Genomic DNA, 44,468 nt, shown 5'->3' with positions numbered 1-44,468 from the left:
GGCCTGGCGGGCGTGCTCGGCGTTCTGGCGCACGGTGGAGGTCAGTTCCTCCATCGAGGCGGCGGTCTCTTCCAGGTTGGCGGCCTGCTGCTCGGTACGGCGCGACAGGTCGCTGTTGCCGGACGCGATCTCGCCAGCGGCCAAGGTGATGCTGGAGGCACTGGCCTGGATCTGGCCGACGATCTGGGTCAGCTGTGCGACGGTGGTGTTGGCGTCGTCACGCATGCGCGCGAACACGCCGTTGAACTGGCCGTCCATGCGTGCGGTCAGGTCGCCGGCGGCGATCGACTGCAGCAGCTGCGAGAGCTGGCCGAGGTTGCCGTCGGCCACCTGCATCATGCTGTTGAGCTGCTCGATCATCACGCGGAAATCGTGATCGAAACGCTGCGCATCACCGCGCTGGCTGAAGTCGCCGGCGGCGGCGGCCGAGGCCAGCTGCTGGATCTGCGTGTTGATGGCCAGCAGGCTGGCCTTGGCCGCGTCCATCGACTCGTGCAGGATCGCGCGGCTGCCGGGCAGGCGGCGGGCGTCCGGGGCGAGGTTGCCGATGGCGTACTGGTTGAGCACTTCAATGGCATCGACGATCGCATCGAGGTGTTCGAAGATCACCGTGTTGATGCCGCTGGCCAGCTGGCCGTAGACGCCCGGGAAGTCTTCCGGAATACGGTGGCTGATGTCCGGGCCGGCATGCATCTGTGCCATCAGCTGGGTCTGTTCGCTGAAGCGGCGCAGCATCGCGGTCATGTCGGCGGTGGCCGCCAGCATGCGGCCAGCCTCGTCCTTGCCGGTGCTCTGGGTGGTGACGCTGAGGTCGCCGCGTGCGACGGCCTGGATGGCGTTCACGGCCTTGCCCAGGGGGCCGGTCACTGCACGTGAGATGACGATGGCCAGCGCAGCGGCCACAAGGGACAGCAGGACGATGCAGCCGATGATGGCGATCATGCTGTTGCGATGGGTGGCGTTGGCGTCGGCGATCTTGCCGTCCATCTGGCCGGCGATGTGGGTGCCCAGCGCCTTCATCGCAGCGAACAGGTCGCGACGCGCCGGGCGCGACTGCTCGTCGGAGATCTGCTGGGCCCGAGCGCCATCACCGGCGGTCACGGCGTCGCGCATCGCCTTGTTGGCGGCGAAGTAGCGGTCCAGCTGTGCGCTGGCCGCGCGATAGAGTTCACGCTCCTTGGCCAGCGCCGGCAGCGCCGAGTACGCGGCCAGCTCGTCATGCACGGCCTTGGCGGTGTCGTCCATGCGCTTGTTGTAGTCGGCGACCTTCTCCGGCTGGTCGAGCATGCTCAGCTGTGCAAGTTCATAGGTGCGGAATTCCCCCAGCTGCGAGCGCGCCTCGCCCAGGTGCTGGACCGAGGGGATGTCGTTGCCAGCCATCTCGCGCAACTGCGCGTTGGCTTCGCTCAGGCGCAGCAGTGCGAAGGCGCCGAGGATCAGGGTCATCAAGGTGGTGAGGGTGAACCCCACGGCCAGCTTGCGGGCGATGGGCAGATCTTGGAACCACTTCATGCAGGGTGCTCCAGGTGGGCAGAGTGCCGGCGTCTGTGCGCCGGTTCGGGGGTGGTTGCAGAGCGAACGGGGGTGCCCGGTGGGGTTCGGTGACGACCGTCATTGCGAAATAACGGCGCCGTCCGCGTGGACTTTATGGACTCAGATCACATTCGGTTGCGTAGGGATGACAGCGCGAAAGCGTTGCAGCGGCGTGCTTTCGCTTGGATGAAGTAATTGCGCCCGCAACCATCATGGCGACGGAGTTCACAGAAGGGATGGGGTCAGAGCTCTTTCCTGCGGAAAGGGATCCGACCCCCTTGGCAGAGCGCGCACAAACAAAAACCGCCGCCCCGAAGGGCGGCGGTCCAGTACACGCATGCGGCGTGGATCAGGCGGCCTGCGGCATCCGCAACGAGCGCACCAGTCCGCCGATGTCGACGATCAACGCGACGCGGCCGTCGCCAAGGATGGTGGCACCGGACACCCCGCCGATACGGCGGTAGTTGTTCTCGATGTTCTTCACCACCACCTGCTGCTGGCCGACCAGTTCATCCACTTCCAGTGCGATCTTCTGGCCATCGCCTTCGACCACGACCACCAGCGATTCACTGCCCGGCGCACGGTTGCCGTAGCCGTAGTACTCGCTCAGCGAGAGGATCGGCAGGTACTCGCCACGTACGCGCAGCACGCGGCCTTCGCCGGCCATGCTGCGAATGTCCTCGGCCTGCGGCTGCAACGCCTCAAGCACATAGGCCAGCGGCAGGATCAGGGTTTCGCCGGCAACGGCCACGGTCATGCCGTCGAGGATGGCCAGGGTCAGCGGCAGGCGGATCAGCGTGCGGGTGCCAGTACCCAGGCTGCTTTCGATCTGGACCTCACCGCCCAGTGCCTGGATGTTGCGGCGAACCACGTCCATGCCGACGCCACGCCCGGACAGGTCGGTGACCGCATCGGCAGTGGAGAAGCCTGGCTGGAAGATCAGGTCCCAGACCTGCGAATCGGTCGGGTTGTCCGGTACGGCCAGGCCGCGTTCGGTGGCCTTGGCCAGGATCTTGGCGCGATCCAGGCCGCGGCCGTCGTCGCTCACTTCAATGACGATATGGCCGCCCTGGTGCGAAGCGGCCAGGGTGATCGTGCCGGTTTCGTCCTTGCCCGCGCCGCGACGCACGTCGGGCATTTCCAGGCCGTGGTCGATCGAGTTGCGCACCAGGTGCACCAGTGGATCGGCGATTTTCTCGATCAGCCCCTTGTCCAGCTCGGTGCCCTCGCCGACGGTGCGCAGGCGCACCTGCTTGCCGAGGCGGCTGGACAGGTCGCGGACCAGGCGCGGGAAGCGGCGGAACACCGCGTCGACCGGCAGCATGCGCACGCCGATCACCGCTTCCTGCAGATCGCGGGTGTTGCGTTCCAGCTGGTCCAGGCCGGCGAACAGGCTCTCGGCGTGGACCGGGTCCAGCGCGTGCGAGACCTGCTTGAGCATGGCCTGGGTGATGACCAGTTCGCCGACCAGGTTGATCAGCGCATCGACCTTGTCGACGCTGACGCGGATCGACGTTTCGGCTTCCTGGGTGGCAGCACCGCCGGCGGCAGGCGCAGCAGGCGCTGCCGGCACGACGGCAGCAGGTGTGGAAGGGGATGCAGCAACGGGCGCCTGGGTTGCCAGGCTCGGCGGCGCGGCCGGACGGATGTCCAGTTCGCAGTCGTCCAGCACCCAGGCGAAGGTGTCTTCGATCTTGCTGCGCGGCACCTTGCCGACCAGGCCCAGGTCCCACGCCAGGTGGGCCTCCAGCGGGTCGAGCTGGGCGAAGCCCGGCAGGCGTTCCATGCGCGCGGCCACCTGCAGCGAGCCGAGGTGTTCCAGTTCGCGGATGATGCGCAACGGGTCGTTGCCGCTCATGAACAGCGAGGGTGCCGGGGTGAACCCGATCTGCCAGGCTTCCGGCGTATCGTCCACCTTGGCTGCGGCAGCGGCCGGCGCGCTCGGTGCGGCCTGGCCGGAGAGAACGGCTTCGAGGCGCGCCTTCACTGCGGCGACCGCAGCGGGGTCTGCGGCCTGGCCATGTTCGGCTTCGCGCAGCAGGGCGCGCAGTACATCCACCGAGGACAGCATGGCATCGACGGCATGGCCTTCCAGGGCCCGCTTGCCGGCACGCAGCTCATCGAGCAGCGTTTCCAGCACGTGGGTCAGGCCGGCGATGGCATCGAAGCCGAAGGTGCCGGCGCCGCCCTTGATCGAGTGGGCGGCGCGGAACACCGAATTGATGATCTCCGCGTCCTGCTGCCCCGATTCCAGGGCCAGCAGGCCAGCCTCCATCGCGTCGAGGCCTTCGCGGCTCTCCTCGAAGAAGGTGGCGTGGAAGCGTTGCAGGTCCATGCTCATGGCAGTGGTGGTCCGGAAGCGAAGAAGGGGAGCGGTGCGGGGCGATCAGCCCAGCACTTTCTGCACGGTGGCGACCAGCTGTTCCGGATTGAACGGCTTGACCAGCCAACCGGTGGCACCGGCGGCCTTGCCTTCGGACTTCTTGTCGGCGGCCGATTCGGTGGTCAGCATCAGCAGCGGGGTGAACTTGTAGTCCGGCAGCTGGCGCAGTTCGCGGATCAGCGCGATGCCGTCCATGTTCGGCATGTTGACGTCGGTGACCACCGCGTTGAAGCGCTGGCCCTTGGCGCGACCCAGCGCGACCGCGCCGTCTTCGGCTTCTTCGACGGCAAAACCGGCCGAGGTGAGGGCGAAGGAAACCATCTGGCGCATCGACGCCGAATCGTCCACCACCAAGATACGTGCGCTCATGCAGCGTTCTCCACAGATTTCAGGTTGTCATGGGTTACGTCCAGGCCCAGGGCCTGGGTGACGCCCAGCAGGCGTGCGGCGTCACGGAAGGTTGCGGTGCAACCGTGGAAGCCGGTGCCCAGGCCTGCATCGCGGCGGGCCTGCACGAATGCACACAGCACCTGCACGGCGGCCGTGTGGATGCGGGCGACCTGGCTTGCATCCAGGGTCAGCTCGCCTGCCTGCGCCACCAGCGGGGCGAGGCGGTTCTTGAGCTCGGTGCTGCTCTCGATGCCGAGATCCTCACCCAGTTCGACAGTGCTCATCGTTGCTCCGGACAAACGGTTCCGTGATCCATAACGGCACCCCGGCGGGGTTCTTTAGAGGAATCGACGCGGTGCGTCGATGCGGTCGCAGCTGAAAAGGGGACGGCGGGGATCAAGTCGCAAGCGACCTGGCTCTACTGCAGCCCCCTCGGCAACGGCGACCGCGCAGTGGGGACGCAAGGTGTTGATCCAACGGATCAACTCCTTGCGTCCCCGACAGGCACCGCTTCGGCGCAAAGCGCCGAGCCACTTGCGACTTAATCCCCTCCGTCCCCTTTTTTCCAGATCAACTCAGCAGCCGTGTGGCGTCCAGCAGGATCATCGGGCGCTGGCTGACCCGGGCGACGCCGCGGAACAGATCATTGGAGATCTGGCAGATGCGGGCGGTATCCGGGGGTTCGATCTGTGAATCGGTGAGGTTGGCGACATCTTCCACTGCCGACACGCGCAGGCCGATGGTCTCGCCGTCCTCTTCCAGCACCACGATGCGGGTCTGGGCATCGTCTTCTGCCGCTGCGGCGCCGAGGTGCAGGCCGAGGTCCATCACCGGCACCACCTGGCCACGCAGGTTCATGATCCCGAGCATCGCCGGTGCCGTGCCACGCAACGGCAGCAGTGGCACCGGCAACACCACTTCCTGCACTTTCAGCAGTTCCAGCGCATAGGCCTGGGTCCCGCAGCGCAGGCGCAGCCAGCGCGAGGTGCGCTCGCCGGCGCGGCGGTTCTGCGGGTGCGGGCTGCTGGCGGGCTGGTGCGCCTGCGCCTGCAGCTCCTGCCAGGTACCGGGACGGTTGGTGGCCGGGGCATCCAGGGCAACGCGGGGCGGCGGCGCGGCGGCAGCACGCGCGACCGGGGCGGGCGCGGGTGCAGCGCGCGGTGCCGGGGGCGCAACCACGGCCGGTGGCGGCGTGGGGACATCCTCGCCACCCGCAGCGGCTTCGAACGCAGCCTGCAGACCGGGGCTGTCAGTGTGGGCGAGCTGATGGCTGTCGGCCGCGTCGGTCTCGTAGATCACTTCGTCGGGCAGGTCGTCCCAGGTGGGCTCCGGGCCGGCCTGGGCCGGGGTCGTCTCGTGGATCACCTCGTCAGGCAGGTCATCCCAGGTCGGTTCGCGCTCGGGAGCGGCGACCGGCATTGCGGCGGCCTCGAAGGCGGCTTCCAGTGCTGCCTCGTCCTGTGCCGGGGCAGCGGCAACAGTGCCCGTCTCATAGATCACTTCGGCGGGCAGATCGTCCCAGGTGGGTTCGCGCTCGGCCGTTGTGGCTGCCTCGAAGGCGGCTTCGAGCGCGGCGTTGTCCACGGCAGGCCCCGCGGCAACGGTGTCGGTTTCGTAGATCACCTCGGCCGGCAGGTCATCCCAGGTCGGCTCGCGTTCCGGTTCCGATGTGCTGTCCGGAGCCGGGGCGGCGCTGTCCGGCGTTGGCAGCACGACGGCCGCCGGGGCGATCGCTTCGCCCAGCAGTTCGTCCAGGTAGTCGTCCAGTACGCCGGTGCTGTTCATGCGGCCTGCTCCAGGGCACGGGCATCCTCAACGAGGATCCAGTTCAGTGCGCGGCGATAGGCGGCCAGGCCGCGGCCCGGGTAGTCCTCACCAACGCTGGGCAGGGTCAGGCCTGCGGCATTGCTGATGCGGGTGTCGATCGGGATGGCGTCTTCCCACACGCGGGTGCCATGGCGATCCTGCATCGTGCGCAGCGACTCGTTGCCGGCGCGGGTGCGGCGGTCGAACAGGGTCGGCAGGATCGAGATCGGCAGCGGGCGGCGGCGCGAGCGCTCGACCATCTCGCCGGTGCGGACCATGCCGTCCAGGCCATGCAGGGCCAGCGGCTCGGCCTGGGTGGGAATGATCAGGCGGTCGGCAGCGGCCAGTGCGTTGATCATCAACAGGCCAAGGGTGGGGGCACAGTCCAGCAGGATGTAGTCGTGCTGGCCCTGGTGACGCGCCAGTGCGTTCTGCAGGGCCAGGCCGAGGCCGGGCTGGTTGGCGCTGCGGCGCTCCAGCGTGGCCAGCGCCGACTGCGCGCAGACGTAGTCCAGGCCGTGGATGCTGCTGGCATGGCACAGGCTGGAAAGATCGGCCGGCGGGGCGCCGAACAGTTCCAGTACGCCGGCCGGCGGCGGATCCACCGGCACGCCGAAGGCGCGGCTGAGCGAGGCATGCGGATCGAGGTCGATCAGCAGCACGCGATGGCCAAGGGCGGCCAGGCCACGGCCGAGGGCGAGGGTGGTGGTGGTCTTGCCGACTCCGCCCTTCTGGTTGGCGACTGCCCAGATGCGCATCGGATTACTCCTTCATTGCCGGGGGAACGGCGGCGCCGACGCGGCTGCCAGCCGGCACCGGCGGCAACTTCACCGGTGCGATGGGGGAGGTGGGGGCGGTAGCCGGAGTTGCGGCGGCCTGTTCGGTGGTGCTGTCGTCGACGGCGCCGGTGGCCGCGTTGAGGCGCTGGCCAAGCGGATCCACCGAATGCGAGGTGTCGGCCAGGATGATGACCATCACCCGGCGGTTGCGGTTGCGCCCCTGCGCGCTGTCGTTCTCTTCGCGCGGACGGAACTGGCCATAGCCAACCATCGCCAGCCGCGATGGCTGCACGCCCTGGTCGGCGAACAGGTGCACCACGCTGGCGGCGCGTCCGGCCGACAGTTCCCAGTTCGAAGGGAAGGTGGCGGTGGCGATCGGCACGTTGTCGGTATGGCCTTCCACGCGCACGCTGTTGGGCACGTCGCGCAGCACCTCGGCCAGGCTGGCCAGCGTCTGCCGTGCATGCACGTCCAGCGCGGCCGAGCCGGTGGGGAACAGGATGTCGCTGTTGATCTCCACTTCGATCCACAACTCGGTGCGGCGCACGCTGATCATGCCGCGGTCGATCAGCGGCGCCAGTGCGGCGGTGAGGCGGTCGGCGATGCTGTTGAGCTGGCGCTCGGCACGGGCGATCTGCTCCTGGTTGTGCACGGAGACCGGCATGCGCATCTGCGAGGCCATCGACGGCAGCAGGGTCGGGTCGTGCGACGGCGCGGGCGCGGAGGGGCCGATCTTGGTGCCGGACTTGATCACCGAGGGGCTGTCCCAGCCGCCACCCTGCACCTGCTTGTTACCCACCTGCACCGGATTGATGGTGCGCGGTGCGCCGCCGAAGGCATCGGTGAGCGCGTCGGCCATGATCCGGTACTTGCCCTCGTTGACCGAGGAGATCGCGTACATGACCACGAAGAAGGCGAGCAGCAACGTCATCAGGTCGGCATAGGGGATCGCCCATGCTTCATGGTTGGCGTGCTCTTCGTGGTGCTTGCGGCGGGCCATGTCAGTGCAGGAAGCCGGAGAGGTTGGTTTCGATGTTGCGCGGGTTCTCGCCCTGGGCGATCGAAATCAGGCCTTCAATGACCATTTCGCGGTCGCGGGTGTTGTGCGAGATCACGCTCTTGAGCTTGGCGGAGATCGGCAGGAACAGCAGATTGGCCGAGGCGATGCCGTAGATGGTGGCGGTGAACGCGGCGGCGATGCCGTGGCCGAGTTTGCTCGGGTCGGCCAGGTTCTTCATCACCGCGATCAGGCCGAGCACGGCACCGATGATGCCGAGCGTGGGCGCGTAGATGCCCATCGCTTCGAAGACCTTGGCACCGGCCTGGTCCTGGTGCTCCTGGCTGCCCAGTTCGATCTCCAGCATGTGACGCATCGATTCGGGTTCAACGCCGTCCACCAGCAGCTGCAGGCCCTTGCGCAGGAACGGGTCCTGCTGCGCTTCCACCTGCGATTCCAGGCCCAGCAGGCCCTGGCGGCGGGCGATGTTGCTCCACTCGACGATCTGCTGGATCAGTTCGCGGCGATCGCTGTGCGGCGGGCGCACGACCCAGCGCACGATCTTGAACGCATGCTTGAACACCGCCGGCGAGGTGTGAAGCAGGATCGCGGCAACGGTACCGACGATGACGATCACGAACGCCGCAGGCGACCACAGCGACGCCAGGCCGGCGCCCTTGAGGATGCTGCCACCGACCAGCGAGGCCAGGGCGAGAAAGAGTCCAATGAGGCTGAGTCTATCCATGGTTCCGGTATCGGCTTGTATGAATGGGACTTGAGACACCGGGAGAATGCGTACAGACGGTAGTCACAGTATTCGGGTCGCCGGGCCTTGCCCGGCGGCGTTCAGCGTATGCCGTCCACGTCCAGGATCAGTGCCATGCGACCATCGCCGATCAACGTTGCACCGGCATAACCGCGCAGGCCGCGCAGGGCTTTTGGCAGTGGCTTGATGACCACTTCCTCGCGCCCGCGCACCTGGTCCACGACCAGGCCGAAGCGCGCTTCGCCGGCCTGCAGCACCACGATGGTCAGCAGGGTTGACGCGGCCGGCGTCACATCCAGCCACTGGCGCAGGTCGACCAGCGGCAGGGTGTGCGAGCGGCGATCAAGCACGGCGCGGCCATCGAACCAGCCCAGCGAGGTGCGCGGCGCGTGCAGCACTTCCATCACGCGTGCCAGCGGTAGCGCGTAGACGTCCTCGCCGGCCTGCACCAGCAGGGTCGGCAGGATCGCGAGGGTGAGCGGCACGCGGATCAGGAAGCGGCTGCCACGACCCAGTTCCGACTGGATCTGGATCTGGCCGCTCAGTTCGCGGATGCGCGACTGCACCACGTCCATGCCGACGCCACGGCCGGAGATGTCGGTGACCTGCTGCTTGGTCGAGAAGCCGGGCAGGAACACCAGGTGCAGGCATTCCTCGCTGCTCAGGCGGGCGGCGGCTTCCGGATCGATCAGGCCTTTCTCACGCGCCTTCGCGCGCAGCTTCTCCGGGTCGATGCCGGCGCCATCGTCCTGCACCTCGATGCTGACGTAGTCGCCTTCCTGCTGCGCCGACAGGCGTACATGGCCCATCCGCGGCTTGCCTTGTGCTTCGCGCAGGTCGGGCATTTCCACGCCATGGTCGATGGCGTTGCGGACCAGGTGCACCAGCGGATCGGCCAGTGCTTCGACCAGGTTGCGGTCGAGTTCGGTTTCGGCGCCGACCAGCTCCAGGTCCACTTCCTTCTTCAGCGAGCGGGCGACGTCGCGGGCGACCTTGGGGAAGCGCGAGAACACCTTGCCCACCGGCTGCATGCGGGTACGCATCACCGCCGACTGCAGGCGGGCAGTGGCGATGTCCAGCGTCGATACGGCGCGGTCCAGCTCCTCGTCGCGCAGGCGTGCACGCAGGGTCTTCAGGCGGTTGCGGGAAAGCACCAGTTCGCCGATCAGGTTGACGATCGCATCCAGGCGCTTGGTGTCCACGCGCACGGTGTGCTCGGCCTCGGCCATCGGCTTGGCCGCCGGCTTGGCGGCGGGCGCCGGTACGGGCGCTGGGCGCGGTGCAGCGGCAGATGCCGCCGCGACGGTGGCAGCAGGCTTCGCGCCTGGCGCAGCGCCGCCGTGCAGCTGGTCCAGCAGCGCTTCGAACTCGTCTTCGCTGATCAGGCCGTCGTCGGCCTTCCTGGCCGGCGCGACCGCGGTCGGTGCGTTGCCGCCATGCAGCTGGTCCAGCAGGGCCTCGAATTCGTCGTCGGTGATCAGGTCGCTGCCAGCTGCCGCAGGGGCGGCCGCAGCGACCGGCGCGGCAGTGCCACCGTTCATGTCGAACTGCGCGATCAGGTCCGGCGGCGCATAACCCGGCTCGGTGCCGGAGGACACGGCGTCCAGCATCGACTGCAGGTAGTCCAGCGATTGCTGGGCGGCGTCGAAGTGGTGGGCCTGCAGCACCGCCTGCCCGGCACGCGCGATGCCCAGGGCCTCTTCAGCGGCGTGGCACAGCTCGACCATCGCAGTGACGCCAAGGAAGCCGGCACCGCCCTTGAGCGTGTGGTATCCACGGAACACCGCGTTGAGCTGCTCGGTGTCCTGCGGTGCCTGCTCCAGCGACACCAGCTGTTCGCCCAGGCGATCCAGGATTTCCTGTGCCTCGATGATGAAATCGGCAGTGATGTCGTCGGATACCGCGCTCATGCTTACAGCCCCAGATCCGACAACAGGTCGTCGGCGTCGTTCTGCGAGACCGCGTGGCGGTCCAGTCCCTTCAGTGCCGGCCCGGCCAGTTCCGGGTCGGTGCGATGCTGTTCCGGCGGCAGGCCGAGTGCGCCGAAGCCCTCGTGCACGCGGCGGACGATGCCGACCACGCGACGGATGATCTGCCCGGTCAGGTCCTGGTAGCTCTGGGTCAGGGCGATCTCGGTCAGGTTGTGGCGGATGCGCTCGAGCTGCGCGTCCTGGCCCGGCTGCAGGCCTTCAGCACGCAGCTGTTCGGTCAGGCTGCGGCATTCCTCGGCCAGGTCCAGGGTACGGTGCGTGGCCTGTTCGGTCATGGCCACCACGTGGTCCAGGCGTGCGCAGGCGTCGTCCAGCTCACCGGCCTCGCTGGGCACGGTCGGCAGCTCACCCAGTGCCTGCCCCAGCTCGCGGGCCAGCCGCGAGAGGCCGCTCATCATCGGCTGCGTTCGCAGCGCGACCAGTCCGTCGATGCGCTGCCGCCAGGCGGCCTCGTCACCGGACTCGAGTGCGTCCAGGGCTTCCTGCAGGCGCAGGGCGAGGGCGCTCTTGTCGACCGTGGTATCCATCAGGCGCTGGCCGCCAAGCGTTCGAAGATCTTGCCGAGCTTCTCTTCCAGCGTCTGCGCAGTGAACGGCTTGATGATGTAGCCGTTCACGCCGTTCTGGGCGGCTTCGATGATCTGTTCGCGCTTGGCTTCGGCGGTGACCATCAGCACTGGCAGGGTCTTCAGCTTGGCATCGGCACGGATCGCCTTCAGCAGCTCGATGCCGGTCATCACCGGCATGTTCCAGTCGGTGACCACGAAATCGAACGGCTGGCTCTGCAGCAGCGACAGCGCGGCATGCCCGTCCTCGGCTTCGGCGGTATTGGTGAAGCCCAGATCGCCCAGCAGGTTCTTGACGATCCGACGCATGGTCGAGAAGTCATCGACGATCAGGATGCGCATGTTCTTGTTCAAAGCAGAGTTCCTTTGTTGTTCATTCCGGGCGGCCGGGGGCAGCCGCCTCGGGCATGTTCATTCTTCCAGGCCGGCGTCCGCCGCCTCGAAAATCTTGAGCCGGCCACGCAGGCGCAGCACCGCCTGGCCGTGGATCTGGCAGACCCGCGACTCGCTCACGCCGAGCACCGCGCCGATCTCCTTCAGGTTCAGTTCCTGCTCGTAGTAGAGCGAGAGCACCAGCTGTTCGCGCTCGGGCAGGTGGCCGATGGCCTTGCCCAGCTCGCGGCCGAACTCACCACGCTCCAGTACCTGCTGCGGGGTCGGGCCGCCCTGGGCGACGGTGTCCAGCTCGCCCTGGTCCTCGATGCGCGACTCCAGGCTCAGCACCTGGCCACGGGCGGCGTCTTCCATCAACCGCAGGTATTCGGGCAGCGGCATCTCCATCGCTGCGGCCACTTCGGTGGCGCTGGCGGCGCGGCCGCTGCTCTGTTCCAGGCGGCGGATGGTGGCGGCGGCATCGCGTGCACGGCGGTGCACCGAGCGCGGCACCCAGTCGCCACGGCGGATCTCGTCGATCATCGAACCGCGGATGCGGATCGAGGCATAGGTCTCGAACGAGGCGCCCTGGTCGGCGTCGTAGCTGCGCGACGCTTCGATCAGGCCCATCATGCCGGCCTGGATCAGGTCGTCCACTTCAACGCTGGCCGGCAACCGCGCGGCCAGGTGGTGGGCGATGCGCCGCACCAGGTCCGAATGCTGGGCGATGACCTCGTTGGCCGCCGAGCGCTGGACTTCCCTGTACTGGGCTGCGCCTTTCATGCGGCCACCCCGCGCTGCTTGAGGATGCGCTCGAGGAAGAACTCGACGCCGCCACGCGGTTCGGTCGGCGCCTGCCAGCGTGCGGTGCGACGCGCGATCTCGGTGATCGCCAGCGCGGCCGGGCTGGACGGGTAGGCCTTCACCACCGGCTGCTGGCGCTGCACCGACAGGCGCAGCCAGTCGTCCTGCGGCACGCAGCCCAGGTAGTTCAGCGAGACATCGGCGAGGAACTTCTCGCACACGCGGGTCAGCTTTTCGTACAGCACGCGGCCCTCGTTGGGGTCGCGCACCATGTTGGCCACTACCTGGATGCGGTCCACGCCGCGTTCGCGCGACAGCACCTTGATCAGCGCGTAGGCGTCGGTGATCGAGGCCGGCTCGTCACAGACCACCACCACGGTGTCCTGCGCGGCCTGGCAGAAGGTCAGCACGCCGTCGGTGATGCCTGCGGCGGTGTCCACCACCATGATGTCCAGTTCGCGTTCCAGCTCGGAGAACACGTTGACCAGGCCGACGTGCTCGGCCGGGGCCAGCTCGGCCATGTGCCGGCGGCCGGACGCGGCCGGCACCACCAGCACGCCGTTCGGGCCTTCGACGATGACGTCGTCCAGCGAGCAGCGGCCGGCGACCAGGTCGGCCAGCGTGAAGGTCGGGTTCAGCCCCAGGATCACGTCGATGTTGGCCAGGCCCAGGTCGGCGTCCAGCAGCAGCGTGCGCTTGCCCATGCCGGCCAGTGCCACCGCCAGGTTGGCGGACACATTCGTCTTGCCCACGCCGCCCTTGCCGCCAGTGACGGCAATGGTGCGCACAGGGCCGAGCGGCTCGCTGCGGGTGGCCGACAGCGGGAAGGTCTTGGTCAGCTTGGCGTACTCACGCGACGGCATGGTTCAACTCCGGGTTGCAGGGCATATCGGCCGCGCGGCGCAAATCTTCAAGGCGAAGTACGAGATTGGCCGCACTGGCCCGGTGCAGGTCCTCCGGAACGTCCTGGCCATCGGTCACCCAGGTGATCGGGAGGGCGTGGTCCACGGCCACTGACAGGGCGTTGCCGAAGCGGCCGGTCTCGTCCAGCTTGCTCAGCACCAGGCCCTGCAGGTTGGCGGCGCCGAAGCGGCGGACCACCTCGTCCATGTCGCCGAAGCTGGTGTTGGCCGGCAGCACCAGCAGGGTGCGTACCTGGCGGGCGGCGCGCAGCCACTGCAGCTGCGCGGCCAGCGCGCGGTCGCGCGGGCCCAGGCCGGCGGTGTCGATCAGCACCAGCTTGTAGTCCTTCAGGCGTTCCAGCAGCTGGTCCAGGTCGGTGCCGCTGTTGGCCTCGTGCACCGCGATGCCGAGCTGGCGGCCGTAGCCGTACAGCTGCTCGCGGGCGCCGATGCGGGTGGTGTCGGTGGTCACCAGGGCCACATCGCGCGGCGCATGCTTCTCGGCGAAGCGCGAGGCCAGCTTGGCGATGGTGGTGGTCTTGCCGGCGCCGGTCGGGCCGACCAGGGCGATCACGCCGCCTTCTTCCAGCGGGTCGACCGGGGCGATCGGCAGCTTGCGCGAGATCAGCCCCAGCATCAGGCCGCGGCCACGATGGGCTTCGGTCTCCAGCGGGATCTGCATGGCCACGTCGCGGGCCAGCCCGGCGTCGAAACCGTACTCGTCCATCAGGTCCAGCGCGGTGGCGCGCACCGGGCTGCCACGCAGGCGCTCGTCGGTGAAGCGGTTCATCTCGCGCTCGATCACCTGGCGCATGCCGGCCACTTCCTGGCGCAGCTGGCGGATCTCGGCGTCGTCCTGGGCAACCACGGTCAGCGTCGGTGCCGGGGCCAGCATGGGGGCCGGGCTGGCTTCGCCGGCGGCTTCGAGCGCTGCCGTTTCGCTGGCGGCGATGTCAGGCTGGACATCGGCCATGGCAGCGCCCGGCAGCGGCGGCGGCTGCACGGCGGGGGGCACGCTTTCGTGATGCGTGTCGTGCGGCGGGTCGATCTGGAAGCGGGCGCGGTTGGCCGGCGCGGTGACGGCCGGGCCCGGTGCGACGATGGCCTCGGCGAACGGGGCGAAGATCTGTTCGGGCAGCGCCGGTTCGTTGACGGCGGCGCGCGCCAGGGTGGCTGCGAAGCCGGTGCTGCCGCGGGTCGGCACGATCTCGTCGGCGCTGTCCAAGGTGCGGCCGGTGGCACCCACGGCCGCACGGGCGAGGGCGGCCACGGCCGAGGTGGTGGCGGCCACCGGCTCCGGCGCCGGGGCAGCGCTGCGGCGGCGGGTGACCGCGGCGATCACCGCGTCAGCAGCGGTGCGCGGCTTGGGAGCCGGCGGCGGTGCGACATCACGGCGCGAGGCTTCCAGTGCACGCTGCACGGCGCTCTCGTCGTAGTTGGCCGCGGCGACGATCTCGACGCCTTCCTCGATCCGGCGGTTGGACAGGATCACGGCGTCAGGACCATGTTCCTTGCGCACCAGGTTCATGGCCGAGCGCATGTCGGCGGCGACGAATCGTTTGATTTTCATGCTGTGGTCACGGGACGAAGACGGCGGGGTGGCGGTCGGAGAACTCGGGTGGTCGGTGGTCTGCACGGTGCGGGTTCCCCTTGGTATCTGTCTGTTGCGTTGGTTCGAAGGTGGTGTCTGTTTTCTGGCGCATCGGTGGGCGGCGTCAGCTGATCGTTCCGACCAGCTTCAGGCGCTTGTCCTCCGGCACCTCGCTGTAGGCCAGGACCGACAACGACGGAACGCTGTGGCGGACCAGGCGCGCCAGCGCGGCGCGCACCGGGCCCGGTACCAGCACGACCGCCGGCTCGTTTCGCGCTTCCTGCTTGCTGACACATTCGGCCAGGCTCTGGTGCAGTCGCTCTGCGAGTCCGGGTTCCAGCGCGGCGCCGTTGCCCTGCGTGGACTCCTGCAAGACACGTTCCAATTGCGGGTTGAGGGTGAACACCGGCAGCTCCGCCGACATTCCGGCGATCTCCTGCACGATGAAGCGGCCCAGCGCGGTGCGCACGGCAGCGGTCAGCACCGCCGGGTCCTGGCTGCTGGGCGCGTGTTCGACCAGCGCTTCGGCGATCTTGCGCAGCTGTCGGATCGGGATGCGCTCGACCAGCAGGTTCTGCAGCACGCGCACCACTGCCGACAGCGGCAGCGCCTTCGGCGTCAGATCTTCGACGAGCTTGGGCGCGCTCTTGGCCAGGTTGGCCAGCAGGTGCTGCACTTCCTCGTGGCCGAGCAGTTCCGGCGCATGTTCGCGGATCAGGTGCGAGAGGTGGGTGGCCACCACGGTGGCCGGGTCGACCACGGTGTAGCCCAGCGTTTCAGCCTGGGCACGCTGGTGCGGCTGGATCCAGGTGGCATCCAGGCCGAACGCGGGATCCTTGCCGGCAATGCCCTCCAGGGTGCCCAGCGCGCTGCCCGGGTCCAGCGCCAGTTCGCGGTCCGGGTGGATCTCGGCGGTGGCCACTGGCACGCCATGCACCAGCACGCGGTAGCCGTTGGCCGGCAGTTCCAGGTTGTCGCGGATGTGCACCGAGGGAATCAGGAAGCCGACGTCCTGGGTCAGCTTGCGGCGCACGCCCTTGATGCGCGCCATCAGTTCGCCGCCCTGGTTGCTGTCCACCAGCGGGATCAGCCGGTAGCCGACCTCAAGGCCCAGCGGATCGACCGGGCGCAGCTCGTCCCAGCTCAGTTCGGCGGTCGGCGCAGGTGCCGCCGGGCGGCCGAGTGCGTTGAGTGCGGCCGCGTCATTGCCGGCGGCTGCCGGGTCGGTGGCTGCGGCCTTGCCCTTGCGGTAGACCTTCCAGGCGATGAAGCCGAGGATAGCGGCCAGCGTCAGGAAAGCGACGTTGGGCATGCCCGGCACCAGGCCGACCACGCCGATGATGCCGGCGGTGATCGCCAGCGCGCGGTACTGGCCGAACACCTGGCCGGTCATCGCCTGGGCCATGTCCTGCGAGCGCGAGGCGCGGGTCACCAGCATCGCCACCGCGCTGGAGACCAGCAGGGCCGGCAGCTGCGCCACCAGGCCGTCACCGATGGACAGCAGGGTGTAGGTGGCAGCGGCTTCGCCGAACGGCATGCCATGCTGCAACACGCCCACGGCCAGGCCGCCGAGCATGTTGATGAACAGGATCAGGATGCCGGCGATGGCGTCACCGCGGATGAACTTGCTGGCGCCGTCCATCGCGCCGTAGAAGTCGGCTTCCTCGCGCACTTCCTCGCGGCGCAGCTTGGCTTCTTCACGCGTCAGCAAACCGGCGTTGAGGTCGGCGTCGATCGCCATCTGCTTGCCGGGCATCGCGTCGAGGATGAAGCGCGCGGTCACTTCCGAAACGCGGCCGGCGCCCTTGGTGATGACCACGAAGTTGATGATGGTCAGGATCGCGAACACCACGATGCCGACCGCATAGTTGCCGCCGATCACGAATTCGCCGAAGGCGGCGATGACCTTGCCGGCGGCGTCGTGGCCGTTCTGGCCGTTGAGCAGGATCACGCGGGTGGAGGCCACGTTCAGCGCCAGCCGCAGCATGGTGGTGATCAGCAGCACGATCGGGAAGATGGTGAAGTCCAGCGGGCGCTTCACGTAGACCACCGCCAGCAGCACCATCAGCGAGATGGCGATGTTGAAGGTGAACAGCGCATCGAGCACCGGCGCGGCCAGCGGCACCACGACCATGGCCAGCAGGGCCAGCACGATCAGCGGCGCGCCAAGGCCCTGGCGGATCATTTCCAGGGCACGGCGGGTGTTGAAGCCGGCGGAGGGCTGGGCGCTCACGGGCGGCCCCCCTTGCCGAATTCATCCACCTGGATGTGCGGGGCGTCCGGCATCGGGCCAGTGCGCCAGGCGCGCAGCTGGTAGACGTAGGACAGGACCTGGGCGACGGCCGAATACAGTCTCACGGGGATTTCCTTTCCGAGTTGGCCTTCCCGATACAAGGCGCGTGCCAAAGGCGGGGCGGAGACGATCGCGACCTTGTTGCCGTCGGCGACCTCACGGATGCGCAGGGCGGTTTCGTCCACGCCCAGGGCGACCACGGTGGGAGCATTCATGGTCCCACCCTCGTACTTCAGGGCCACCGCGTAGTGCGTCGGGTTGACCACCACCACGTCGGCGGTGGGTACCGCTTCCATCATCCGACGGTTGGCCATCTGCTGCTGCAGCTGGCGGATGCGGCCCTTCACCTCGGGGCTGCCCTCGCTCTCCTTCATTTCCCGGCGCAGCTCTTCACGGGTCATCTTCAGCTTGCGCATCCAGTTCCAGCGCTGGTAGGGCGCATCGATGGCGGCCAGCACCAGCATCGCGCCGGCGGTGGCCAGCAGCAGGCGCAGGGTGAAGCCCAGGCCATCGGTGATGGCGGTTTCCAGCGGGTGGTGGATCAGCCCGCGCAGGGTGTCGAAGCCGGTCCAGACCACCAGCCCTGCGGCGACGCCGACGAAGGCCACGCGCAGCAGCGATTTGGTGAATTCGGCAATCGCCTCCGGGCCATACAGGCGCTTGAGCCCGCTCATCGGGTTCATGCGGTTGATGTCGGGCAGCAACGCCTTCTGCGACCAGCGCAGGCCGCCCATCACCAACGGGGCGACGAAGCTGGCCAGCAGGCAGACCAGCACCAGCGGTGCGATCACCAGCATGAACTGCAGCAGCAGGTCGCCGAAGTGGCCGAACAGTTCCTTCGGGTTCTGCCGCAGGCCCTGTTCCGGGCTGAGCGCGTGCTTCATCCAGGCACTGGCGCCACGGCCGATCGAGCCGCTCATGGCCATCACCGCCAGCACGCCGGCACCGAACACGGCGGCGGTGCCAAGTTCGCGCGAGCGCGGCAGGTTGCCTTGTTCACGGGCGTCGCGCAGGCGTTTTTCGGTAGGTTGTTCGGTCTTTTCGCCGGCGGATTCGTTCTCGGACATCACGGGCACTGCGGCAGGGGATGCCGGGGTGCGTGCAAGAAGTGTTCCGTGATGGGCCGTTGCCTATCCACGCATGGTATGGATCTACTGTAGGGAGTCGCTGGCGGGGCGCAGGGGAATCGTCAGAACACTGTCGCTGTGCCAATCCACCTGCAGCGGGGTGCCCCCATCAGCGGCCGATTCGTCGCTGACATCGCGGCCGCTGCCGTGGTTGACCTGGTGCATGGCGTCCTTCAGCACATCCACCTTCACCAGCAGGCGGCTGCCGGCAGCCAGGCGGCGGGCGACCATGCGCGTGCGATCGAAGGGCAGGTGGGTCCATTGGCCGGGCTGCAGCAACTGGCGCGTACCCGGGTCACGCACGTGGCTGGCCCGGCCCATGTAATAGGACAGCTGCATCCGGTGTCCATCGGCCATCAGCTCGTACAGGGTGACGGTGAAATCGAAGTCGCGCTTGTTGATCCGTACCTTCAGGTCTCCGGAGAAGCTGCCTACCAGGTCCATGGGGCCGGTGAAGGGTTCCGAGACATAGGCCAGCGCGGTGTCGGCTTCATCCTGTGCTGCGACGATGGGGAACGGGTAGTAGCCGTGCCGCATTTCGTTGCGGTCGGCCATGTTCACGGTCTGCCCCAGCTGGCCCGGCGCTGGCGGCTGTTCCTGCAGGCGGTGGTAGCCATCGGGCGAAGCGGGTGCAGCCGACAGGTGGTAGCGGCGGTGGGCACCCGCGGCGGCGTCCAGTGTTGCCGCATGCCCCCAGCGATTGGCGCCCATCAGCTGGTAGTTCACGCGGTCAGGCACCAGCGCCGGGCGCGGCGCGCCGCGCAGCACATGGTCCAGCCACTGGAAGGTCAGTGCGGGCGTGTCGAACTGCGCGACGGCGTCCAGGTCGTATCCACGCAGCTGCATCGGCTTGAGCGCCGACTGCGCACCGCGATGGTCGTAGGGGCCGATCAGCAGCGCATGGTCGGCATCGGGGCGGTGCCGGAGGTGCTCCTTGAAGTACTGCAGCGCCGAGATCTGGCCATCGTCGTAGTACCCGGTGATGGTCAGTACCGGGATGCGGATGTCGTCGAACTGGTCGCCATAGGGAACCATCGACTGCCAGTAGGCGTCGTACGTCGGGTGATCGAGCCAGCGCTGCAGCCAGGGGTTGGGCGTGCCGTCGATCTGGTCGATCTGCCGGTAAGGGCGGCCGGAGGCATACCAGCGGCGGGGCAGCTGTGACCAGCGTTCGTTCTGGTTGTAGGTGTCGTTGTCCAGCATCGGGTCATTGGCCACATAGAACGCCCAACCGTAGTTGGCACTCAGGAACACGTTGTTCTCCATCGGCAGGCCCTGGCCGGGGATGGCGGCAACGTAGGGCACGATGGTCTTCAATGCGGGATGGTGATGGCGCGCCGCCGCCCAGGCAGTAAAGCCCTCGTAGCTGCCGCCATACATGGCCACCCGGCCATCGCTCCATGGCTGGCGGCTGATCCAGTCGATGGCCGCGTTGGCGTCCGCGCCGTCATGCTCGTAGGGGGCGATGGTGCCGCTGCCCTGGCCCTTGCCGCGCGCATCGACCACGATGCCGGCGTAGCCATGCGCGGCGGCCAGCAGCATCTTCTGCCGGTTCTTGGGTGGATCGGTGTAGATGGTGAACAGCATGGCCGCAGGCAGGGGCACCGATGCGGCGCGAGGGCGGGCCAGCTGCGCCGACAGCACGACGCCATCGCCAACGGGGATGCGCAATGCGTCGTCGATGGCGAAGCGGCGCTGCTCTTCCGCCACGACCAGCGGAGGGGCCAGGGCAGCGGCCAGGGTCTGCGCACGCAGTACCGCCCGCAGGCGCAGCAGTTCCAGGGCGACAGCCTCGGCAATGGTCGTCGCCCCCGCCTGTGCCGCGACGGCCTGCTCCAGCTGGGCGCGCACCGGGGCTGGCTCAACCGAGAGTGCGGCACCGGCCTGCACCGCGGCAACGTCGTCGAGGGCGGCGAAGGTGGCGTGGAAGGCGCGCGCATACTCCGCTGCGTCCTGCTCGCCGGCGGTGACGAGCAGCAGCATCGGTACCCAGCGTTGCACTGCTGCGGTATCACCTTCGCTTGCCAGCGATGCGCGTGCCTGCTGGATCGATCGCCGCGCTTCGGCCGTCTGGCCCGCCGCCACCAACGCGTGGCCGCGCTGTACATCGGTCAGGTCGGGCGACTTCAGCACGCCCTTGCCAAGGGCCTGCAGGGCAGCGTCGACCTGGGCCGGGGAAGCATCGGCTGGCAATGACCACGGCAGATCAGCGGCAGCAGCGTGGCCAACAGCAAGGGCCAGCAACAGGCCAGCAAGGGGGGTACGTAGGGCCACGGACGCTTCCTGGGATGACGGTGGAACGGCGCATCCGCGCGTGGCGTGGATCTACCGAAGGCCAACCAATGGTAGCGCCGGGCCGTGCCCGGCGGGAGCCGAGCGCAGGCTCGGCGCTACCGGGGCGCGTTGTCGCTGGGCGGTGGGCTCTGCGCCAGTTCCACCCGCGGCCGGGGCAGGTCGTGCAGCTGCATGAAGCGCGCCGCATCGACCGGCCGTCCCAGCAGGTAGCCCTGCAGGTAGTCGCAGCCCAGGCGCTCCAGGTAGGCGCGCTGGGCGGCGGTCTCCACGCCCTCGGCGACGATGTCCATGTCCAGCGCATGGCCCAGCGCCACGATCGCCGAGACGATCACCACGTCCTCTGCACTGTGTTCCAGGTCGCGCACGAACGCATGGTCGATCTTGATCTCGGTGGCTGGCAGCCGCTTCAGGTACAGCAGGCTGGAATAGCCGGTGCCGAAGTCATCGATGGAGATGCCTACGCCCAGCGCCGACAGCGCCTGCAGCAGGCGCAGGCTGGTGTCGGTATCGCGCATCACCGTGCTTTCGGTGATTTCCAGCACCAGGTGGCGCGGGGCGATGTTGTGGCGTTCGATCACCGCGCGCACATCCTGCAGCAGGTGCGGCGAACTGAACTGCACCGGCGACAGGTTCACCGACATCGACCAGCCTTCGTGACCGGCATCGTGCCAGCGCCGCAGCTGCAGGCAGGCCTGGTCCAGCGCCCAGCGCCCGATCTCGTTGATCGCACCACTGCGCTCGGCCAGGCGGATGAACCGATCGGGCGGAATCAGGCCATGCTCCGGATGGTGCCAGCGGATCAACGCTTCGGCACCGGCCACCTTCTGCGTGGCCACGCGGATCTTGGGCTGGTAGTGCAGGAACAGCTGCTCGCTGCCGATGGCCCGGCGCAGGTCGGCCAGCAGCCGGAACTGTTGTTCGGCGCTGTCATTCATCCAGTCGGCGAACAGCACGAAGGCGTTGCGCCCGGATTCCTTGGCCTGGTACATCGCCGCGTCGGCAAAGGCCATCAGCTGCCGCTCGCTGGCGGCGTGATCCGGGCAGATCGCCACGCCGATGCTGGCGGTTACCTGCAGTTCGTTGTCCGGCAGCAACGGCCCACTGCCGACCGCCTGCAGGATGCGCCGGGCGAGGGTTGGCAGATCCTCATCGTGCTCGATGCGCACCACCAGCACGAACTCATCGCCGCCCAGGCGCGCCAGCATGTCATGCGGGCGCAGCAGCTGGCGGGTGCGCTCGGCCACCGCCACCAGCAATGCGTCACCCGCCTGGTGGCCATAGGCATCGTTGACCTGCTTGAAGCCGTCCAGGTCCATGAACATCACCGCGAAGCGGCTGCCGCCCTGTTCGGCCTCGGCCAGTGCCTGCACGATGCGGCGCTGCAACAGCAGGCGGTTGGGCAGGCGGGTGAGCGGATCATGCAGCGCGGCCTGGGTCAGCTCCTGCTGCGCATCGGTCAACGAAGTGCTCAGCATGGAGTTGCGCAGCCGCAGCAGCTGCGCCTCCACCCGCTGGTCCAGCCAGGACACCACCAGCACCACCGCGAGGATCGCGACCGTCAGCACCACTACCAGCATCGCCAGCCACTCGTTCTGCAGGCCATCGCCGACCGCCGCGCCGCAGATGCTGCCTTCCGGAAAGCGTGCGGCGGCCATGCCGGTGTAGTGCATGCCAACGATGGCCAGCCCGAGCAGGCCAGCGGCTGCCAGCCGGTCGCCGACACGGGTGCGCTGCGCGCGCAGGCGGAAGGCCACATACAACGCAGTCCATGAGGCGGCGACCGCCACGATCAGCGAGAACAGCAGCCAGCCCGGGTCATAGTCGATGCCGGGTTGCATGCGCATCGCCGCCATGCCGACGTAGTGCATGCCGGCAATGCCGGTACCCATCAGCAATGCCCCGCCGGCCAGGCGTGGGTGCGGCAGGGTGCGCAGCGAAACCAGCCACAGCGCGAACACCGATGAGGCGATGGCCAGGGCCAGGGAGAGCAGGGTGATCGGCAGGTCGTAGCCGAGCGGAATGGGCAGGTCGAAGGCGAGCATGCCGATGAAGTGCATCGACCAGATACCCAGGCCCATGGCGAAGCCACCACCGAGGCGCCACCACCAGGCCGCGCCCTTGCCGGGTGCGGTGACGGTGCGCCCGGCCATCGCCAGCGCGGTGTACGAAGCCATCACGGCAACCAGCAACGAGATCGCCACCAGCCACGGGTTGTACGTGCCTACCAGCATTCGTCAGTCTCCCGGACCTGCGTGTCGACGGAAACCACGGTGGGGCATGCATGAGGCAGGCCGACGCAGGGCGGCGGCCACGTGCGGCATCCCCCCGGTTGCCGCGCATTCACTCTAGCGCGCAGACCCGGGGGAAGGGCAAGCAGTAAAACGTGATGATCGGGTCAGTGCGTGACCGCGTCCGCAGCCTGGAAGGCGGCATCGAACAGGCGCTGTACCGGCGGGCCCATTTCCCCGGCCAGCAGGGCCAGCAGGAACAGGCCCAGCAGCAGTGAAACCGGCAGGCCCAGCTGGATCGGATTCAGTGCCGGGGCAGCACGCGCCAGCACGCCGAAGGCCAGGTTCACCGCCAGCATCGCCACGGTCAGTGGAATGGCCAGGGTCAGTGCGCCGCGCAGCACGGTCAGCAGGAAGGTCGGAGCGATGCTGAAGAAGGCGTGCGGGTCCGGCAGCGGGGCGCCGATCGGCAGCGCCCGGTAGCTGTCCACCACCAGCGAGATCAGCGCCAGATGGCCGTTGGCAGTGAAGAACAGCAGGCCGAACAGCAGGTAGAACCACTGCCCGATCACGCCGGAGGTGCCGCCACGAAGCGGGTCGCTCATCTGCGCGAAGGCCAGCCCGGTGCCCTGGGCGATCAGTTCGCCGGCCATCGCGCCGGCCTCGAACACCAGCCGCAGCAGGAAGCCGATGGACACGCCGATGGCCAGCTCGCGGGCGATGGTCAGTACGGTGGCAGCATCGAAGCCGGTCCAGTCCGGAACCGGCGGCAGCAGCGGTGCCAACGCGATGGCAAGGGTACCGGCCAGGATCACGCGGATCCGTGCCGGCACCGCGCGGGTGCCGACCATGGGCATGGCCATGGCCACCGCGCCGATGCGCAGCATGGTCCACAGCACGGTGCCGATCATGCCGAAGGCCTGCAGGCCGTCGGCAGCCATCTGGGTGGCGGCGTCCATCGAGGCGCGTGTCCTAGCCGATCAGGTGTGGAATGCGCTGGAACAGCAGCGTGGTGAATTCAACCAGGTGGCCGATCAGCAGGCTGCCCAGCGCGAACAGCACCGCGGTCAGTGCCGCCGCCTTGGCAACGAAGGCGATGGTCGGTTCGTTGAGCTGGGTCGCGGCCTGCACGACGCCGACCACCACGCCCACCACCAGTACGGTGAGCAGCAGCGGGCCGGCCACCCACAACACGGTGATCAGGCCGCCACGCAGTTCGGTCAGGGCAAGTTCGGGAGACATGGTCTTTCCATCGGTAGTGCCGGGCCGTGCCCGGCGACGCTCATGTAGCGTCGAGCCATGCTCGACGGCCGTTGCGGGGTTGGGTCAAGCCGGATTGAAGCTCGCCGCCAGTGTGCCGACGGTCAGCACCCAGCCATCGACCAGCACGAACAGCAGGATCTTGAACGGGGCCGACACCAGCATCGGCGACAGCATCATCATGCCCATCGACATCAGCACGCTGGCCACGACCAGGTCGATGATCACGAACGGGATGAAGATCAGGAAGCCGATTTCGAAGGCGGTCTTCAGCTCGCTGGTGACGAACGAGGCGACCAGCACCGGGAACGGGATCGCATCGGGGCTGGCGTAGGTGCCGTGCCCGGCGATGCCGGCGAAGGTCATCAGGTCGGTCTCGCGGATCTGCGCCAGCATGAAGGCGCGCAGCGGCGTGGTGGTCAGCGTCCAGGCGGTCTGGAAGTCGATGTCGCCGTTGAGGTACGGCGCCATGCCGGTGCTCCAGGCCTTGTCCCAGGTCGGCAGCATGATCATCGCGGTGAGGAACAGGGCCAGGCCGAGCAGCACCTGGTTGGACGGTGTCTGGCCGGTGCCCAGCGCCTGGCGCAGCAGGCCCAGCACGATGATGATGCGGGTGAACGAGGTCAGCACCAGCAGCATCGACGGGATCAGGGTGATCGCCGTCATCAACAGCAGGGTCTGCAGCGGCAGGCTGACCGGTGCACCGCCGATCTTGCCGACATTGATGTCCGGCAGCGGCGTGGTCGGTGCGCCGGGCGCGGCGAACGCCAGTGCCGGCAACAGGCACAGGGTAAGCAACAGCAGCCACGGCATCAGGGTGGCAAGACGGGTACGGGTGACACGCATGTCAGGGATCCTTGCGCAGCCGCTGCTGCAGCAGCTGGGCGAAATTCGGCAGGTTCTTGAAATCCGGCACGCGCACCGGCGCCGGGGGCGGCAACGGTTCGGGCAGGGTATGCAGGGTGTTGATGCCACCGGCGGTGACGCCCAGGAGCAGCTGCTGGCCATTGACCTCGACGACCACCACGCGCTCCTTGGCGCCCACGCTCAGGCTGGCCACCAGCTTCATGCCTTCGGCAGGGCGGAAGCCGCTGCCGGGCATGCGCTTGAGCAGCCAGCCCAGGCCGACGACCAGGGCCAGCACCGCCAGCAGCGCCAGCACCGCGCCGAACAGGCTGGGTGCAGCGGCCGCATGCTGGCCGACCTGCGGGCCAACCGGCGCGGCGGTCTTGCCGACCGCCAACAGGGTGGAGGCCAGCAGGCTCAACGCAGTCTCCGGATCCGCTCGCTCGGGCTGACCACGTCGGTCAGGCGCACGCCGAAGCGGTCATTGATCACCACCACTTCACCGTGGGCGATCAGGGTGCCGTTGACGAACACATCCAGCGACTCGCCGGCACCACGTTCCAGTTCCACCACCGAACCCTGGTTGAGCTGCAGCAGGTTGCGGATCGGCAGGCGCGCGCGACCGACTTCCAGCGACAGCGTCACCGGTACGTCGAGGATCACGTCCAGGTTCAGGTCCGGGCCGTTCGCCTCATCGGCCTGCAGGCTGCTGAACTGGGCCGGAGTGGGTTCGAGGGCGTCGATATCGTTCATTGCGGGTCTTCCTGGATGACGGGTACGCGCGGGCGGGTGCCCGGCGGATGGGTAGCGGTGATCTTCACGGCGTTCATGCCGTTGGCGATGCCGAACTCGCCGGTGAACACCGGGATGTTCTCCACGCACACCGGCACCTGCGGGCTCAGCTCGATCGGCAGGATGTCGCCGACCTTCAGCTGGGTCAGGTCACGCAGGGTCATGCGCTTGCTGGCCAGTACGCTGGACAGGGTGACTTCGGCGATGTTGAGCTGTTCACGCAGGGTCTTGCCCCAGCTCTCGTCGCGGTCGTTGCGGTCGCTCTGGATGCCTGCGTCGAGCAGCTCGCGGATCGGCTCCAGCATCGAATACGGCAGGGTGACGTGGATGTCGCCACCGCCGCCATCGAGTTCGACGTGCAGGCGGCACACCACGACGTATTCGCGTGGCGTCACGATGTTGGCGAAGTGCGGGTTGATCTCCGAGTTGATGTACTCGAAGTCGACGTCCATCACCGGTGCCCAGGCCTCGCGCAGGTCGGCGAAGGTCTGCTTCAGCAGCAGGTGGATCACCCGCATTTCGGTGGCGGTGAACTCGCGGCCTTCGATGCGGGTGGGGTAGCGCCCGTCGCCACCGAAGAAGTTGTCGACGATGGCGAACACCAGGGTCGGCTCGAACACGATCAGGCCGGTACCGCGCAGCGGCTTGAAGCGGATCAGGTTCAGGTTGGTCGGCACATACAGCGAGTGCATGTAGTCGTTGAACTTGATCAGCTCGATGCCGCGCACCGACAGCTCGGCCGAGCGGCGGATCAGGTTGAACAGGCCGATCCGCCACAGGCGCGCGAAACGCTCGTGGACCATTTCCAGGGTCGGCATGCGACCGCGGATGATGCGGTCCTGGCTGGCGAAGTCGTACGAGCGCGCTTCGCCTGACGGCGGTTCCGGATCGGTTTCGACCGCGCCACTGTCCACGCCGTGGAGCAGGGCATCGATCTCGTCCTGGGACAACAGATCATTCATCGGTGGGCCCTTACTGGGTCACGAAGCTGGTGAACAGCAGGTCGTCGGCACCATTGCTGCCGGTCTCGGCCTTGAGCACTTTCTGCACTTCGGCCAGCGACGCAGCCTGCAGCTTCTGCTTGCCGGCGACATCGGCGATCTGGTCCGGGCTGACCTGCGAAAACAGCATCAGCAGGCGTGCGCGGATGGCGGGTGCATGGGTCTTGATCGCTTCCAGCGCAGCCGGGTCACGGGTCATCAGCTGCACTTCCAGCTGCAGGTAGCGCGGACCGTCGACCGGGCCGTTGAGGTTGACCACGAAGGCCGGGTCCAGCGCGAAATACTGGGCCGGTGCCGGGGTCATGGTCTTCTTCGGGGCCTGCGGGGCCTTGTCTTCGTGCTTGGACTGGGTGAAGAACCAGACGCCGCCACCGGCGGCAGCGGCGGCCAGTACGGCCACCAGCGCGGTGATCAGGATCGGACTGCGCGGCTTGGCGGCCTTGTCCTTCTCGGCGGTCTTCTTGGTTTTGTCAGCGGCTGCGGCCACGGGGTGAAGCTCCTGAGGGTTGCTTCACCGGGATATGCAAGGGGTGTGCCGAAGGCGGGGCAGAGGGGTGCGACGGAATTCCGTCGGGGGGCGGTGGGGCCGTGCGGAGCAAGCTCCGCACCCACCAACGCGATACTGGCCGGTGCGGCTCTATTGCCCCGGTGCCCTGGTGGGTGCCGACCGCCCCGCTCTGGTGGGTGCCAACCGCACTGCCCTGGTGGGTGCCAACCTTGGTTGGCACGCCTGTCAGGCGTAGGCGTCCAGCAACCCGCGCTGGCGGATCAACTGTGCGGACGACACGTTGGTGTCGCCGGGCGACGGTTCTCCGTCACCGGCCGTCCCACCGTTGCCAGATGCTCCCGACGCATTGCCGTCGCCCCCCGGGGCCTGGTGGCCAACATCAGCGTGTGCCAGCTGGAAGCCCTGTTCGCCCAGCAGCTCGCGCAGGCGCGGCAGGCTGCTTTCCAGCGCCTGCCGCACGTCCACGTGCGGGCTGCTGAAGCTGGCGTGCACCTTGTCGCCGTTCAACTGCAGGCGCACGTCGACCGGGCCCATATCGTCCGGGCTCAGGCGGATATGGGCGTGGCCGATTTTCTGGTCGGCCAGCCAGCCCAGGCGTGCGCCGATGGCCTGGTCGAAGCCGTCGTCACCCAGCACGGGCTTCGGTGTGGGTTCGCCATTGAAGATCGCGTTGCCGGTGGCGAGCGCCGCCTTCAGGTCCTGTACGGCGGCCCCCGCCGGTGCATGCAGCAGTGGTGCACTGGCGCGGTCGCCGAGGACAGCCACGTCGCTGCCTTCGCCGCGCTCGCTGCGCTTGCCGGGCAGGATCATCTCCGGCAGTGGCAGCGCGGTGGCATCGTCCGCGCTGGTCGCCGCCGGTTTGCCGTCGGCCGTCGCTGCGGTGGCCGCTGCTGGCGCGGTTGCAGGCAGTGCCGGGTTCGCGGCAGGGGCAACGGGCAGTGCGCTGCCGTCGCTGGCCTGCGACGGTGCAGCGGTGGTCGGCAGGGCAGCGGCCGCATCCACGGGCGTCGGCATCGCCAGCACCAGGCCGGCCAGACCGAGCGGCGGCCAAGGGGCGTCTTCGGTCGCGGCGGGCTTGTCCTTGTCGGTAGCGGGTGCAGCCGGGGTCACGGCAACGGGCGGCAGCGGCGGCGCTTCAGCGGTTACCGCTTCGGCGTCGCTGCGTTCGCCTGGTGCCTGGCCACTGCTGTCAGTGGTCGACGGCTGGCTCGACGTGGATGGCGACGGCGTGGTGGCGCTGCCGGCAGGGGCGGGTGCAGAGGGCGCGCCGTCCTGCAGCAGCTGGCTGAAGTCCTTTCCGCCTTCGCTGCGCGGGGCGCGCGCCGCACTGTTGCTGGTGGCCGGCGTGGCAGGGTTGGCACTGCCGGCGAGTGGGGAGGGCATCACGAGCGACCTCCCTGCTCGGTGCCGTCCTGGTCTTCGGCCTGGACCAGGCGCGCGCGGCGCGCACCGATATCGTCCATCTCGCGCTGGTCGCGGCGGTCGGTCACCACTTTTTCCTGCGCGCGGTAGCTCGCGGCCAGCTGTTCCAGCACGGCCTTGTCACGGCTGGCCAGGATCAGCCGGGCGCGCTCGGCTTCCACCTTTTCGCGGTTGCCATTGACCGTGGCCTGCTGCTGTTCGACGGCACTGTCCAACCGGTCGAGGAAAGCGCGTCGGTTGAGCAGCTGCGCCGGGCTGGTGGCGGCCATCTGAGCGTTGGCGTACTCCTCGGCGTAGCGGCGCAGTTCGTCCAGTCGCGATAGATGGGTATCGAGCACGCGCTGGCGTTCGGCCAGGTCGCGGGCGACCGCGTCCTCGTGTTCCTGGGCCCGCTTGAGCAGGGGATCAATGCGCTTGGACTGGTTCATGGCTTAACTCTCTTGTTCCACCAGGCGCTGCAGCGCCGCCTGGCTGTGCGGGAGATCTGCGGCCTTGGCAACGTCCTGGCCGAGGAACTCCATGATTTCCGGCCAGCGTTCCAGGGCTTCGTCGGTGGCCGCGTCGTTGCCGCGCTGGTAGGCACCGATGGCGATCAGGTCACGGTTGGCCGAGTAGGCCGAGACCAGTCGCTTCAATTTGCGGATGCGCAGGCGCCACGGCTCGTCGGCGATTTCCGTGACCACACGGCTGACCGACGATTCAACGTCGATGGCCGGGTACAGGCCGCTGTCGGCCACGCGCCGCGAGAGCAGGATGTGGCCGTCGAGGATCGCGCGCGCCGCATCGGCGATCGGGTCCTGCGGATCATCGCCTTCGGTCAGCACCGTGTAGAACGCAGTGATCGAGCCACGGCCCTTGGCGCCATTGCCGGCGCGTTCGACCAGTGCCGGCAGCTTGGCGAACACCGACGGCGGGTAGCCGCGGGTGGTCGGCGGCTCGCCCACCGACAGGCCGATCTCGCGCTGTGCCTGGGCGAAGCGGGTCAGCGAGTCCATCAGCAGCAGCACGTTCAGTCCCTGGTCGCGGAACCATTCGGCGATGGCGGTAGCGCGGTAGGCACCGTGCAGGCGCGCCAGCGGCGGCCGGTCGGCGGGACTGGCCACCACCACGGCGCGGCGGAGGCCTTCCTCGCCCAGCGTGGTCTCGACGAAATCGCGCACTTCGCGGCCACGTTCACCGATCAGGCCGACCACGATCACGTCGGCGGCGGTGTAGCGGGTCATCATGCCCAGCAGCGTCGACTTGCCGACGCCGGAGCCGGCGAACAGGCCGACACGCTGGCCGCGGCCGATCGGCAGCAGCGCGTTGATCGCGCGCACGCCCACGTCCAGCGGCTGGGTGATCGGTTCACGCGCCAGTGGATTGATCGACACGCCGGCCATGCCGACATGGCCTTCGGCGCGGATCGGACCCTTGCCGTCCAGCGGCACGCCATCGCTGTCGATGACGCGGCCAAGCAGACCTTCGCCCACTTCCACGCCACCGCGGCGCGCCGACGGCACCACGCGGGCGTTGGGCAACAGGCCATGCAGCTCGGCACTGGGCATCAGGTAAGTGCGCTCGCCGGCGAAGCCGACCACTTCGGCATCGACCCAGCCGCCGTCGACCACTTCCACCTTGCAGCTGGCCCCCAGCGGCGCCTCGCAGCCGACAGCTTCCAGGGTCAGTCCGACCGCGCGGCGCAGCACGCCTTCGCGGATCAGGCCACGGCCATGGGCGGTATCCACGCGCAGTCCATCGAGGCGACGGGCCAGGCGCAGGTTGCGGGCCATGGCCCAGTCGGCCGGTGGCGGCGTCGGCTGCGGATCGGGGTTCATGCATTGGCTCCGGTCTGGCGGATCACCGCGTCCAGCGCGCCGCGCAGGCGGGCTTCCAGGGTGCCGTCGATGCGCACGGCTTCGGCGTGCACGCGTAGATCGCCGCGGCTGAGGCTGGTGTCTGGCACCAGGCGCTGTTGTGGCGGCAGGCTCAACAGCGGGGCGAGGGCGGCGATGTCATCCGGATGCAGTCGCACTTCTACCTCGCGGGTGCTGCCACCCACCGCGTCGATGGCCTCACCGACCAGCTGTGCCAGCAGTGCCGGGTCAGCTTCATAGGCGCGGCCGACCAGCGCACCGGCGATGCGTACCGCCAGCTCACCGAGTGCGCCGACCACTTCGTTCTCCAGCCGCACCAGGGGGCGGCTGAAGTTGTCGAGGATGCCTTCGATCTGCGCGGCGAGGCGACGCACTTCGGCCTGGCCCTGGCCGTAACCTTCGGCATGGCCGTGCTGGAAGCCTTCCTTCTCGGCGCTGTCCTGGATGGCCTGGATCTCCTCCAGGGTCGGCAGCTGCAGCGGCGGCTCCGGCTCGTGTTCCGGGTCCGGCTCGGTGAGTTCGAACGCATCCTCCTGCTCCAGCACCGGTTCAGGCTGGGCCAGCAGGTCCGGGGCAAGCCAGCGCACGACGTTGCTCACAGCATGGCCTCCGCGCTGCCACCGATGGTGACGGTGCCTTCATCGGCCATGCGCTTGACGATGGCCAGGATCTCGCGCTGTGCGCCTTCCACGTCGGACAGACGCACCGGGCCACGAGCTTCCATGTCTTCCAGCAGGATTTCGGCCGCGCGCTGCGACATGTTGCGGGTGATCTTGTCGCGCACCTTGATGTCGGCACCGCGCAGGGCCAGGCCCAGACGCTCGCCGCTCACTTCGCGCAGCACCAGCTGCATTTCGCGGTCATCCAGGTCGACCAGATCGTCGAACACGAACATCAGGTCCTGGATGCGGTTGCTCAACGGCGCATCGATGCGGGCGATTTCGCCCAGGATCGCCTGGTCCTGGCCGCTGTCCATGAAGTTCAGGATGTTGGCCGCGCACTGCACGCCGCCGATGTTGGACGATTTCAGGTTCTGGTTGCCGGCGAACTGGCGCTCCATGATCTCGTTGAGTTCATTGAGTGCGTTCGGCGGAATGCCGTCGAGGGTGGCGATGCGCAGCAGCACGTCCACGCGGGTACGGTCCGGCAGCAGTTTCAGCGCGTCGGCGGCCTGGTCGGTTTCCAGGTGCGCCATCACGATGGCGATGATCTGCGGGTGCTCGTTGCGCACCAGGTCGGCCACCGCACGCGGGTCCATCCACTTCAGCGCGTCCAGGCCGGTGGTGTTGCGGCCGAGCAGGATGCGGTCGATCAGGTTGCCGGCCTTCTCGCTGCCCAGCGCCTGCACCAGCATGTTGCGGATGTAGTCGTCCGAGCCCACGCCCAGCGAGGTCTTCGAGCCCAGCTCCTGGCCGAACTGGTCCATCACCCGTTCCACCTGCTCGCGGGTGATGTCGGTCATGGTGGCCATGGCGATGCCGATCTTCTGCACTTCCTTGGGTTCCATGTGGCGCAGCACTTCGGCCGCATCCAGCTCACCCAGGGACAGCAGCAGCACGGCCGCGCGCTGTACGCCGGTCAGTTGTGCCTCAGTCATTGGCCACCCAGCCCTTGACCACCTGGGCCACGCGCTTGGAGTCGGTCTTCACGGCTTCACGCGCCATCCGCAGTCGTTCCTCATAAGAATCCACCGGCAGGGCCAGTGCGTCTGGTCCGGCCAGGCTGGCCCGGTCGGCGCCCAGCGCCGGCAGCGGCATGCCATCGTCATCGACCAGCTGCACATCCGCGGTATGCGGTTCCAGTGCCGGTTCGTCGTTCTTCTTGTTCTGGCCGGTGATCGCACGCAGTGCCGGGCGCAGCACACCGAACAGCAGCGCCAGCACCACCACCGCGCCGAGCAGCATGCGGCCGGCATCGTGCACCCACGGCAGTTCCCACCAGGCCGGCCCTTCGACCGGCGTGGTATCCCGCACGAACGGGGCATTCATCACCGACACGGTATCGCCACGCTCGGCGTTGAAGCCGACGGCCTGCTTGACCAGCGCTTCGACGCGGGTCAGTTCGGCGGCCGACAGCGGCTGCGGGCTCATCTTGCCGTTGGCGCCGGCGCGCGGCACGTTGTCCACCAGCACCGCCACCGAGACGCGCTTGATGCGGCCTGCCGGCTGGCGGGTGTGCTGCAGGGTGCGGTCCAGCTCGTAGTTGCGGGTGGCGTTCTTGCTGCTTTCGGTCGGGGTCTGCGCGGTGGCCGGTGCAGCCTGCTGGCCCGGCGGGCTGTTGCTGGTCGCACCCGGCACACCCTGCGGGCCAGGGGTGCTGGTGGTGTTCTCGCTCATCTGCTCGCTGCGCAGCTTCTGCGGCTCACCGTTGTAGAGCTCGCGGGCCTCCTCGGTCACCGAGAAATCCATGTCCACGCTCACTTCCGGGTTGACGCGGCCAGGGCCGGTCATCGGTTCCAGCAGCTCGCGGATGCGCTGGTTGAACGAGGTTTCCTGGCGGCGCACCTGCTCGAACTGGGCAGCGTTGACCGCCGCTTCGCTGTTCGGGTCGGTGATGCTGAGCATGCGCCCACTCTGGTCGACCACGGTCACCCGCTCCGGCGCGAGATCCGGGATGCTGGCCGCAACCATGTGCACGATGGCATCCACCTGGCTGCGTTCCAGCTGCTGGCCACCACGCAGTTCCAGGGTGACCGAGGCACTGGCTACGTCGCGCTGGCGGGTGAAGGCGCTGGGCTTGGGAATGGCCAGGTGCACGCGCGAATCGCGCACCGGGCGCAGCGTGTTGATGGTGCGCGACAGTTCGGTTTCCAGCGCGTGCTGGTAGCGCGCGCTTTCGACGAACTGGCTGACGCCGAAGCCCGGGTCGCGTTCCATCAGCTCGAAGCCGAGCTTGCCACTGTCGGTCAGGCCGGAACCGGCCAGCTTCAGGCGGGCGTCGTGCAGGTTCTTTTCCGGCACGGTGATGCCACCGGTGGCCGGGTCGAGCGCGAACGGAATCTGCGCGGCGCGCAGCAGGTCGGTCGCTTCAGCGGTGGCCTTCTGGTCCAGGCCGGTGTACAGCGGGACCATGCCCGGCTTCTGCGACCAGAAGAACACGGACAGGCCTGCCGCCACCGCCACCGCGATCATCGCCATCAGGCCCAGCCGACGGGTGATCTGCAGGCTCTGCAGGCGGTCGAACCATTGCCCGGCCTTTTCGGCGTTCAGGCTGTCCTTGGAGAGCGTCAGTGCCATGCGTCTCTATTCCTTACAGCGGCATGTTCATCACGTCCTGGTAAGCCTGGACGAGACGGTTGCGGACTTCCACGGTGGCGCGGAAGGCGATCTGGGACTGCTGCGAGGCGACCATCACCTTGGCGAGGTCGGCGCTGGGGTCGCCCATTTCGAAGGCCTTGGCGAGGGCGCCGGATTTCTGTTGCGCATCGTTGACGCCGGCAATCGCACCACGCAGGGTTTCGGTGAAGCTGGCCGGCTGGGCCTGCGGTGCATCCAGCACCGTGCCCGGCAGGGCGTTGCTGCGAGGCGTTTCGCCCAGCGGGTTGAGCGCCGGCTGTCCCATCTGGGTCTGATAGGAGCGGATCTGCGAAAGGATCGAAGTGACGGAGTGGGACATCTGCAACGGTTCCAGAAACAGGGATGGGGTTGTCTGCTGTAGCCAGTGCAAGTGCCGTGCCGAAACCGGTTTTCGATTCAGTGAAGTGAGGGTGGGGGTGTTTGGTGGCAGGGCTGCGCCCTGCACCCGCAGAGGCCACGTCAACATCAACGTCAAAATCGGGCTATCCGTGGGGTGGCGGGGTGGGTCCGGTTACGGGGGACGCCGTAAACCCGTCCTTGGGGGCTTGGCCGCGGCATCCATGCCGCGGACACCCCCGCAACCGGACCCACCCCGCCTTCGACAGGTGGCCGCGATCTGTTGGAACCTGCGTCTGATGGTGCTTCTGATGATGGTGGGTGCCGACCGTTGGTCGGCACGGGGTCGGATCCCGTTGCAACGCAACCGGCTCTGACTCCGGTCGTGGCGCCATTTAACCGGCGTCGGTTTTCTGGCCTAGGGCTGCAGGGTCCATCGGCCGGAATTCTGGCGCTGGCGCGGGGCAATGGGTCCGTCGTGCTGGGTGTAGATGAAGCGACCCTGGCGGTCGCTCTGGCAGGTCAGCAGCAGGGTGTAGTGGGCGGGGCCGGCCGGGTGGGCCTCGGTCATGTGGAGTTCCGCGATATGCGGGGCCAGGCGCTGGTAGCGGTAGCTGCCGCCGATGCGCAGGTCGGTGCCGAGGATGTCGAGCACGTACTGGCTGCCGGCGAAGCTGACCTGGACCATGCGTCCGGCATTGGGGTTGTCCGGGGCGTACAGCGGGTCGCTGAGGTTGGTGAACTGGCGCTGGTCGAGCGTGGCGGGCAGGATGCAGTTGGCCGCGGTGGCCAGGGCCGGGCAGAGCAGGACGGCGAGCAGGATCAAGCGATGCATGTGGACCTCCTTGGGATGTCCTTGCCAATGCACCGCAGTTCGGCGCTGCTGTCTTTAGGAAGACTTGTAAACGCGGGAGTTTCGGCTCCCTACCGCAGGTGGCACTTTGACCCCTGCGAGTTCGTTCAGCTGGTCGGCGCGGCGTGCTCGCATTCGACGCCTCGCATGGGCTTCGGGTTAACCGTTGCCTCGGGCATTTGAGGAGCGTTCCTTCACTTCCTGCAGCCACGCTTCGAACATATCGGAAGGCAGGAGATCTTCGGTATTGGAGAAATGGAGATCGTGGCTGAACTTGACGCTCAGCTTTTCCGTAACGGCGTCGAAGTGCGCCTTCAGCTGGGTAGGGGGTTCTCGATCATGATTCTTATGAAGTTCAAGTAGGCGATCAAGATCGTCCAAGAGAAAATCCAGCAGGGCGCTGCCACGGGAATCGGAAAGGTCAAACGGCTGACCACTTCCGGCCGCGGGAGCGTCGTTCAACTGGTTGGTCCTGTAGAGGTGACCGCCAATGTCATAGAAGACGTCTGCAGATGACGTCCCATCTTCCGCTGCACCGTACAGGTAGACCCCATCCACGCGATGCTCTCCGTACTCCAGGCAAACGCTCAGCATTGATTCCAGTATTTCCTGCATGGAATCTTCGAAGGTCCCGTTCATGGCATTCCCTGGTCGAAATCACAACCCTTGAGGCTATTGCGTAACGAAGCAGAACGCATTGGGAAAAGTTGTAAATCTCAAAAACACGAACGCCCGGGCAAGCCCAGGCGTTCGTGCCCCCTTCATGCTGGTAGCGCGCTTCAGCCGGCCAGTTCGGCCTGCTCGCGTTCGATGCCGTACTTGCGCAGCTTTTCCACCAGGGTGGTGCGGCGCAGGCCGAGCAGCTGGGCGGCGTGGGCGACCACGCCCTGGGTGCGTTCCAGTGCTTCGTTGATCAGGCCCAGTTCGATGTTGGCCATGTGGTTGCGCAGGTCCATGCCTTCGTCGGGCAGGGCGGCCGGTGCCGCCGGGCGATTGACAGCGATGCCGTGCTCCAGCGCCGGCTGGTTGCCGCTGCCGGGCGTGTGGAACGAGAAGCTGCGCAGGTCCAGTCGCTCTTCGCTGGTGGCGGGCTGTGCCGGCGCCGGCGTAGCGACGGCGGCCAGCGCGGCATCGCCACGGTAGCGGGCCGGCAGGTCCTGTACGCGCACCGATCCACCCGGATGCAGCACGGCCAGGCGCTCGACCAGGTTGGTCAGCTCGCGCACGTTGCCCGGCCATTCGTAGCCCGCCAGTGCCTGCAGGGCTTCCGGGGTGAAGCGCACTTCGCCACGGCCGGTGCGCGCCAGCTGTGCGGCGATGGTTTCCACCAGTGCCGGCAGGTCCTCGCGACGCTCGCGCAGCGCGGGTACTTCAATCGGGAACACGTTGAGGCGGTAGAACAGATCCTCACGGAACTTGCCTTCGGCGATGCGGGTTTCCAGATCACGGTGGGTCGCGGCCACGACACGCACGTTGCAGCGGATGGTCTGGTTGCCACCGACGCGCTCGAAGCTGCGTTCCTGCAGCACGCGCAGCAGCTTCACCTGCATCGGCAGGCTCATGTCGCCAATTTCGTCCAGCAGCAGGGTGCCGCCTTCGGCCATCTCGAAGCGGCCCTTGCGCGCGGTCAATGCGCCGGTGAAGGCACCCTTTTCGTGACCGAACAGTTCGCTTTCCAGCAGGTCGGCCGGAATGGCGCCGCAGTTGATCGCCACGAACGGGCCATCACGGCGCGGCGAGCGCTGGTGGATGGCGCGCGACACCACTTCCTTGCCGGTGCCGGATTCGCCCAGCACCAGCACGGTGGTGTCGAACGCGGCGACCTGCTCGATCATGGTGCGCAGCGCGGTGACCGCCGGGCCGTTGCCGGTCGGTCCCTGGTCCTGCGCGGCGCCGGCCTGGTGCTCGGCATCCAGGCGCTTGAGGCTGGCGCGGCGCAGCAGGGCTTCCATCTGCGCGTGGCGCAGCGGCGTCTCCAGCGGCCAGATGTTGGCTTCGTGCAGGCCGTGCTGCTGCGCGAAGGCTGCGGCATCACCGTCGGCCAGCAGTACCGGCGGTGGCAGGCTGCTGCCGCCCAGCCAGTTGTAGAGTGCGGCGCTGGCGGCGTTGTCGTCCAGACTGCCGACGATCACTGCCATCCAATCGTTCTGGCGCTGCCGGCCCAGATCGAAGTCGGCCGCGTCGGAGACCCAGCGCGGGTTGAAGTCCATGAACTCCAGCAGGGCAACGGTGCGCTCTGCACGCACGGCGTCGTTGTCCAGCACAAGGATGCGCGATTCGCTCACGACTGTTCCTCCCTGAGGCCTTCCAGGATCGGCATGACTTCCTGGATGTAGGACAGCTTGCTGACGAAATTGTCGGCACCGGCACGCAGCGCGTGCTCGCGGTGCTCGGCGTCGTCGAAGTGGCTGGCGATCACGATGTACGGTGCGTCGTCCTGCGACTTGATCAGGCGGGTGGCCTGCAGGCCGCCCATCTCAGGCATTGCCAGATCCATCAATACGACCTGCGGGCGCAACGTTTCCGAACGCTCGATCGCTTCCAGGCCGTTGCCGGCGCTGCCGACGATCTGCAGCCAGTCGATCTTGCGGAAGTGGCGCATTGCCGCGTTGATGAAGCCCTCGTGGTCATCGACCAGCAGGACGGTAAGCTTGTTCATGTGCAACATCCTTTTCAGCCCACCCGGGCCAGCTGTGGTTGCCTGGCGCCGAGCCGGCGCCGTTCACGGGCCGGGGCGATGTCCAGTTGTTCCCGGTATTTTGCGACGGTTCGGCGGGCAATGTTCACCCCCTGGCGTGACAACAGGCCGGCGATCGCCTCATCGGCCAGTGGCCGACCGGCCGGTTCGGCGTCGATCAGGCGGCGGACCATGGCCTTGACCGCCTGCCCGGAGACGCTGGCGCCTTCCAGTCGGACGGCGAAGAAATGCTTCAGTTCGAAGGTGCCGCGCGGGGTCTGCAGGAACTTGCCGGTGGTGATGCGCGAGACGGTGGACTCGTGCATGCCGATTTCCTCGGCCACTTCCTTCAGGGTCAGCGGTGCCATGGCTTCCTCGCCACGCACCAGGAACGCGGCCTGGCGCTCAACGATCACCCGTGCGGTGCGCAGCAGGGTGTCGTAGCGCATCGACAGGCCGCGGCTGAACCAGCGCGCTTCCTGCAGCATCTCGCGCAGTGCCGGGGCGGCCTCACTGGTCTCTGCCAGCGCCTGTTCGTACTGGCTGTTGATGGAGACGCGGCGACTGGTGGCCGGGTTCAATGCCACTTTCCACTGGCCATCGGCGTGCCAGGCGACCACATCCGGAACCACAACGGCATTGCGTTCCGGCAGCAGGCTGTCGCCTGGGCGTGGCTGCAGCGACAGGATCAGGCGTACCGATTCGCGCACATCGTCGATCTCGGCGTCGTGCTGGCGGGCGAGGGCGGGGTAATCATGTGCGGCCAGCGCATCGAGTGCGCCGTCCAGGATGCGCGTGGCCAGGTGGCGGGCAGGCACCGCGCCGTGCAGGCTGCGCAGCTGCGCCTGCAGGCCCTCGCGCAGGTCCTGGGCGGCCATGCCGGCCGGGTCACCGTGCAGCAGCTGCTGGCGGATGGCTTCGACGCCGTCGGCGTCGATGTCGAACTGGGCGCTGGCCAGCAGCTGCAGCTGGCCCAGTGGCGCCTGCAGGTAGCCAGCCTCGTCGCAGTGGTCCAGCCAGAATGCGGCCACTGCCAGCTGGCGATCATCCATGTCCAGCGACAGGCGCTGCAGCACGCGCAGCTGCGGGTCGGTGGATTCGCCGGCGGCGATGCGCGCCATGCGGTCGTCGTCGCCGTCCTGCCAGCTGGCGCCGGCCACGTCCCACATCGACGACTCAGGCAGCTCGTCGAACGCGGCGGTTTCCAGCGTCGCGGTGGCAACGTCGGTGGCGTCGGCGGCCGGTGCTTCGGGTTCTTCGATTTCCAGCAGGGGATTCGAGTCCAGCAGGCGCTGGATTTCCTGTTCCAGGTGCAGGCCATCAAGCTGCAGCAGCCGGATCGACTGCAGCAGCTGCGGGGTGAGGTGAAGTTGTTGGCCCAGCTGGGTCGAGAGTGCAGCCTTCATCGTGGTTCCCCGGCGCCGCTCCCCGGCGCCTTGTGGAACGCATCTTGCTTTTGATCCGGCGGGGGCGGAATCGGGGGGTTCCTGAGGGGCTTCGTGAATTTCCTGACGGCGTGTAGGGATATTCCCTACATTGGCGCGGAATGTTGACGATGAGCTCCGCTAAGTTGCTGATTTCCGGTGCAAGGCCCGGATTGATCGGGCTGCGCCGTGTACGGATTCCTGTCGGGGAGTGTCGGGATGACGGGAATTCGACGCTGGGTGCGGGTTGGCTGCGTCGGCTGTCGATAGAGACGATCACCGGTAGAGTCGACTGTCAGTCGACTGCTCTCCGATCAGACCAAGGAAAAGTCCCGCGCTCCGCGCGCAAGTCGACTGACAGTCGACTCTACCAGCAGCCCACTCTACCCAGCCATCGCTTCGTCACGCCGAGGCTGGCGCTTACTCCAGCTCGTGCTGATGGCGCGCGGCCAGCAGCAGCAGATCGTTGGCGCGACGGCAGCCCAGTGACTCCATCATGCGTGCGCGGTGGGTTTCCACTGTCTTGACGCTGATGCCGAGGTCGGCGGCGATTTCCTTGTTGCTCTCACCCTTGCCGATGCGGCGCAGGATCTCGCGCTGGCGCGGCGACAGCGCGGCGATGCCGGTGGGTTTCTCGCGGCCGAGCATCGGTGCCAGCATCTTGGCGGAGATCTGCGGGCTCAGGAACACCTGACCGGCATGCGCCGCGCGAAGCGCCAGCTCCAGTTCCTGCGGCGCCGCATCCTTGACCACGAACCCGACCGCGCCGCGGTCGAGGGCATCGCGCACGTGCGCGGCGTCGTCGTGCATGGTCATCATCACAACCCGGGTACCTGGCGCGCGCAGCCGAATATCGCTTAGCGCTTCCAGACCCGTACGGCCAGGCAATGACAGGTCCATCAGGACCACGTCCGGGGCGTGCTGCAGGGCCAGCTGCAGCGCCTGTTCGGCGTTGCTGGCCTCTGCAACCAGCTGCACGTCGGCAAACCCCTGCAGCAGCCGCGCCAGGCCGGCGCGGACCAGGGTGTGATCGTCGACGATGAGAACTCGCACAGGCACGCAGCAGGTCCGTGTAGGGGAGTCCACCTTAACTTAGCTGAACGGGCGCGCCAAGGCTTGCCCGCCAAGCGTGATGGTGGCAGGTTTCAGCGCGCCCGGCGTGCCTCGGCCACCTGGCGCCGGTGCAGGCGGAACAGGTGGCGCTCCATGGCCATTTCCAGGCCATCGCCAAGGCGCTGGAAGCGCAGCCACAGATAGTGGCCGCCGCCGCCATCGGCCGCTTCGGCAATCACTTCCACCGGCAGGTCGATATGGTCGGGCAGCCAATCACTGGGCTGCAGACGGACCAGGCCCGCCTGGCCCGGGCTGGCGCCACTGCGCGGGCCCAGCTGCAGGCGGATGCCACGGCGCGACCAGCGCACCGGGCGCAGGGTCAGTTCCTGGCCCTGCTGGCGGACCAGGCGGCCAAGCAGCACCATCGCCAGATCCAGCTTCGCCTCCAGCCGCTGCAATTGCAGGCTGGCTTCATTGCGGTCGTCATGCTCGTCAACGCGGCTGTCTTCAACCAGCGCCAGGCTGCGCAGCAGGCCCTCGGCACTGCCGGTACGGCCGGTGCCACTGCCTGCCTGGAATTCGGCGGGCAGTGCCAGCTCGCAGCTGAGCGTTTCGTCGAACAGCTCGCTTTCGGCGGGATGGTGCAGTGACGTTGTCGGCAGTTGGGTCATGCCAGCGATTCTGCCTGCAGGTAGGCATGGGTCGCGCGAAGAGAGCGCTGGCCGTCATTCATCAGTGCTGCCACCGCATCGCGACGCTGGCGCAGCAGGCCCAGCAGGTTCTGCTGGCGCTCGAACAGCGCACTGAGTGGTGCGTGGTCGTCCGAGGTCAGCGGCTGTCTGAGCAGGGCATGCAGCGTGCTGTCGTGACCGTCGAGCAGGCTGTCGGCCTGGTCGAGCGCATCTTCGCCCAAGGCCTTTTCGAAGGCGTCCAGCTGGGCGTGCAGTTCGTGCAGGCTCATGGCGCCACCGCGGCCGGGCGGCGCTGTTCCTGCGGGATTGCATTCCAGGCGCTGTCGATCTCGCCCAGCAACTGAAGGGATTCATCGAGGGCGGCACGGTCGTTGTGCAGGTTGGCCTCGGTCAGGCGCTGCAGCACGTAGTCGTAGAGTGCCGAAAGGTTCCCGGCGATTTCACCGCCAGCCTCATGATCCAGCGAGCCATTGAGGTGGCCGACGATCGCGCAGACCTCGCCGATCGCCTTGCCCTTGCCGGCCTGGTCGCCACGCTCGAGGCTGGCCAGGGCGCGCCGCACGCGCTCCAGCGCGCCGGCCAGCAGCATCGCCACCAGCTTGTGCGGATCGGCATCGGCGACCGCACTGGTCACTCCCACCTGGCGGTACTGCTCGGCATATTGACGGCTGGAACCGTACATTCGTGATTCTCCTTGCGCGGGGTGCCGCCGGACGGTCGTGGGGACCGCTGCCGGCGGTGCGGCGTTGATTGCTGTTGCGTCCGTTATCGGTGCGTTACACGCCAAACTTGAGCGTTGCACGCAGTCCTTTAGCGGTTCAGCTGTGCCAGCTGCTGCTGCAGCGACGTATTGCTCTGCTGCAGCTTGCCCATCAGGCTGTCCAGCGCGATGAACTGCTTCTTGTAGCGCTCCTCCACGTTCTTCATGCGCGTGTCGAGGTCCTTGCGGCGCTTGTCGATGTTGTCCAGCGTGGTGTTGAGGCCCTTGGTGCGGGCGACGAAGGCGCCTTCCTTGCCGACCGTGGTGCTGACGTAGCCGTCGACCATGGTGTAGAGCGTGCCGGCACCGCCGGTGTCACCGGTGATTGCCGAGCGGATCTTCTCGGGCTGACTGGCCAGCGCGGCGGCAAACTTGGTGGCGTCCAGCACCAGGCTGCCGTCGGCGTTGGGGTAGCCACGCGTCTGCAGTCCCAGCGTTTTCGGGTCCAGGCCATCGGCGGACAGTTCCTTCAGCACGCCCGACATCACCGAGCGCAACTGGCTGGAGGCACCACGCATCTGCGCGTCGCCGGTCAGCGTGGCGGCTTCCTTGGTCTTGGCGTCGTACTTGGTCTCGGTGTTGATCGCCGCGATTGCTGCGTTGTAGGCGGTCACGAACTCCTGCATCACCTTGGTGGCTGCAGTGGTATCGGTGCTGATCACGACGGTGCTCTTGCCCTTGACCTTGAGGTTCAGGGTCAACCCCGGCACGGCGTCGGCCACGGTGTTGCTGGCGCTGACCACCGTGACGCCATCGATGGTCAGCTCGGCATCGGCTGCCGCGGTGTTTTCCTGGAGGCTGCCCACCAGTGCGGTCAGTTTCGGGTCGCTGCCGCCGTATTCGAGCTTGATGGCATTGGCGGCGCCGGTCTTTTCCTGGGCGATCGACAGGTACTGGTTGTCGCCCGAGGCGATCAGGGTCGCCTGCACGCCTTCCTTCCGGCCTGCGGCGTCGATCTTGTTGCGCACGGTGGTCAGCGTATCGCCGGCTTCCACCTCGACCTTCATCGTCTTTGCCTTGTCGCCAACGCCAACGGTCAGCGTCAAGGTTCCGGCGCCGAAGGTGTCGGTCTTCCCCACCGAGGTATTGGCAATCAGCTTGTGCGCGGTGGCAAGGGATTTCACCTCCACCTGATGCGTGCCATTGGAGGCCGCTGCCTTGGTCGTGCCCAGGTCGTACAGTGCCACCGAGGCCGTCAGCACGTCGTCGGTGTTGGCGGGCTGTGCCTTGCCGGTGGCGGTCACCGTGCGGGTATCGAAGGCCGTGGTGGCCTTCAGTGCGGTCAGTGCGGTCTTCAGCTTGTCGAAGGCCGCAGTGACGGTGCCGATCGACGACAACTGCATCTTGGCCTTGGACTGCTGCAGGTTCAGCGCGTTGTCGGCGGGCTTGCGGTCGGCCGCGACCAGCTGGTTGACGATGTCCGAGATGTTGAGCCCCGAGCCAATGCCACCGTATCCAAAGCTTGCCATGTGATTCTCCTGGTATCCGGGCCTGGCCGTCGTGCGGTGGCCCGTCGTCAACGAAAATAGCGGCCTGCGCCGCTGGGTCTTGAGGACTTCGTTGATGCACGTGCCGTGCCAATGGTCTGGCGCAGGTTCTGGCACGCGGGTTGCAGGAGGGCTGGGGCAGGGTGCGGGTAGGTTCACCGCGGGCTGCCGGGAGTCTGCAAAAAGCCCTCCCCCAATGCAGGGGAGGGATCAGGCTACTGACAATCGGGGGGAGACGAAGCCGCCCGGTACGTACAGTCAAAGGTACAGCGCTGAAAGAGAGGTCCGCAGGAGCGGGCGATGCCAAGCCGGTTCGGGAGTGATCCCGGGCCGGGCATGGCCCGCGCCTTCGTGCATCGTGGCTTCCCGGTTGCCGCTACCGTCGGTTCGACCCGACGGTAGCGGCGCCTTCTTGCCGTGGATCAGCGCAGCAGGCTGAGCACGCCCTGCGGCACCTGGTTGGCCTGGGCCAGCATGGCCGTACCGGCCTGCTGCAGGATCTGGGTGCGGGTCAGTTCTGCGGTTTCCTTGGCGAAGTCGGTGTCCTTGATGCGGCTGCGCGACGCCGACAGGTTTTCCGACGAGGTCTGCAGGTTGGCCACCACCGAGGTGAAGCGGTTCTGGATCGCACCGAGGTCGGCGCGGGTGCTGTTGATCGCACCCAGGGCCTTGTCGACCACTTCCATCGCCTGCTGTGCACCCTTCACGGTGGACACGTCGATCTTGTCGGCGAAGCTCTTGGCCACTGCGGTGGTGCTGGCGGTGATGTCGCCCGGGCCGGTGGCGATGCCGGTCCAGGTGCCGGTTTCCACGGCGATACCGAGGAAGGCGCCATTCTTGTCGACGCTGTCCTTGACCGAGCTCAGGTTGATCTTGCCACCACCGGCAGCGTCGACCTCGGCCAGGACGCCGGTCTCACCGATCTTGGCATTGATCGCAGCGACCATGGCCTTGGTGGCGGCGTCCTGGGTCTTGGTGCCATCGGCACCGCCCTGGGCGGCCACGTCGATGTCGGCGATGCTGATTGCCGAACCTGCGCCGTTGGTGATGGTCATGCCGGTCATCTTCACGCCGGTCGTGGCGTCTGCCGGAGCGGCGATGGTAAAGCTGACCGAATCGAACATCGCACCACCCAGGGCATTGGCCTTGGCGTCGATGGTCTTGTCGATGGCGATGGCCTGGCCGGCGTTGGCGCCGACCTGGAACAGCTGGCTGGAGAACGAACCGTCCAGCAGCTTGGTACCGTTGAAGTCCGACTGCTTGGCGACGCGGTCGATTTCCGAAACCAGCTGGGTCACTTCGGCCTGCAGGGCCTTGCGGTCGCTGGCCGAGTTGGTGGCGTTGGACGCCTGCACCGACAGCTCGCGGACGCGCTGCAGGTTG

Annotated in this window: 43 protein-coding genes; all 43 read right to left on the bottom strand. The window is 67.6% G+C overall.

The window, feature by feature from the left end; genetic code table 11:
* Positions 1 to 1,512: HAMP domain-containing methyl-accepting chemotaxis protein (locus AC5P6S_RS20125; RefSeq protein ID WP_495204730.1), on the bottom strand; the 1,512-nt coding region annotated here is incomplete at its 3' end.
* A 370-nt stretch (positions 1,513 to 1,882) separates the two neighbouring features.
* Positions 1,883 to 3,874 (bottom strand): chemotaxis protein CheA, encoded by a 1,992-nt coding sequence (locus AC5P6S_RS20120; RefSeq protein ID WP_005409520.1) that lies wholly within the window; start codon positions 3,872 to 3,874, stop codon positions 1,883 to 1,885.
* Between the two features lie 45 nt (positions 3,875 to 3,919).
* Positions 3,920 to 4,285: a response regulator gene (locus AC5P6S_RS20115; protein ID WP_005409521.1), complete on the bottom strand. Its 366-nt coding sequence runs from the start codon at positions 4,283 to 4,285 to the stop codon at positions 3,920 to 3,922.
* Positions 4,282 to 4,590, bottom strand: a complete 309-nt coding sequence (locus AC5P6S_RS20110; RefSeq protein ID WP_012480094.1) for an STAS domain-containing protein — start codon at positions 4,588 to 4,590, stop codon at positions 4,282 to 4,284. The genes AC5P6S_RS20115 and AC5P6S_RS20110 overlap by 4 nt, the downstream gene beginning before the upstream one ends.
* Before the next feature lie 286 nt (positions 4,591 to 4,876).
* Positions 4,877 to 6,091 carry a chemotaxis protein CheW gene (locus AC5P6S_RS20105; RefSeq protein ID WP_012480095.1) on the bottom strand — a complete coding sequence of 405 codons (1,215 nt, stop codon included), beginning with the start codon at positions 6,089 to 6,091 and terminating at the stop codon, positions 4,877 to 4,879.
* Positions 6,088 to 6,870, bottom strand: coding sequence for a ParA family protein (locus tag AC5P6S_RS20100; RefSeq protein ID WP_012480096.1), 783 nt, complete (start codon positions 6,868 to 6,870; stop codon positions 6,088 to 6,090). The genes AC5P6S_RS20105 and AC5P6S_RS20100 overlap by 4 nt, the downstream gene beginning before the upstream one ends.
* 4 nt (positions 6,871 to 6,874) lie before the next feature.
* Complete coding sequence (gene motD, locus AC5P6S_RS20095) at positions 6,875 to 7,891, bottom strand: flagellar motor protein MotD (RefSeq protein WP_005409526.1); 1,017 nt, start codon at positions 7,889 to 7,891, stop codon at positions 6,875 to 6,877.
* Position 7,892: 1 nt separating this feature from the next.
* A complete protein-coding gene (locus AC5P6S_RS20090; protein WP_014037096.1) occupies positions 7,893 to 8,633 on the bottom strand; it encodes a flagellar motor protein in 741 nt (246 codons plus the stop codon).
* A gap of 101 nt (positions 8,634 to 8,734) precedes the next feature.
* On the bottom strand, positions 8,735 to 10,564 hold the full coding sequence (locus tag AC5P6S_RS20085) for a chemotaxis protein CheA (RefSeq protein WP_495204729.1): 1,830 nt from the start codon (positions 10,562 to 10,564) through the stop codon (positions 8,735 to 8,737).
* 2 nt (positions 10,565 to 10,566) lie between these two features.
* Positions 10,567 to 11,172, bottom strand: coding sequence for a protein phosphatase CheZ (locus AC5P6S_RS20080; protein ID WP_010482455.1), 606 nt, complete (start codon positions 11,170 to 11,172; stop codon positions 10,567 to 10,569).
* A complete protein-coding gene (cheY, locus tag AC5P6S_RS20075; RefSeq protein WP_005413247.1) occupies positions 11,172 to 11,564 on the bottom strand; it encodes a chemotaxis response regulator CheY in 393 nt (130 codons plus the stop codon). Before cheY ends, AC5P6S_RS20080 begins: the two co-directional genes overlap by 1 nt.
* A gap of 57 nt (positions 11,565 to 11,621) precedes the next feature.
* Complete coding sequence (locus AC5P6S_RS20070; RefSeq protein WP_005413248.1) at positions 11,622 to 12,365, bottom strand: RNA polymerase sigma factor FliA; 744 nt, start codon at positions 12,363 to 12,365, stop codon at positions 11,622 to 11,624.
* Complete coding sequence (locus AC5P6S_RS20065; protein ID WP_005409532.1) at positions 12,362 to 13,249, bottom strand: MinD/ParA family ATP-binding protein; 888 nt, start codon at positions 13,247 to 13,249, stop codon at positions 12,362 to 12,364. Before AC5P6S_RS20065 ends, AC5P6S_RS20070 begins: the two co-directional genes overlap by 4 nt.
* Positions 13,236 to 14,858, bottom strand: coding sequence for a flagellar biosynthesis GTPase FlhF (gene flhF, locus AC5P6S_RS20060; RefSeq protein ID WP_164173460.1), 1,623 nt, complete (start codon positions 14,856 to 14,858; stop codon positions 13,236 to 13,238). The genes AC5P6S_RS20065 and flhF overlap by 14 nt, the downstream gene beginning before the upstream one ends.
* Positions 14,859 to 15,003: 145 nt before the next feature.
* On the bottom strand, positions 15,004 to 17,064 hold the full coding sequence (gene flhA, locus AC5P6S_RS20055; RefSeq protein WP_169449112.1) for a flagellar biosynthesis protein FlhA: 2,061 nt from the start codon (positions 17,062 to 17,064) through the stop codon (positions 15,004 to 15,006).
* Between the two features lie 44 nt (positions 17,065 to 17,108).
* Positions 17,109 to 18,239, bottom strand: a complete 1,131-nt coding sequence (flhB, locus tag AC5P6S_RS20050; protein ID WP_012480102.1) for a flagellar biosynthesis protein FlhB — start codon at positions 18,237 to 18,239, stop codon at positions 17,109 to 17,111.
* Positions 18,240 to 18,323: 84 nt separating this feature from the next.
* Positions 18,324 to 20,573, bottom strand: a complete 2,250-nt coding sequence (locus AC5P6S_RS20045) for a CocE/NonD family hydrolase (protein ID WP_274850206.1) — start codon at positions 20,571 to 20,573, stop codon at positions 18,324 to 18,326.
* A gap of 116 nt (positions 20,574 to 20,689) precedes the next feature.
* Complete coding sequence (locus tag AC5P6S_RS20040; RefSeq protein WP_005409538.1) at positions 20,690 to 22,825, bottom strand: putative bifunctional diguanylate cyclase/phosphodiesterase; 2,136 nt, start codon at positions 22,823 to 22,825, stop codon at positions 20,690 to 20,692.
* Positions 22,826 to 22,989: 164 nt separating this feature from the next.
* Positions 22,990 to 23,781 (bottom strand): flagellar biosynthetic protein FliR, encoded by a 792-nt coding sequence (gene fliR / locus AC5P6S_RS20035; protein WP_005409539.1) that lies wholly within the window; start codon positions 23,779 to 23,781, stop codon positions 22,990 to 22,992.
* A 13-nt stretch (positions 23,782 to 23,794) separates the two neighbouring features.
* Positions 23,795 to 24,064: a flagellar biosynthetic protein FliQ gene (locus AC5P6S_RS20030; RefSeq protein WP_005413254.1), complete on the bottom strand. Its 270-nt coding sequence runs from the start codon at positions 24,062 to 24,064 to the stop codon at positions 23,795 to 23,797.
* 84 nt (positions 24,065 to 24,148) lie between these two features.
* A complete protein-coding gene (gene fliP, locus AC5P6S_RS20025) occupies positions 24,149 to 24,928 on the bottom strand; it encodes a flagellar type III secretion system pore protein FliP (RefSeq protein ID WP_111193424.1) in 780 nt (259 codons plus the stop codon).
* 1 nt (position 24,929) lies between these two features.
* A complete protein-coding gene (gene fliO, locus AC5P6S_RS20020) occupies positions 24,930 to 25,349 on the bottom strand; it encodes a flagellar biosynthetic protein FliO (protein ID WP_010482437.1) in 420 nt (139 codons plus the stop codon).
* Entirely contained in the window at positions 25,346 to 25,681 is a 336-nt protein-coding gene (fliN, locus tag AC5P6S_RS20015) for a flagellar motor switch protein FliN (RefSeq protein ID WP_005409543.1), read from the bottom strand. The genes fliO and fliN overlap by 4 nt, the downstream gene beginning before the upstream one ends.
* Complete coding sequence (gene fliM / locus AC5P6S_RS20010) at positions 25,678 to 26,682, bottom strand: flagellar motor switch protein FliM (protein WP_005409544.1); 1,005 nt, start codon at positions 26,680 to 26,682, stop codon at positions 25,678 to 25,680. Before fliM ends, fliN begins: the two co-directional genes overlap by 4 nt.
* A gap of 10 nt (positions 26,683 to 26,692) precedes the next feature.
* The gene (locus AC5P6S_RS20005) at positions 26,693 to 27,208 is read right to left on the bottom strand and encodes a flagellar basal body-associated FliL family protein (RefSeq protein ID WP_262205945.1); all 516 of its coding nucleotides are present in this window, start codon (positions 27,206 to 27,208) and stop codon (positions 26,693 to 26,695) included.
* Positions 27,209 to 27,454: 246 nt separating this feature from the next.
* Positions 27,455 to 28,612: a flagellar hook-length control protein FliK gene (locus AC5P6S_RS20000; RefSeq protein WP_099561932.1), complete on the bottom strand. Its 1,158-nt coding sequence runs from the start codon at positions 28,610 to 28,612 to the stop codon at positions 27,455 to 27,457.
* Entirely contained in the window at positions 28,612 to 29,079 is a 468-nt protein-coding gene (gene fliJ / locus AC5P6S_RS19995) for a flagellar export protein FliJ (RefSeq protein ID WP_005413256.1), read from the bottom strand. The genes AC5P6S_RS20000 and fliJ overlap by 1 nt, the downstream gene beginning before the upstream one ends.
* 3 nt (positions 29,080 to 29,082) lie before the next feature.
* Complete coding sequence (locus AC5P6S_RS19990; RefSeq protein WP_005413257.1) at positions 29,083 to 30,468, bottom strand: FliI/YscN family ATPase; 1,386 nt, start codon at positions 30,466 to 30,468, stop codon at positions 29,083 to 29,085.
* The gene (locus AC5P6S_RS19985; protein WP_005409549.1) at positions 30,465 to 31,106 is read right to left on the bottom strand and encodes a FliH/SctL family protein; all 642 of its coding nucleotides are present in this window, start codon (positions 31,104 to 31,106) and stop codon (positions 30,465 to 30,467) included. The genes AC5P6S_RS19990 and AC5P6S_RS19985 overlap by 4 nt, the downstream gene beginning before the upstream one ends.
* Positions 31,103 to 32,089: a flagellar motor switch protein FliG gene (gene fliG, locus AC5P6S_RS19980; protein ID WP_024958226.1), complete on the bottom strand. Its 987-nt coding sequence runs from the start codon at positions 32,087 to 32,089 to the stop codon at positions 31,103 to 31,105. The genes AC5P6S_RS19985 and fliG overlap by 4 nt, the downstream gene beginning before the upstream one ends.
* A 7-nt stretch (positions 32,090 to 32,096) precedes the next feature.
* Entirely contained in the window at positions 32,097 to 33,743 is a 1,647-nt protein-coding gene (fliF, locus tag AC5P6S_RS19975) for a flagellar basal-body MS-ring/collar protein FliF (RefSeq protein ID WP_012480110.1), read from the bottom strand.
* Between the two features lie 13 nt (positions 33,744 to 33,756).
* Positions 33,757 to 34,122 carry a flagellar hook-basal body complex protein FliE gene (fliE, locus tag AC5P6S_RS19970; RefSeq protein ID WP_005409552.1) on the bottom strand — a complete coding sequence of 122 codons (366 nt, stop codon included), beginning with the start codon at positions 34,120 to 34,122 and terminating at the stop codon, positions 33,757 to 33,759.
* Positions 34,123 to 34,557: 435 nt separating this feature from the next.
* A complete protein-coding gene (locus tag AC5P6S_RS19965; protein WP_044570072.1) occupies positions 34,558 to 34,974 on the bottom strand; it encodes a hypothetical protein in 417 nt (138 codons plus the stop codon).
* Positions 34,975 to 35,151: 177 nt separating this feature from the next.
* Positions 35,152 to 35,631, bottom strand: a complete 480-nt coding sequence (locus AC5P6S_RS19960; RefSeq protein WP_012480112.1) for a hypothetical protein — start codon at positions 35,629 to 35,631, stop codon at positions 35,152 to 35,154.
* 140 nt (positions 35,632 to 35,771) lie between these two features.
* On the bottom strand, positions 35,772 to 37,277 hold the full coding sequence (locus AC5P6S_RS19955) for a sigma-54 dependent transcriptional regulator (protein ID WP_279940238.1): 1,506 nt from the start codon (positions 37,275 to 37,277) through the stop codon (positions 35,772 to 35,774).
* Positions 37,274 to 37,651, bottom strand: coding sequence for a response regulator (locus tag AC5P6S_RS19950; RefSeq protein WP_005409556.1), 378 nt, complete (start codon positions 37,649 to 37,651; stop codon positions 37,274 to 37,276). The genes AC5P6S_RS19955 and AC5P6S_RS19950 overlap by 4 nt, the downstream gene beginning before the upstream one ends.
* Before the next feature lie 14 nt (positions 37,652 to 37,665).
* Complete coding sequence (gene rpoN, locus AC5P6S_RS19945) at positions 37,666 to 39,075, bottom strand: RNA polymerase factor sigma-54 (RefSeq protein WP_012480114.1); 1,410 nt, start codon at positions 39,073 to 39,075, stop codon at positions 37,666 to 37,668.
* 438 nt (positions 39,076 to 39,513) lie between these two features.
* Positions 39,514 to 40,146 (bottom strand): response regulator, encoded by a 633-nt coding sequence (locus AC5P6S_RS19940; RefSeq protein WP_005413261.1) that lies wholly within the window; start codon positions 40,144 to 40,146, stop codon positions 39,514 to 39,516.
* Positions 40,147 to 40,238: 92 nt separating this feature from the next.
* Positions 40,239 to 40,817, bottom strand: coding sequence for a PilZ domain-containing protein (locus tag AC5P6S_RS19935; protein ID WP_005413262.1), 579 nt, complete (start codon positions 40,815 to 40,817; stop codon positions 40,239 to 40,241).
* Entirely contained in the window at positions 40,814 to 41,107 is a 294-nt protein-coding gene (locus AC5P6S_RS19930; protein WP_495204728.1) for a hypothetical protein, read from the bottom strand. Before AC5P6S_RS19930 ends, AC5P6S_RS19935 begins: the two co-directional genes overlap by 4 nt.
* Entirely contained in the window at positions 41,104 to 41,520 is a 417-nt protein-coding gene (gene fliS, locus AC5P6S_RS19925) for a flagellar export chaperone FliS (RefSeq protein ID WP_005409561.1), read from the bottom strand. The genes AC5P6S_RS19930 and fliS overlap by 4 nt, the downstream gene beginning before the upstream one ends.
* Before the next feature lie 128 nt (positions 41,521 to 41,648).
* Positions 41,649 to 43,067 carry a flagellar filament capping protein FliD gene (gene fliD / locus AC5P6S_RS19920; RefSeq protein WP_012480116.1) on the bottom strand — a complete coding sequence of 473 codons (1,419 nt, stop codon included), beginning with the start codon at positions 43,065 to 43,067 and terminating at the stop codon, positions 41,649 to 41,651.
* Positions 43,068 to 43,507: 440 nt separating this feature from the next.
* A partial coding sequence (locus AC5P6S_RS19915) for a flagellin (protein ID WP_495204727.1) occupies positions 43,508 to 44,468 on the bottom strand: 961 nt, incomplete at its 5' end.

This window comes from Stenotrophomonas sp. YJH_SMC_119 (assembly GCF_059368315.1).
The sequence above is the reverse complement of the archived record's forward strand: the minus strand, read 5'-3'. Positions and strand labels throughout refer to the sequence as shown.

What these genes read in the sequence shown, in the direction of transcription:
- AC5P6S_RS20120 (WP_005409520.1), bottom strand. Translation starts at nt 3,874, where the DNA reads ATGAGCATGGACCTGCAACGCTTCCACGCCACCTTCTTCGAGGAGAGC.
- AC5P6S_RS20115 (WP_005409521.1), bottom strand. Translation starts at nt 4,285, where the DNA reads ATGAGCGCACGTATCTTGGTGGTGGACGATTCGGCGTCGATGCGCCAG.
- AC5P6S_RS20110 (WP_012480094.1), bottom strand. Translation starts at nt 4,590, where the DNA reads ATGAGCACTGTCGAACTGGGTGAGGATCTCGGCATCGAGAGCAGCACC.
- AC5P6S_RS20105 (WP_012480095.1), bottom strand. Translation starts at nt 6,091, where the DNA reads ATGAACAGCACCGGCGTACTGGACGACTACCTGGACGAACTGCTGGGC.
- AC5P6S_RS20100 (WP_012480096.1), bottom strand. Translation starts at nt 6,870, where the DNA reads ATGCGCATCTGGGCAGTCGCCAACCAGAAGGGCGGAGTCGGCAAGACC.
- motD (WP_005409526.1), bottom strand. Translation starts at nt 7,891, where the DNA reads ATGGCCCGCCGCAAGCACCACGAAGAGCACGCCAACCATGAAGCATGG.
- AC5P6S_RS20090 (WP_014037096.1), bottom strand. Translation starts at nt 8,633, where the DNA reads ATGGATAGACTCAGCCTCATTGGACTCTTTCTCGCCCTGGCCTCGCTG.
- AC5P6S_RS20085 (WP_495204729.1), bottom strand. Translation starts at nt 10,564, where the DNA reads ATGAGCGCGGTATCCGACGACATCACTGCCGATTTCATCATCGAGGCA.
- AC5P6S_RS20080 (WP_010482455.1), bottom strand. Translation starts at nt 11,172, where the DNA reads ATGGATACCACGGTCGACAAGAGCGCCCTCGCCCTGCGCCTGCAGGAA.
- AC5P6S_RS20070 (WP_005413248.1), bottom strand. Translation starts at nt 12,365, where the DNA reads ATGAAAGGCGCAGCCCAGTACAGGGAAGTCCAGCGCTCGGCGGCCAAC.
- AC5P6S_RS20065 (WP_005409532.1), bottom strand. Translation starts at nt 13,249, where the DNA reads ATGCCGTCGCGTGAGTACGCCAAGCTGACCAAGACCTTCCCGCTGTCG.
- flhF (WP_164173460.1), bottom strand. Translation starts at nt 14,858, where the DNA reads ATGAAAATCAAACGATTCGTCGCCGCCGACATGCGCTCGGCCATGAAC.
- flhA (WP_169449112.1), bottom strand. Translation starts at nt 17,064, where the DNA reads ATGATCCGCCAGGGCCTTGGCGCGCCGCTGATCGTGCTGGCCCTGCTG.
- flhB (WP_012480102.1), bottom strand. Translation starts at nt 18,239, where the DNA reads ATGTCCGAGAACGAATCCGCCGGCGAAAAGACCGAACAACCTACCGAA.
- AC5P6S_RS20040 (WP_005409538.1), bottom strand. Translation starts at nt 22,825, where the DNA reads ATGCTGGTAGGCACGTACAACCCGTGGCTGGTGGCGATCTCGTTGCTG.
- fliR (WP_005409539.1), bottom strand. Translation starts at nt 23,781, where the DNA reads ATGGACGCCGCCACCCAGATGGCTGCCGACGGCCTGCAGGCCTTCGGC.
- AC5P6S_RS20030 (WP_005413254.1), bottom strand. Translation starts at nt 24,064, where the DNA reads ATGTCTCCCGAACTTGCCCTGACCGAACTGCGTGGCGGCCTGATCACC.
- fliP (WP_111193424.1), bottom strand. Translation starts at nt 24,928, where the DNA reads ATGCGTGTCACCCGTACCCGTCTTGCCACCCTGATGCCGTGGCTGCTG.
- fliN (WP_005409543.1), bottom strand. Translation starts at nt 25,681, where the DNA reads ATGAACGATATCGACGCCCTCGAACCCACTCCGGCCCAGTTCAGCAGC.
- fliM (WP_005409544.1), bottom strand. Translation starts at nt 26,682, where the DNA reads ATGAATGATCTGTTGTCCCAGGACGAGATCGATGCCCTGCTCCACGGC.
- AC5P6S_RS20000 (WP_099561932.1), bottom strand. Translation starts at nt 28,612, where the DNA reads ATGCCCTCCCCACTCGCCGGCAGTGCCAACCCTGCCACGCCGGCCACC.
- fliJ (WP_005413256.1), bottom strand. Translation starts at nt 29,079, where the DNA reads ATGAACCAGTCCAAGCGCATTGATCCCCTGCTCAAGCGGGCCCAGGAA.
- AC5P6S_RS19990 (WP_005413257.1), bottom strand. Translation starts at nt 30,468, where the DNA reads ATGAACCCCGATCCGCAGCCGACGCCGCCACCGGCCGACTGGGCCATG.
- fliF (WP_012480110.1), bottom strand. Translation starts at nt 33,743, where the DNA reads ATGGCACTGACGCTCTCCAAGGACAGCCTGAACGCCGAAAAGGCCGGG.
- fliE (WP_005409552.1), bottom strand. Translation starts at nt 34,122, where the DNA reads ATGTCCCACTCCGTCACTTCGATCCTTTCGCAGATCCGCTCCTATCAG.
- AC5P6S_RS19965 (WP_044570072.1), bottom strand. Translation starts at nt 34,974, where the DNA reads ATGCATCGCTTGATCCTGCTCGCCGTCCTGCTCTGCCCGGCCCTGGCC.
- AC5P6S_RS19960 (WP_012480112.1), bottom strand. Translation starts at nt 35,631, where the DNA reads ATGAACGGGACCTTCGAAGATTCCATGCAGGAAATACTGGAATCAATG.
- AC5P6S_RS19950 (WP_005409556.1), bottom strand. Translation starts at nt 37,651, where the DNA reads ATGAACAAGCTTACCGTCCTGCTGGTCGATGACCACGAGGGCTTCATC.
- rpoN (WP_012480114.1), bottom strand. Translation starts at nt 39,075, where the DNA reads ATGAAGGCTGCACTCTCGACCCAGCTGGGCCAACAACTTCACCTCACC.
- AC5P6S_RS19935 (WP_005413262.1), bottom strand. Translation starts at nt 40,817, where the DNA reads ATGACCCAACTGCCGACAACGTCACTGCACCATCCCGCCGAAAGCGAG.
- AC5P6S_RS19930 (WP_495204728.1), bottom strand. Translation starts at nt 41,107, where the DNA reads ATGAGCCTGCACGAACTGCACGCCCAGCTGGACGCCTTCGAAAAGGCC.
- fliS (WP_005409561.1), bottom strand. Translation starts at nt 41,520, where the DNA reads ATGTACGGTTCCAGCCGTCAATATGCCGAGCAGTACCGCCAGGTGGGA.
- fliD (WP_012480116.1), bottom strand. Translation starts at nt 43,067, where the DNA reads ATGGCAAGCTTTGGATACGGTGGCATTGGCTCGGGGCTCAACATCTCG.